Origin of the sequence: Streptomyces sp. NPDC047108, from assembly GCF_040643575.1 — a bacterium.
Taxonomy (GTDB): domain Bacteria; phylum Actinomycetota; class Actinomycetes; order Streptomycetales; family Streptomycetaceae; genus Streptomyces.
Genome location: NZ_JBEYUP010000032.1, coordinates 1 through 42,677 on the forward strand (window position 1 = coordinate 1; position 42,677 = coordinate 42,677).

General features: G+C 71.6%; 33 protein-coding genes and 1 tRNA gene. 14 read left to right on the top strand and 20 right to left on the bottom strand.

The features are described from left to right. Positions 1–454, top strand: a 454-nt coding sequence (locus ABZ822_RS31600; protein WP_360861733.1) for a hypothetical protein, incomplete at its 5' end; no start/stop codon positions are given. 187 nt (positions 455–641) lie between these two features. On the opposite strand, the gene ABZ822_RS31605 is transcribed toward ABZ822_RS31600, so the two are convergent. Both ABZ822_RS31605 and ABZ822_RS31610 read right to left on the bottom strand, forming a co-directional pair. Next, on the bottom strand, positions 642–2,048 hold the full coding sequence (locus ABZ822_RS31605; RefSeq protein WP_360861734.1) for a HAMP domain-containing sensor histidine kinase: 1,407 nt from the start codon (positions 2,046–2,048) through the stop codon (positions 642–644). Positions 2,049–2,064: 16 nt separating this feature from the next. Continuing rightward, on the bottom strand, positions 2,065–2,781 hold the full coding sequence (locus ABZ822_RS31610) for a response regulator transcription factor (protein ID WP_360861736.1): 717 nt from the start codon (positions 2,779–2,781) through the stop codon (positions 2,065–2,067). 295 nt (positions 2,782–3,076) lie between these two features. Between ABZ822_RS31610 and ABZ822_RS31615 the strand changes: the two genes are divergently transcribed. The 8 genes from ABZ822_RS31615 (at position 3,077) to ABZ822_RS31650 (ending at position 9,778) form a co-directional block, all read left to right on the top strand. Beyond that, positions 3,077–3,853: an amino acid ABC transporter ATP-binding protein gene (locus tag ABZ822_RS31615; protein ID WP_360861738.1), complete on the top strand. Its 777-nt coding sequence runs from the start codon at positions 3,077–3,079 to the stop codon at positions 3,851–3,853. 47 nt (positions 3,854–3,900) lie between these two features. Continuing rightward, the gene (locus ABZ822_RS31620) at positions 3,901–4,818 is read left to right on the top strand and encodes a glutamate ABC transporter substrate-binding protein (RefSeq protein WP_360861740.1); all 918 of its coding nucleotides are present in this window, start codon (positions 3,901–3,903) and stop codon (positions 4,816–4,818) included. Between the two features lie 105 nt (positions 4,819–4,923). Then, positions 4,924–5,571 (top strand): amino acid ABC transporter permease, encoded by a 648-nt coding sequence (locus ABZ822_RS31625; protein WP_360861742.1) that lies wholly within the window; start codon positions 4,924–4,926, stop codon positions 5,569–5,571. Further along, positions 5,568–6,503 carry an amino acid ABC transporter permease gene (locus tag ABZ822_RS31630; RefSeq protein WP_360861744.1) on the top strand — a complete coding sequence of 312 codons (936 nt, stop codon included), beginning with the start codon at positions 5,568–5,570 and terminating at the stop codon, positions 6,501–6,503. Before ABZ822_RS31625 ends, ABZ822_RS31630 begins: the two co-directional genes overlap by 4 nt. Positions 6,504–6,692: 189 nt before the next feature. Further along, a complete protein-coding gene (locus ABZ822_RS31635) occupies positions 6,693–8,513 on the top strand; it encodes an FAD-dependent monooxygenase (protein WP_360861746.1) in 1,821 nt (606 codons plus the stop codon). A 138-nt stretch (positions 8,514–8,651) separates the two neighbouring features. Further along, a complete protein-coding gene (locus tag ABZ822_RS31640) occupies positions 8,652–8,738 on the top strand; it encodes a putative leader peptide (protein ID WP_360861790.1) in 87 nt (28 codons plus the stop codon). A 108-nt stretch (positions 8,739–8,846) separates the two neighbouring features. Beyond that, a complete protein-coding gene (locus tag ABZ822_RS31645) occupies positions 8,847–9,368 on the top strand; it encodes a cysteine dioxygenase (protein ID WP_360861792.1) in 522 nt (173 codons plus the stop codon). Further along, positions 9,365–9,778 (top strand): rhodanese-like domain-containing protein, encoded by a 414-nt coding sequence (locus tag ABZ822_RS31650; RefSeq protein WP_360861748.1) that lies wholly within the window; start codon positions 9,365–9,367, stop codon positions 9,776–9,778. The genes ABZ822_RS31645 and ABZ822_RS31650 overlap by 4 nt, the downstream gene beginning before the upstream one ends. A gap of 418 nt (positions 9,779–10,196) precedes the next feature. On the opposite strand, the gene recX is transcribed toward ABZ822_RS31650, so the two are convergent. The 4 genes from recX to ABZ822_RS31670 form a co-directional block, all read right to left on the bottom strand. After that, a complete protein-coding gene (gene recX / locus ABZ822_RS31655) occupies positions 10,197–10,820 on the bottom strand; it encodes a recombination regulator RecX (RefSeq protein ID WP_360861750.1) in 624 nt (207 codons plus the stop codon). Between the two features lie 3 nt (positions 10,821–10,823). Next, the gene (recA, locus tag ABZ822_RS31660) at positions 10,824–11,948 is read right to left on the bottom strand and encodes a recombinase RecA (RefSeq protein WP_360861752.1); all 1,125 of its coding nucleotides are present in this window, start codon (positions 11,946–11,948) and stop codon (positions 10,824–10,826) included. A gap of 138 nt (positions 11,949–12,086) precedes the next feature. After that, positions 12,087–13,313 (bottom strand): AI-2E family transporter, encoded by a 1,227-nt coding sequence (locus tag ABZ822_RS31665; protein ID WP_360861754.1) that lies wholly within the window; start codon positions 13,311–13,313, stop codon positions 12,087–12,089. A 23-nt stretch (positions 13,314–13,336) separates the two neighbouring features. Continuing rightward, positions 13,337–13,531: a DUF3046 domain-containing protein gene (locus ABZ822_RS31670; protein WP_360861756.1), complete on the bottom strand. Its 195-nt coding sequence runs from the start codon at positions 13,529–13,531 to the stop codon at positions 13,337–13,339. Positions 13,532–13,609: 78 nt separating this feature from the next. On the opposite strand from ABZ822_RS31670, the gene ABZ822_RS31675 reads away from it, so the two are divergent. Then, on the top strand, positions 13,610–14,569 hold the full coding sequence (locus ABZ822_RS31675) for a hypothetical protein (protein WP_360861758.1): 960 nt from the start codon (positions 13,610–13,612) through the stop codon (positions 14,567–14,569). A gap of 44 nt (positions 14,570–14,613) precedes the next feature. Here the strand turns inward: ABZ822_RS31675 and ABZ822_RS31680 are convergent, their stop codons facing one another. The 3 genes from ABZ822_RS31680 to ABZ822_RS31690 all read right to left on the bottom strand — a co-directional run bounded on the left by ABZ822_RS31680 (position 14,614) and on the right by ABZ822_RS31690 (position 16,777). Further along, positions 14,614–14,925 carry an AzlD domain-containing protein gene (locus ABZ822_RS31680; protein WP_360861760.1) on the bottom strand — a complete coding sequence of 104 codons (312 nt, stop codon included), beginning with the start codon at positions 14,923–14,925 and terminating at the stop codon, positions 14,614–14,616. Next, entirely contained in the window at positions 14,922–15,728 is an 807-nt protein-coding gene (locus ABZ822_RS31685; RefSeq protein WP_360861794.1) for an AzlC family ABC transporter permease, read from the bottom strand. Before ABZ822_RS31685 ends, ABZ822_RS31680 begins: the two co-directional genes overlap by 4 nt. Positions 15,729–15,937: 209 nt before the next feature. Further along, the gene (locus ABZ822_RS31690; protein ID WP_360861762.1) at positions 15,938–16,777 is read right to left on the bottom strand and encodes an AraC family transcriptional regulator; all 840 of its coding nucleotides are present in this window, start codon (positions 16,775–16,777) and stop codon (positions 15,938–15,940) included. A 103-nt stretch (positions 16,778–16,880) separates the two neighbouring features. Here ABZ822_RS31690 and ABZ822_RS31695 point away from each other — a divergent pair, with 103 nt between their 5' ends. From ABZ822_RS31695 to ABZ822_RS31705, 3 genes are all read left to right on the top strand, one after another. Further along, a complete protein-coding gene (locus ABZ822_RS31695) occupies positions 16,881–21,608 on the top strand; it encodes an ATP-dependent helicase (RefSeq protein ID WP_360861764.1) in 4,728 nt (1,575 codons plus the stop codon). Between the two features lie 152 nt (positions 21,609–21,760). Continuing rightward, on the top strand, positions 21,761–22,570 hold the full coding sequence (locus ABZ822_RS31700) for a DNA-formamidopyrimidine glycosylase family protein (protein ID WP_360861766.1): 810 nt from the start codon (positions 21,761–21,763) through the stop codon (positions 22,568–22,570). Between the two features lie 121 nt (positions 22,571–22,691). Then, positions 22,692–23,471 (top strand): SDR family NAD(P)-dependent oxidoreductase, encoded by a 780-nt coding sequence (locus tag ABZ822_RS31705; RefSeq protein ID WP_360861768.1) that lies wholly within the window; start codon positions 22,692–22,694, stop codon positions 23,469–23,471. 565 nt (positions 23,472–24,036) lie between these two features. Here ABZ822_RS31705 and ABZ822_RS31710 read toward each other — a convergent pair. The 9 genes from ABZ822_RS31710 to ABZ822_RS31750 all read right to left on the bottom strand — a co-directional run bounded on the left by ABZ822_RS31710 (position 24,037) and on the right by ABZ822_RS31750 (position 38,499). Next, complete coding sequence (locus ABZ822_RS31710) at positions 24,037–24,507, bottom strand: DNA starvation/stationary phase protection protein (protein WP_360861770.1); 471 nt, start codon at positions 24,505–24,507, stop codon at positions 24,037–24,039. Positions 24,508–24,759: 252 nt separating this feature from the next. Next, a complete protein-coding gene (locus ABZ822_RS31715) occupies positions 24,760–25,143 on the bottom strand; it encodes a helix-turn-helix transcriptional regulator (RefSeq protein WP_360861772.1) in 384 nt (127 codons plus the stop codon). Positions 25,144–25,252: 109 nt separating this feature from the next. Further along, on the bottom strand, positions 25,253–25,783 hold the full coding sequence (locus tag ABZ822_RS31720) for a nicotinamide-nucleotide amidohydrolase family protein (RefSeq protein ID WP_360861774.1): 531 nt from the start codon (positions 25,781–25,783) through the stop codon (positions 25,253–25,255). Then, positions 25,780–26,487, bottom strand: a complete 708-nt coding sequence (gene pgsA, locus ABZ822_RS31725) for a CDP-diacylglycerol--glycerol-3-phosphate 3-phosphatidyltransferase (protein WP_360861776.1) — start codon at positions 26,485–26,487, stop codon at positions 25,780–25,782. The genes ABZ822_RS31720 and pgsA overlap by 4 nt, the downstream gene beginning before the upstream one ends. Beyond that, on the bottom strand, positions 26,484–27,992 hold the full coding sequence (gene rimO, locus ABZ822_RS31730; protein ID WP_360861778.1) for a 30S ribosomal protein S12 methylthiotransferase RimO: 1,509 nt from the start codon (positions 27,990–27,992) through the stop codon (positions 26,484–26,486). The genes pgsA and rimO overlap by 4 nt, the downstream gene beginning before the upstream one ends. Positions 27,993–28,065: 73 nt before the next feature. Further along, positions 28,066–28,890: a helix-turn-helix domain-containing protein gene (locus tag ABZ822_RS31735; RefSeq protein ID WP_360861780.1), complete on the bottom strand. Its 825-nt coding sequence runs from the start codon at positions 28,888–28,890 to the stop codon at positions 28,066–28,068. A 190-nt stretch (positions 28,891–29,080) separates the two neighbouring features. Further along, positions 29,081–31,855 (bottom strand): DNA translocase FtsK, encoded by a 2,775-nt coding sequence (locus tag ABZ822_RS31740; RefSeq protein ID WP_360861782.1) that lies wholly within the window; start codon positions 31,853–31,855, stop codon positions 29,081–29,083. 148 nt (positions 31,856–32,003) lie between these two features. After that, on the bottom strand, positions 32,004–32,684 hold the full coding sequence (locus ABZ822_RS31745; protein WP_360861784.1) for a response regulator: 681 nt from the start codon (positions 32,682–32,684) through the stop codon (positions 32,004–32,006). A 280-nt stretch (positions 32,685–32,964) separates the two neighbouring features. Beyond that, positions 32,965–38,499: a HAMP domain-containing protein gene (locus ABZ822_RS31750; RefSeq protein WP_360861786.1), complete on the bottom strand. Its 5,535-nt coding sequence runs from the start codon at positions 38,497–38,499 to the stop codon at positions 32,965–32,967. A 438-nt stretch (positions 38,500–38,937) separates the two neighbouring features. On the opposite strand from ABZ822_RS31750, the gene ABZ822_RS31755 reads away from it, so the two are divergent. Continuing rightward, positions 38,938–41,592, top strand: coding sequence for a SpoIIE family protein phosphatase (locus ABZ822_RS31755; protein ID WP_360861796.1), 2,655 nt, complete (start codon positions 38,938–38,940; stop codon positions 41,590–41,592). Positions 41,593–41,679: 87 nt separating this feature from the next. Here ABZ822_RS31755 and ABZ822_RS31760 read toward each other — a convergent pair. Both ABZ822_RS31760 and ABZ822_RS31765 read right to left on the bottom strand, forming a co-directional pair. Continuing rightward, positions 41,680–41,752: transfer RNA gene (locus tag ABZ822_RS31760), tRNA-Thr, on the bottom strand. A gap of 74 nt (positions 41,753–41,826) precedes the next feature. Continuing rightward, a complete protein-coding gene (locus ABZ822_RS31765) occupies positions 41,827–42,528 on the bottom strand; it encodes a DegT/DnrJ/EryC1/StrS family aminotransferase (RefSeq protein ID WP_360861788.1) in 702 nt (233 codons plus the stop codon). Positions 42,529–42,677 lie beyond the last annotated feature (149 nt).

A 42,677-nucleotide genomic window follows, 5' to 3' on the forward strand; every position in this document is an offset into this window, starting at 1 on the left:
TTCAGAAGTGTGCTGTTCCTATCGGCCGGCCGGCGCCGCCGTCACGAACGCACCGGCCGCACCCGACTGCGTCGTGCGCGTCCAGCAGGTCGACGTCACCGTCGACCGCGGGGCGGGGAGCGCGACGACCACCGCGACCTGGGACGTCGTGTGCCGCACGGCGACCGGCCTCACCGCCGAGCTGAACGTCCTCGCCCCCCATCGGGTGCAGAAGCCGCTCAAGGGCTCCTTCGGCACCCGCTTCCGGGGGCAGACGTCGACGACCGGACCGGTGGACCCCGAGAACCCGCAGCAGACGGCCACACTCACCCTCAAGGCGGGCGATCGCGTCCTCGGCCAGGAGGTACGGCGGTGCGCCACCAAGCCGGACGGCAGCCAGTCCTGCCACCCGGGCGGCGACCCCACCCCCGACATCGCGCGGGACATCCTCGGGTTCCTCGGGCTCTTCCGCTGAGGGACGGTCCCCGACCGGAGTCCTGATGCCCGGCGGCACCGCGCCTGGCATCGGCTCCGCCGACGACGACCTGTGCTCCGGGCTCTCCTTCGGATGACGCCTGCGCCGCCCGCGCCGGGTCCCACGGCCCGTACCGCCTGAGCGACCGGTACCGGCTCGGCGCCCCGTACCGCTTCCGCGCAGGGCGTCAGCTCCGCGGCGTGCGCGGCACCGTGATCGTCACGCGCAGGCCCTTCGGCTCGTTGCCCGCGTAGGTGATCGACGCGCCCCCGGCGGCCAGCAGCGCGCGGGTGATGGAGAGGCCGAGCCCCGAGCCGGAGACGTTCTGGTGGCGGCCGCTGCGCCAGAAGCGGTCGCCGATCCGCGCCAGCTCCTCCTCGGTCAGTCCCGGCCCGCCGTCCGCGACGACGATCCGTACGGTGTCGCCGTCGTGCTCCACGCCGACGCGGACCGCTTCCCCCTCCGGCGTGAACTTCAGCGCGTTGTCGACGACGGCGTCCAGCGCGCTGGAGAGCGCCACCGGATCGGCCCAGGCGGTGGCCCCCGCCGGTCCTTCGTAGGTGAGGGTGACCCGCTCGCGGTCGGCGACGGGGCGCCAGGCCCCGACCCGTTCCTCCGCCACCTCGGCGACGTCGGTCAGCTTGAGATCGGCGGCCGCGTGCTCGGCCAGCGCGAGGTCCAGCAGATCGTCGAGGACGGCGGCCAGCCGCTTGCCCTCGGTCTGGACCGAGCGGATCTCCTCGTTGCCGTCGGGGAGTTCGAGCGCGAGCAGCTCGATCCGCAGCAGCAGGGCCGAGAGCGGATTGCGCAACTGGTGGGAGGCGTCGGCGACGAACGCGCGCTGCTGCTCCAGCACGTCCTCGACGTTGTCGGCCATCTCGTTGAACGAGCGTGCCAGCCGCCGCAGTTCGGGCGGTCCGCTCCCCGCGGCCACTCGTGACTTCATCCGGCCCGTCGCGATGTCGTGCGTGGCCGCGTCCAGGATCCGTACCGGCCTCAGCACCCAGCCCGTCAGGCGGAAGGCGGCGCCGACGGCGACGAGCATGGCGGCGAACTCGCCCGCGCCGATGAGCAGCCAGCCGTGGAGGATGTGGGAGCGCATCTGGCCGGTGGGCGACTCGGTCACGACGACGGCCACCACGTCACCGTCGCGGACGACCGGCGAGGCGACCGCGAGACGGCCGCGCTGCCAGGGCCAGACCTGCTGGGGGTCGTGGCTGCGGCGTCCGGCGAGCGCCTCGCGGAAGGCCTGGTCGCCCTCCCCCTCACCGGGTACCGACCAGCCGGCCGGGGCCTGCGCCATGGCGGAGCGGTCGCGGTAGTAGACGCCCGACCGGATGCCGTAGAGGTCGTGGTAGCGGTTGAGCTCGGCGCGCAGGGTGATCAGGCGGCCGCCCTCGTCCTCGGGGACGCGGGCCTCGGGGCGCGCGGTGACGAACTGCGCCAGGGCCGCGAACCGCGCCATGTCGTCGATCCGGTCGACCACGACCCGTTCCTGCTCGGCGGCGGCCAGGCTCGCGGCCAGGGGGAAGCCCAGCGCGAGCAGGACGCCCGCCAGCAGGACGATGAGCAGGGGAAGAAGTCGCGTACGCACCGGGCTTGGAGGTCCTTCAGGCCGCGGGGGCGACGAGGCGGTAGCCGACCCCGCGCACCGTCTCGATCAGGGCCGGCATCCGCAGCTTGGAGCGGAGCGAGGCGATGTGCACCTCCAGCGTGCGGCCCGTCCCCTCCCAGCTGGTCCGCCAGACCTCGCTGATGATCTGTTCGCGCCGGAAGACGACCCCGGGGCGCTGCGCGAGCAGGGCCAGCAGGTCGAACTCCTTGCGGGTGAGCTGCACGGGGGTGCCGTCGACCGTGACCTGCCGGGTGGGCAACTCGATGAGGACGGAGCCCAGGCGCAGCGGCTCGGCGGGACCGGTGCTGTCGGGGGTCCCGTGCTCCTCGGGGCCGGGCTCACCCGGTGCGGTGCGGCGGCTGACGGCGTGGATACGGGCCAGCAGCTCGCCCGTGTCGTACGGCTTCACGACGTAGTCGTCGGCGCCCAGGTTGAGCCCGTGTATCCGGGAGCGGACATCGGCGCGCGCGGTCACCATGATCACGGGGGTGCTGGTGCGCTTGCGGATCCGCCCGCACACCTCGAAGCCGTCCTGGTCGGGCAGGCCGAGGTCCAGGAGCACGACGCCGTAGGGCGCCCCCGAGTCGGGCAGGAGGGCCTGCAGGGCCTCCTCGCCGCTGCGGGCGTGGGTGATGTGGAAGCCGTGCCGGGCGAGGATGGCGGACAGCGCGGCGGCGACATGGTCGTCGTCCTCGACGAGCAGCAGCCTCATGCGTCCCCCTTCCTGTCGGGCCGGTCCTGATGATGCGTGGTCACAGGGCATACAGCCCGATCGGCGCGGGGCCCGTCAAGTGCTGTCCTGCCGCGGGCGGCGATCCGTTATGGAGCCGGTAAACAAACGGTAACCAGCGGGGCAAGCCGCGGCGCGTGAGGAGGGTGATGAATCGTGACCCAGCGTCGCGGTACGTATCCGTTTCGTTATGCTCAATTCTCGCTCAGATGTAATGACTCGGGTCAGCACCGCTCATTAATGTCCTCCCAACCGAGGAGGACGGAGCGTTAAGCCGATGACCGAAGTATCGGTGACCAAGGACAGCACAGCCGTTGCAGAGCCCCTGGTCGTCCTGGACAACGTGAACAAGCACTTCGGCGCCCTGCATGTGCTCCAGGACATCGACCTGACCATCGCCCGCGGCGAGGTCGTCGTGGTCATCGGGCCGTCCGGGTCGGGCAAGTCGACACTGTGCCGCACGATCAACCGGCTCGAGAGCGTGGACTCCGGTTCGATCACCATCGACGGCAAGCCGCTGCCCGCGGAGGGCCGCGAGCTCGCCAAGCTGCGCGCGGATGTCGGCATGGTCTTCCAGAGCTTCAATCTCTTCGCTCACAAGACCGTGCTGGAGAACGTGATGCTGGGCCAGGTCAAGGTCCGGCGCGCGGACAAGAAGGCGGCCGAGGAGAAGGCGCGCGCCCTGCTCGACCGCGTGGGCGTCGGAACGCAGGCGGACAAGTACCCCGCCCAGCTCTCCGGCGGCCAGCAGCAGCGTGTCGCCATCGCGCGCGCCCTGGCCATGGACCCGAAGATCATGCTCTTCGACGAGCCGACGTCCGCGCTCGACCCGGAGATGATCAACGAGGTGCTGGAGGTCATGCAGCAGCTCGCCCGCGACGGCATGACCATGGTCGTCGTCACCCACGAGATGGGCTTCGCCCGCTCCGCCGCGAACCGCGTCGTCTTCATGGCGGACGGGCGGATCGTCGAAGAGGCGCAGCCGGACCAGTTCTTCAACAACCCGCGTAGCGACCGGGCCAAGGACTTCCTCTCGAAGATCCTTCACCACTGACGGCCCCCGCCGACTGCCAACGCCCTGACGACTTAAGGATGTTCACGATGAAGCTCCGCAAATCCGCCGCCGCAGCGGCGATCGCCGTGCTCGCGCTGACCGCCACCGCCTGTGGTGGTGAGTCCGGTACCGCTGGTGACAAGCCCAAGGGCGGGTCGGGCGGCGAGGGCCAGCCCAAGCTGCCCACGTACACCGCCGCCAAGGACGTGAAGATCGACTCCGCGGTCCTGAAGAAGGCCCAGAAGCGCGGCAAGATCGTCTTCGGTGCCAAGAACGACCAGCCGTACCTGGGCTTCGAGGACACCGACGGCAAGCGCTCCGGTTTCGACATCGAGATCGCCAAGATGGTCGCCGCCGACCTCGGCTTCTCGGCCGACCAGATCGAGTTCAAGACCGTCGACTCCGGCGTCCGCGAGACCACCATCTCCAAGGGCGACGTCGACCTCTACGTAGGCACGTACACCATCAACGACGAGCGCAAGAAGCAGGTCGGCTTCGCGGGCCCGTACTTCATGGCCGGTGCCGACCTCCTGGTCCGCAAGGACGACAAGGCCATCAAGGGCCCGGACACCCTCAAGGGCAAGAAGGTCTGCTCGATCGTCGGCTCCACCCCGCTCGCCGAGATCAAGAAGCCGAAGTACGGCGCCGAGACCGTCGAGCTGGCCAAGTACTCGGAGTGCGTCCAGCAGCTCCTGAACAGCGAGGTCGACGCGGTCACCACCGACGACGCGATCCTCAAGGGCTTCGCGGCCCAGCGTCCGGAGAAGCTGCGCGTCGTCGGCAAGCCGTTCACCAAGGAGCCGTACGGCGTCGGCATGGCCAAGGACGACAAGGCACTGCGCGACGCGGTGAGCGACGCCATCGAGGCGCACATCAAGAACGGTGACTACAAGAAGGCGTACGACGCGACGCTGGGTCTGTCCGGCTCCGAGTTCACCGAGCCGCCGGCCCTCGAGCGCTACTGACCTTCCCTGACGAGCCGGCAGTGAGCCGCGCCCTGTGGGCACCGCACGGTGCCCACAGGGCGGGGTCCCCCTGCCTCGACCGCTGCCGCCCACGAGGACATCCCCGTGAACGTATTGCTCGACCACATCTCCTTGTTCCGCGAGGGGTTCATAGGCACGATCCTGCTGACTCTGGCCAGCGGGCTCCTCGCGATGGTGCTGGGTGTCGTGATCGCCGGCTTCCGGGTCTCACCGGTCCCGCCGCTGCGGTTCTTCGGCACCGCCTGGGTCACGCTGTTCCGGAACACCCCGCTGACGCTGCTGTTCCTCGTCGCGTGGTTCGTCGTCCCGGTGATCTTCGCCCCCGGCCTCAGTCCCTGGACCAAGGCCCTGCTGGCGCTCGGCTGCTACACCTCGGCCTTCGTGTGTGAGGCGGTGCGGTCGGGCATCAACACCGTGCCGCTCGGCCAGGCAGAAGCAGCCCGAAGCATCGGCATGACCTTCTTCCAGACACTCCGGCTGATCGTGCTGCCCCAGGCGACGCGCACCGTCGTGCCGCCGCTGAGCAGCATCTTCATCGCCCTGACCAAGAACTCGGCCATCGCGGGAGCGTTCAGCTACACCGAACTCTTCGGCGTGCAGAAGCGCCTGAGCGACCTCGGCTTCGACATCGCCTGGATCTTCCTCTGGGTCGCACTCGCCTACCTGGTCATCACCTTCTCCATCAGCGGTCTCTTCCGGCTGCTCGAGCGGCGCCTGGAGGTCGCACGATGAGTTCGAGCGTCCTGTACGACGCACCGGGCCCCCGCGCCCGGCTGCGCAACCGCATCTACACGGTCGTCGGCTCCCTCCTCGTCCTGGGGCTGATCGTCTTCTCGATCTTCCGGCTCCACGAGAAGGGCCAGTTGGAGCCCGAGGTCTGGAACATCTTCAACAACGCGGGTGTGCGCAACAACATCCGCGACGGTGTCCTGACGACCCTGCAGGTCTTCGCCGCGGCGGGCGTCCTCTCGCTCGTGCTCGGCGTCCTGCTCGCCGTGGCCCGCCTCTCCGACCACAAGGCCGTGAGCTGGCTGGCCACCGGGTTCATCGAGCTCTTCCGCGCGGTGCCCCTGCTGATCACGATCTACGCCCTGTGGGTCGTGTTCCTCACCTACAAGTCCGACCTCGGCTTCATCGGCGAGAACACGTCGTTCTGGGCCCTGGTCATCGGACTCACCGTCTACAACGGCTGCGTCCAGGCGGAGGTCCTGCGGGCCGGTATCAACGCCGTGCCGCGCGGGCAGGTGGAGGCGGCCTACGCGCTGGGGCTCCGCAAGTCCCAGGTCATGACCATGCTGCTGCTGCCGCAGGCCGTCCGCTCGATGCTGCCGACCGTCATCAGCCAGCTCGTGGTCACGCTGAAGGACACCTCGCTCGGCTACATCATCACGTACGCGGAGCTGCTGTACGCGGCCCGGACGATGGCCAACAACATCATCGTGAACGGCGAGAACCCGATCACCCCGGTGGTCATCGTCGTCGGCGCCATCTACGTCGCGATGTGTCTGGCGCTCTCCTCGCTCGCCACCTGGATCGAGAAGCGCGGGCGCCGTACGAAGACCGGCATCACCGTGGCCTCGGCCGCCGAACCCGCCGAGGCACCGGGCGTGCTGGACGCGGACCAGGGCCCGTCCGCGGAGGAGCCCCCGACCACCAAGGTCTGACGGTCCGTCCGGGGCCGCGCCCCACGGGTCGCCTGACGCCCCATCGGCATCGGCAGTGGCGCACATCGCGCCGCTGCCGATGTCTCTTGGTGCACGCATCCGCGAGGGGCTGCATACTTTTTCTGTGATCGCGCACCGGGCTTCCCTTGGCACCCTCTGTACCTCCCGTACGGCTCAGGGAGTCGCGCCGTGGACCCGGTGATCGTCGTCGGGGCGGGGCCCGTCGGACTCTGCGCCGCTCTGGCCCTCGCACGCCACGGTGTGCCCGTCGTCGTCCTCGACGAAGGTCCCGGTCACGACGAGCCGCGCACCGCGCGCACCGTCGTCCTCCGCCAGGACACAGCGGCCTTCCTCCGGCGGCTGGGCTGCGCGCCCGCGCCCGAGGAGGGCTGCGGCTGGAGCGCCTGGCGGACGGTGCGGCGCAGGCAGGTCGTCCGCCGGGTGGAGTTCGGCGAGCCCGGCCCGGTGCGGGCCACCCCGGCCAGGGTCTCCGCACCGGAGGCGGACGAGCCTGTGGAGTCCCCGCTGCACGTACCGCAGCACGTCCTGACGCGGCGTCTGCGCGCCGCCCTCGCCCGCGAACGGCTGGCGCAGATCGCCACCCACAGCAAACTCGACGCGCTCGAACAGGACGGCCACGGCGTCACCGCGCACACCCGCCCCTCGTCCGGCTCCCCCGTCGAGCCGGACGCCCCAGGCGTGGGCACCTGGTGGCGCGGCAGCCATCTGATCGGCTGCGACGGCCAGCGCTCCACCGTCCGCAAACTGCTGGAGGTCCGCTTCCCCGGACGTACGGCCGTCGAGCGGCACGCCGTCGCCGCGCTGCGGGCCGAACTGCCCTGGCCCGGCGAGGCCGTGCTCCACCGGTCCCCCTCCCTCGGCGGAGAGGTGACGGCCCGTCCGCTACCGGGCGGCCTGTGGCGGATGGACTGGCTGCTGCCGCCGCGCGGCGACCTGGTCACGCCCGAAGCCCTCATCACCCGGGTCCGGGACACGCTCGGGCTGTGGTGCGACGGCACCCCGCCGTACGACCTGCTGGACACCGGCGTCCACACCGTGCACCACCGCCTCGCCAAGCGCTGGCGCGTGGGCCGCGCCTTCCTGGCCGGGGGTGCCGCCCATCTGCTCGGCGCGCTGGGCACGCAGGACCTCGACGAGGGGCTGCGTGACGCCGACAACCTCGCCTGGAAGCTCGCCCTCGTCTGGCACCGCCACGCCTCCGACGGGCTCCTCGACAGCTACCAGGCCGAGCGCCGCGCCGCGGTCGGGGCCCGGCTGCGCGCCGCCGACCAGGCGCTGCCGGTGGTGCGCGGCGGCGGGAGCTGGCCGGCGGTGCGGCGCTCGCTGGTGCCGGGCAGCGGGCGAGGACACGACGTGCTGCTGACCGACGGGCACATCGGCCTCGGCCCGCTGGGCACCCCGCCGGTGTACGCGCGCTCCCCGCTCGCCCCCGAACGCCCGGAGGGCGCGGCGCGCGTGGCGACCCCGCCGGGCGCCCCCGTCGCCGACGTGACGGTCACGGTGCCCGACGGCTCGACGGCCCGGCTGCGCGACCGGCTCGGCCGCGATCTGCTCGTCCTGCTCGTGGCGCCCGGGACGGCCGTGTGGGAGCGCCGTCACTGGATGAGCGCGGGGCTGATGCCACGGCTCGCGGCCGCCGTCGCCGCGCTGCCGGTCCGGGCCGAACTGCTCGTCACCGAGGGCTACCCGGGGGCTGCGGCGCACACCGTGCTCCTCGTACGGCCCGACGGGCACCTGGTCGCGGCGATGTCCGGTGTTCGCCCGGCCGAGCTGTACGCGTGCGCGGACGCGGCGCGCGGGAGCACCGTCGTACCGCCGCAGCCGCAGTCGCAGCCACAGCCACAGGCCACGGACCGGAGCGCGGCCCCGGCACCCGCGCCGGTGGAGAAGGCTCCGGACCCCGGGCCCGCAGAGAAGGATCCGGACCCCGGGCCCGCGGAGAACGATCCGGCGCCCGGACCGGCGGGGAGGGCGTCGGCCCACTGGTGACGGAGCCCGCTGGGGACGGGGCTCCCGGTGACGGAGCCCGCTCGTGCCGCCGGCGCGCGGAGGAGGCCCGGCCCTGTGGTTCGTCCCACGTGCGCGCGCGGTTGACCGGGTCATTCGGTGCATGGTTCACTCCGGAACGTGATTGACACCCAGCCCTGCTTCTGGCGGAGGGTCCATGTGGACCTCCTCCGCTACGCGGGCTGCGTCTGTCGTCCGTCCTGTTGATCCGCATCCGACCCCGCGCGGCCATCGGCTCCGCGCTCCCCCGCGATCACCTACGGACGGACCGTGTCTTCCCTCTCCTCCGTCGCCACCGGCGACGTCACCGCGCACCTGCCCTCGTCGGCGCCCCGGGCCGAGGCCGGCCCCACGGCGGCCGAACTGCTCGAGTTCGCCCGCCGTACCGTCGCCGACCGTGACCTGATCGCCTCGCTGCCCCTCGACCCGGAGGGCCGCACCTGGCTGCGGCTCGAGGGGCCCGGGGGCAGCGAGGCATGGCTGATCGCCTGGCCTCCGGGAACCGGCACCGGCTGGCACGACCACGGCGGCTCGCGAGGCGCCTTCGCCACCGCCTCCGGCGAACTGACCGAGCAGTCCCTCGCCGTCCAACTCCCCACCGAGGGCTGGCGCACGCTCGAACTGGCCGAGGACGTCGACCGCGAGCGGGTGCTGCCGCCCGGCGACGGCCGCGCGTTCGGCCCGCACCATGTGCACCAGGTGCTGAACCTCTCCGCCGACGCGCACGCCGTCTCGGTGCACGCGTACTACCCGCCGCTGCCGCTGATGCGGCTCTACAGCCGTACGGGCGCGCTGCTGCGCCTGGAGGCCGTCGAGGAAGCGGAGGAGTGGACATGAGCGAGGCATCCGGAGGCCCTGCCCCGAAGAGCATCGACGCCCTGCTGGAGGAGAACCGCGCCGGACTCGACCGGCTCGGCCCGGACGAGGCCGCGGACGCCGCGGCCGACGGTGCCTTGCTGGTCGACATCCGCTACGCGGCGCTGCGCGAGCGCGACGGCACCATCCCCGGTGCGTTGGTCGTGGAGCGCAACGAGCTGGAGTGGCGTCTGGACCCCCAGGGCAGCCACCGCGCGGCGGAGGCGACGAGCCACGACCTGCGGGTGATCGTGGTCTGCAACGAGGGCTACGCGTCGAGCCTCGCGGCCGTCTCCCTGCGGCAGTTGGGACTCCACCGGGCCACGGATCTGGACGGCGGCTTCCAGGCGTGGCGCGCGTCGGGCCACCCCGTCACGCCCCCGTCGACCTAGTTCCGCATCAACGGGGCCCGGTACGACGGGCCTGGCGCCCACCGCCGCGTCGCGGCCCGCGTAGCGCCAACCCGCGCCCGCCTGCCCGACGCGCGGAGGGCGGAGGGCGGACCACCGGAAGGGCTTGGAGCAGAAATGCCGCCCCTTCGCGGGTCCGGCAGCGGTGCGTCCACGTACTACCTCGACAATGGCCCGACACAACGGACTTGGAGCCCCCTGCCGAATCGTGAAACTCGGCCGGGCTCGGGCCCTGACCACGCCGCTCGGCCCGCAGCCGGGCAAGCAACGGCACACGCCAACGAAGGCCCCACGTCGCGGAGTAGCCCGCGACCCCGTGGACGGCCGGGCTGAGCGGCCACGACAGGCGATCTGCGAGCGGAACGCCCGGCGACCGCCGCAAGCCGTCAGGCGTCAGGCGTCAGGCGTCAGGCAAGTGGTACTCCAGCAGCTCCGGGTCCTCGCCCTCCTCCTCCAGTGCACTGCGGACCACGCGCAGGGCAAGGCCCTCCGCGTAGCCCTTGCGGGCGAGCATGCCGGCGAGACGGCGGATCCGCTTTTCCCGGTCGAGCCCGCGCGTCGCCCGGAGCTTGCGCTCGACCAGCTCCCGGGCCGTCCGCTCCTCCTGCTCGGGGTCGAGCTGCCCGACGGCCTCGTCGATCACTGCCGAATCGACGCCCTTGGTGCGCAGTTCACGCGCCAGGGCCCGCCGGGCCAGCCCCCGGCTGTGGTGCCGGGACTCCACCCATGCGTCGGCGAACGCCGCGTCGTCGATCAGCCCCACACCCTCGAACCGGGACAGCACTTCCTCCGCCGCGTCGTCCGGGATGCCGCGCTTGCGCAGGGCGTCCGCGAGCTGCTTACGGGTCCGGGGAGTCCCGGTGAGCAGGCGCAGGCAGATCGCCCGCGCCTGCTCCTCCGGGCTGCGCGGTGCCTCCTCCTCGGCCCTCGACGAGGAAGAGGCACCGCTGTCCACCGTCACGTCCCCGCTGTCACTGCCGGTGCCGCTGTACGCGGCGTCCCCCCAGTCGGTGCGACGCGTCACGGATCAGCTCTTGGCCGCCGCGGCCTTGGTCGCCTTGGTGGCCTTGGCCGCGGGAGCTGCCGCAACCGCCGGCTCGGCCGGTGCGCCCGCGGTCAGCGCCGCGTCCGCGCCGGGCTCTCCCGGGGCCTCCGGCTTCACGCCGACGCCGAGCTTCTCCTTGATCTTCTTTTCGATCTCGTTGGCGAGGTCGGGGTTGTCCTTCAGGAAGTTGCGGGCGTTCTCCTTGCCCTGGCCGAGCTGATCGCCCTCGTACGTGTACCAGGCACCGGACTTGCGGATGAAGCCGTGCTCCACGCCCATGTCGATGAGGCCGCCCTCACGGCTGATGCCCTGCCCGTAGAGGATGTCGAACTCGGCCTGCTTGAACGGGGGCGCGACCTTGTTCTTGACGATCTTGACGCGGGTGCGGTTGCCGACCGCGTCCGTGCCGTCCTTGAGGGTCTCGATCCGGCGGATGTCCAGACGCACCGAGGCGTAGAACTTCAGGGCGCGGCCACCGGTCGTCGTCTCCGGCGAGCCGAACATCACGCCGATCTTCTCGCGCAGCTGGTTGATGAAGATCGCGGTGGTCTTGGAGTGGTTCAGCGCGCTGGTGATCTTGCGAAGAGCCTGGCTCATCAGCCGGGCCTGCAGACCCACGTGGGAGTCGCCCATCTCGCCTTCGATCTCCGCGCGCGGCACCAGGGCGGCCACGGAGTCGATGACGATGAGGTCCAGGGCGCCGGAACGGACCAGCATGTCCGTGATCTCGAGCGCCTGCTCACCGCTGTCCGGCTGGGAAAGGATGAGGTTGTCCGTGTCGACGCCCAGCGCCTTGGCGTACTCGGGGTCGAGGGCGTGCTCGGCGTCAACGAACGCGACCGTGCCGCCCGCGCGCTGGGCATTGGCCACCGCGTGCAGCGTCAGGGTCGTCTTGCCGGAGGACTCCGGGCCGTAGACCTCGACGACGCGGCCGCGCGGCAGGCCGCCGACGCCCAGCGCGACATCGAGAGCGGTCGACCCGGTGGGGATGACCTCGATGGGATCGTTCGGCCGCTCCCCCAGGCGCATGACGGCGCCCTTGCCGAATTGCCGTTCAATCTGTGCGAGCGCGGCGTCGAGCGCCTTCTCGCGGTCGGTTCCTGCCATGGGTCCCACCCGGTTTGCTTGAGTCGATCGCTTCACGTCCACGACGCTAGCGCCTGGCACTGACAACGCGTGCGGGCGTCGTCCGGCCTGTGGAAAACCGGGCCGGACCACCATGAGAATGGATGTTCGATTTTGGTGTCAACCGCGCCACGCCCGGCGGAATTTCGCCAGGGCCGGGCCGATGGTGCGCCGCCGCGGGCGCCCCTGCACACGCGGGTCGTCGGTGACCTCGTACCGCCTCACGTACACGCTGAGGAACGCCTGCAGCGTCGCCGTCGCCGGGATGGCGATCAGCGCACCGACCGCGCCCAGCAGCGCCGTGCCCGCGACCACCGAGCCGAAGGCCACGGCCGGGTGGATGTCCACGGTCCGCGCGGTGATCCGCGGCTGCAGCAGATAGTTCTCGAACTGCTGGTAGACCACGACGAAGCACAGCACCCACAGCGCGTACCAGGGGTTCACGGTGAAGGCCAGCAGCATCGGCAGCGCACCCGCGAGATAGGTGCCGATGGTCGGGATGAACTGGGAGACCACGCCGACCCAGCACGCCAGCGCCGGCGCGTACGGGACGCCGAGGAACTCCAGCAGCACGTAGTGCGCGACACCGGAGATCAGGGCCATCAGCCCGCGCGAGTAGAGGTACCCGCCGGTCTTGGCGACCGCGATCTCCCAGGCGCGCAGCACCTCCGTCTGCCGGGTGGGCGGCAGCACCGAGCACAGCGCGCGGCGCAGCCGCGGCCCGTCGGCGGCGAAGTAGAAGGAGAAGAGCAGCACCGTCAGGACACGGAACAGCCCCCCGAGCACGGTCGTGGAGATGTCCAGCACGCCCGTGGCGCTGTTCTGCACGTACTTCTTGAGCCAGTCCGAGCGGAGCAGGCTGTCCTGGATCTCGACCCGCGAGAGGTTCGTCTGGAAGGACTCGTTGATCCACCGGATCACCGAGTCCAGGTACTGGGGGAAGTTCTCCACCATGGTCACGATCTGCCCGGCCAGCATCGAGCCGAGCAGGACGAAGAACCCGGCGAAGAAGCCGATCACTCCGAGAAAGACCAGCAGGGTGGCCAGACCCCGCCGTACACCGCGCGCTGCCATGCGGTCCACGGCGGGTTCCACGGCGAGCGCCAGGAAGAACGCTATGAGGATGTTGACCAGGAGCCCGATGAGCTGGTGGAAGGCCCAGTTCGCGAGCTGGAAGCAGGCGAGCAGGGCCAGGGCCAGCACCATGGCGCGGGGCAGCCAGCGAGGCATCCGCTCACGGGGCGCCGGCGCCCCGTCAGGTCTTCCCGCGTGGGGAGCACCGCCCCCCGTGCCCGCGCGGGCATCGCTCGGTGCCCCTTCGCGGGCCGCTTCGTCCGTCGCATCCATCGAGCCAGTGTGACCCACCTCGGTCACCTTTGGTCCGCAGGGATGTCCATGGCGCTGCACACACCGCGCCAGACGTCCTTCGCGTTCCACCCCGCGTCCAGTGCCTCGTGCACGGTCCGGCCGCCGAGCTCGGACATCACATGATCACGCGCGAAGGAGTCGGCGTACGCCTCGCCGAAATAGTTCGCCATCCGCTGCCAGAAGACCGTCAACCGCATGCGCCCAGTATCCCGCTCAGGGATTGCAGCCTCGCGCTCCCCGGGAACCCGGCGCGCTTTGCCCATACGGTCGGGGACATGGCCCGATCCGGAACCCCTCTCTCCCGCGCCGAGCACTTCGTCTGGCTGACCGCGCGGGTGCTCGAGCAGCGCATCTTCGCGTACCACTTCCTCTCCGGCGCCCCCGGCGCATCCGGGGAGACGGACCGCTCCCGGGCGGCCGACGCCGTCGAGACGGCGCTGGACGCCTACCGCAACGGCGACGGCGGTTACGGCCACGCGCTGGAGCCCGACCTGCGCGGCCCGGTCAGCCAGCCGCTGCACACCGCGCACGCGCTGCGTGTGCTGGATGCCATCGGCCGCTGCGGCGGGCAGCGCGTGGAGCGGATCTGCCGCTATCTGACGACGATCTCCACCGGCGACGGCGCACTGCCCGCGATCGACCCCTCCCTGCGCGGCTATCCGGCCGCCCCCTTCCTCCCGATCGTCGACCACCCGCCGAGCGACCTGCTGGCGACGGGCCCCGTGGTGGGGATGCTGCACCGCAACGAGGTGTGGCACGCCTGGCTCTTCCGGGCCACCGACTTCTGCTGGGCCGCCGTCGAGTCGCTGGAGAAATCCCACCCGTACGAGGTCATGGCCGCGATCACCTTCCTGGACGGCGTGCCGGACCGGGCCCGCGCGGAGGCGGCAGCGGAGCGTCTCGGGCGGCTGGTGCGCGACCAGGACCTGGTGGTCCTCGATCCGGAGTCGGCCGATGACCTCGGGGTTCCCGACGGCTACGGCCCGGGCGAGCACCACTACGCGTACGACTTCGCGCGCACGCCCGGCTCACTGGCCCGCCGCTGGTTCACGGACGCGGAGATGGAGCGGTCGCTGGACTTCCTGACGGCGTCACAGGAGGAGGACGGCGGCTGGCCCGTCCTCTGGCGCGCCTGGGCACCCGGTACGGCTCTGGAGTCCCGGCCCAAGGTCACGGTCGACGCGCTGCTGACGCTGCGCGCCCACGGGCGGCCGGTGCAGGACGGGCCCGCCTGACCCCCACCGTGGACCGGACCACGGGACCGGCGTACGGGCGACGGCTATCCGCCGAGCGCCCGTACGCCGGCGGTGATCAGCACCGCGACGGCGACGACGACCAGGAAGGGCGCCCGCAGCACCAGCGCGACCGCCGCGCCGGCGAGGCCCGCCGCGCGGGCGTCGAGCACGAGCGCCCGGTCGTCGGTACCGACCGTCTGGATGGCGATCAGTGCGGCGAGCAGGGCCACGGGGATCAGGCCGGCGAGCTGCTTGACGCGCGGCCGCTCCAGGGCGCCGGCGGGGACCGAGAGCCCAAGCAGCTTGACCAGGTAGCAGCCGGCGACGGTGACGCCGATGGCGATCCAGACGCTCATCGCTCCTCCTCTCCGTCCGTGCCGGGCGCGTCCGTGCCCGGCACGCCCGCGCCCGTGCTCCGCACGTCCTCCACCGCCTCTTCAGTGGCCGCCACGCGCCTGCCGCGCAGACCGTGGAGGGCGAGGACCGCGGGCGCGGCGAGCGCGGCCAGCAGTACCGGCACACCGGCGGGCAGCAGCGGGTGGCACACCAGGGCGAACACCACGGCGAGCCCCGCCACCGCGCGCTCCAGCGTCGTGCGCAGCATCGGCGCGAGCAGGGCGAGGAAGACCGCGGGACCGGCGGCGTCCAGACCCCAGGCGTCCGGGTCTCCCAGGGCGGACGCGCCGAGGGCCCCGAGCAGGGTGGTGAGGTTCCACAGGACGTAGATGCTCAGACCGGTGACGGTGAAGCCGATCCGGGCGCTGCGCCGGTCCGGCTGGGCGAGGGTCACCACCGTGGTCTCGTCGATGACCCAGTGGGCCGCCAGGGGGCGGAGGGCGCGCGGGATGCGGAGGAGCTGGGACAGCCGCAGCCCGTAGAACGCGTTGCGCACGCCGAGGAAGAAGGCCCCGGCCGCCGCGGTGAACGGGTTGCCGCCCGCTGCGAGCGCTCCGACCAGCGCGAACTGCGACGCTCCGGTGAAGACCAGCAGGCTCAGCGCACAGGTCTGCAGCACCGTCAGCCCGGCCCCCGCCGAGGTCACACCGAAGGCGAAGCCGGAAAGCCCGACGGCGATGCCGACGCCGAGGGCGTCGCGGACCACCGCCGCGTCGGAGCGCCCCTGGTGCGGGGCGGTCTCCGGATCCTGGGGATCCCGGATGTCCGCCTCCCTGGCCTGCCCTTCCGTGTCCGGACCCTCGGGGATCGTCTCCTGGCCCCTGGGAGCCGCCTCCCGGTCCGGAGGAGCCCCCTGAGAAGCCTCCCGGCCCTCGGGGCATGTCGGTGTTCGTTCTCGTGCCACGCCCCGGACGCTACGAGGCGGGGCCCGTCCGGGTCTTGTACGTTCTTGCGGTCGCGGCCCCCGCTCCCTTACGGGGCCGCGCCGCCGTTCCCCGCCCGCTCGAGCCGGTACGCCCCGGGCGGCACCCCCACGATCCGGCTGAAGTGCCGGTTCAGATGGGGCTGGTCTGTGAAGCCGACGGCGACGGCGGCCTCGGCGGGGGCCGTGCCCGTGTCGAGCAGATGACGGGCACGGCGGACCCGGGCGTCGGTGAGCCAGGTGTGCGGGGGCATCCCGTACAGACCGCGGAAGGCCCGCAGCAGCGCGAACGGGCTCGTGCCCAGCTCGGCGGCGAGCTTCTCCAGGGAGGGCGGGTCGGCCATCCGCTGCTCCAGGATCGTCCGGGCGCGCTCGGCGTTCCGCGCGCCCGCGGTGCGCGCCACGCGCTCGGGAAGGGTGCCGCCGTTCACGCGCAGCAGCCGGGCCACGGCGACCCTGAGGAGGGTGTCCGCGGCGAGCGCGTTGCCCTCCTCGGCGGCCCGGTGCACCTCCGTGACCAGGTGGCAGAGGTAGGGGTCGTCGACGACGGCGGAGGCGAAGCCCGCGGTCCCGCGGATCGAGGTGGTCTCGGCGGCGATGGCGGCGACGGTCTCCGGCTCCGGATAGAGCACCTCGTACGTCCAGCCCTCGGGGACGCCTGCCTGGCCGGTGTGCGGGGTGTCGGGGTTCACCAGCGCCAGCCCGCCCGCCCCGGCCCGCTCCAGGGTGCCTCCGCACCGGAAGGACTCCACACCCTGGGTGATCGCGGCGATGACGAAGGCGTCGTGGGTGTGCCGGACGAACGTCTTGTGCACGTACCGCGCCTTCAGCAGGTCCACGCCGGGCAGCTCCGGATACCGCCAGTGCCGCGCCTTCTCCTGCCTCGCCATACCGCCATTGTGCAGCGGTCCCGAGCCGCACGGCCCACGGCCCGGGGCGCCTCCGGCCCGCGCACCGGACGCGCTGTCAGTGGCCGGGTGCACGATGGGGAGCATGTCGGACGATGCGGCCTCGGCTCTCGACGCGTTCTCCCCCGCGACCCGGGCGTGGTTCACGGGGGCCTTCAGCGCGCCCACGGCCGCCCAGGCGGGCGCGTGGCGGGCCATCGACGAGGGCTCGGACGTGCTGGTGGTCGCCCCGACCGGCTCCGGCAAGACCCTGGCCGCGTTCCTCTCCGCCCTGGACGGACTGGCGAGCACGCCCCCGCCCGCCGAGACCAGGAAGCGCTGCCGCGTGCTGTACGTCTCCCCGCTGAAGGCCCTCGCGGTGGACGTCGAGCGGAATCTGCGCAGCCCGCTGACCGGCATCCGCCACGAGGCCGTACGGCTCGGGCTCCCGGAGCCCGAGGTGCGCGTCGGGATCCGCTCCGGTGACACCCCGGCCGCCGAGCGCCGTGCCCTGGCGAACCGTCCCCCAGACATCCTGATCACCACGCCCGAGTCCCTGTTCCTGATGCTCACCTCCGCCACGCGTGAGGCGCTGACCGGCGTGGAGACGGTGATCGTCGACGAGGTGCACGCCGTCGCGGGCACGAAGCGCGGTGCCCACCTGGCGCTGTCGCTGGAGCGGCTGGACGAACTGCTGGACCGGCCGGCCCGGCGCATCGGACTGTCGGCGACGGTGCGTCCGGTCGACGAGGTGGCGCGCTACCTGTCGCCGCAGCGCACGGCCAAGGTGGTGCAGCCCCCGTCCGGCAAGGAGTTCGACCTGTCGGTGGTCGTGCCCGTGGAGGACCTGGCCGAGCTGGGTGCCTCACCCGCCACCGAGCCGGAGAGCGGGTCCGGGGCCGACAAGCCGTCGATCTGGCCCCATGTGGAGGAGCGGATCGCCGACCTCGTCCAGGCCCACCGTTCCACGATCGTGTTCGCCAACTCCCGCCGCCTGGCGGAGCGGTTGTGCAACCGGCTCAACGAGATCGCGTACGAGCGTGCGACCGGCGAGCCGGCTCCCGAGCACCACGCCCCCGCCGAGCTGATGGGTGGTTCGGGTGCCGCCAAGGGAAGCCCGGCCGTCATGGCGCGGGCCCACCACGGCTCGGTCTCCAAGGAGCAGCGAGCCCTGGTCGAGGAGGACCTCAAGGCGGGGCGCCTGCCCGCCGTGGTCGCCACGTCCAGCCTGGAGTTGGGCATCGACATGGGCGCGGTCGACCTGGTCGTCCAGGTCGAGTCGCCGCCGTCCGTCGCCTCGGGGCTGCAGCGCGTGGGCCGCGCGGGCCACCAGGTGGGCGCGGTCTCCACCGGCGTCGTCTTCCCCAAGTACCGCGGCGACCTGGTCCAGGCGGCCGTGGTCACCGAGCGGATGCGCAGCGGCGCCATCGAAGCCCTGCGCGTCCCGGCCAACCCGCTGGACGTGCTGGCCCAGCAGATCGTGGCCATGACGTCGCTGGACACCTGGGAGGTCGACGAACTGCTCGCGGTGGTCCGCAGGGCGGCCCCCTTCGCCTCGCTCCCTGAGTCCGCCTTCACCGCGGTCCTGGACATGCTGGCGGGCCGGTACCCGTCGGACGCCTTCGCCGAGCTGCGGCCCCGCCTCGTATGGGACCGGGTGGCCGGCACGGTCGCCGGGCGGCCGGGTGCCCAGCGACTCGCCGTCACCTCCGGTGGCACGATCCCCGACCGCGGCCTCTTCGGGGTCTTCCTGGCCGGAGCCGACCCGAAGAAGGGCGGCGGCCGGGTCGGCGAGCTCGACGAGGAGATGGTCTACGAGTCGCGGGTCGGCGACGTCTTCACCCTCGGCACCACCTCATGGCGTATCGAGGACATCACCCGTGACCGCGTCCTGGTCTCCCCGGCCCCGGGCGTGCCGGGGCGGCTGCCCTTCTGGAAGGGTGACCAGCTCGGCCGGCCGCTCGAACTGGGCCGCGCCCTGGGCGCGTTCCTCCGCGAGATCGGCGGTCTGGCGGAGGACGACGCCCGGCTGCGGCTGGTGGCCGCGGGGCTGGACGCCTGGGCCGCGGACAATGTGCTGGCGTATCTCAAGGAGCAGCGCGAGGCGTGCGGGCACGTCCCGGACGACCGCACCATCGTCGTGGAGCGGTTCCGGGACGAGCTGGGCGACTGGCGGGTCGTCGTCCACTCCCCGTTCGGCGCGCAGGTCCACGCCCCCTGGGCACTGGCCCTCGGGGCCCGCCTCTCCGAGCGCTACGGCATGGACGCCCAGGTGATGCACGCGGACGACGGCATCGTCCTGCGCCTGCCCGACGCGGACCTGATGGGCCTGGACCTGCTCGACATGGAGACCGACCCGGCCCGCAGGGGGCGGGAGTTCGACTCCGAGCAGTCCCCGGTGGGCGCGGCCGACGTCGCCTTCGAGAAGGGCGAGATCGACCAGGTCGTCACCGACCAGGTGGGGTCGTCGGCGCTGTTCGCCTCGCGCTTCCGCGAGTGCGCCGCCCGCGCCCTGCTGCTGCCGCGCCGCAACCCCGGCAAGCGCACCCCGCTGTGGCAGCAGCGCCAGCGCGCCGCCCAACTGCTCGAGGTCGCCTCGGAGTTCGGCTCCTTCCCCATCGTCCTGGAGGCCGTGCGCGAGTGCCTGCAGGACGTCTTCGACGTTCCCGGTCTGACCGAGCTGATGGGTGACATCGAGGCCCGCACGGTCCGTATGGTCGAGGTCACCACGCCGGAGCCCTCGCCGTTCGCCCGCTCTCTGCTCTTCGGATACGTGGCCCAGTTCCTGTACGAGGGCGACTCACCGCTCGCCGAACGCCGGGCCGCCGCACTCTCACTGGACTCCCGGCTGCTGGCCGAACTGCTCGGCCAGGCCGAGCTGCGGGAACTGCTCGACGCCGAGGTACTGACGGAGCTGGAGCGCGAGCTGCAGTGGCTGGCCGAGGACCGGCGCGTTAAGGACGTGGAGAGCCTGGCCGACGCCCTGCGCCTCCTCGGTCCGCTCACCGAAGCCGAGTTGGCCGAGCGCGGCGCCGCTCCGGACTGGGCCCGGGAGCTGGGCGCCTCCCGCCGTGCCATCCAGGTCCGGATCGCGGGCGCCGACCACTGGGCCGCTGTCGAGGACGCCGGGCGGCTGCGGGACGCCCTGGGCACGGCGCTCCCCGTCGGGGTGCCGGAGGCCTTCACCGAGCCCGTCAAGGATCCGCTGGGCGACCTCCTCGCCCGCTACGCCCGCACCCACGGCCCCTTCACATCCGCCGACGCGGCCGCGCGCTTCGGCATCGGCGTAGCCGTCACCGACGGCGCGTTGCACCGGCTGGCCGCCGCGGGCCGTGTCGTCCAGGGCGAGTTCCATCCCGCGGGCATCGGCCAGGAGTGGTGCGACGCCACGGTGCTCCGCCGGCTGCGGCGCCGCTCGCTGGCCGCCCTCCGGCAGGAGATGGAGCCCGTACCGCCTCCGGCGCTCGCCTCCTTCCTCCCGCAGTGGCAGAACGTCGGCACCCGCGGTCTGCGCGGCATCGACGGTCTGGTGCGCGCGATCGAGCAGCTCCAGGGAGCGCCGGTACCGGCCTCCGCGCTGGAGAAGCTGGTCCTGCCGACCCGCGTCACGGGATACGCGCCGGCTCTGCTCGACGAGCTGACCTCCTCCGGTGACGTCCTCTGGGCGGGCGCCGGAGCTCTGCCGGGCAAGGACGGCTGGGTGTCGCTGTTCCTCGCCGACGCCGCCCCTCTGCTGCTGCCGCCACCGCATCCGCTGGAGACCGGCCCGCTCCACCAGGCGGTGCTCGACGCGCTCTCCGGTGGGTACGGCCTGTTCTTCCGCCAGATCGCCGACCAAGTGCGGGCCGGCCACCCCGAGGTCACCGATCCCCAACTGGCCGACGTCGTCTGGGACCTGGCCTGGTCCGGGCGGCTCACCAACGACACCTTGGCCCCGCTGCGCTCGCTCCTCGGCTCCGGCCGCACCGCGGGCGCCACCGCGCACCGGGCCAAGCGCTCGGTCCCCCGCGGGCGGTACGGCGGCCTCACCGCCTCCCTCAGCCCCCGTACGGTCCGGGGCACCGCTTCGCGCAACGGGCCGCCCACCGTCGCGGGCCGCTGGTCGCTGCTGACCGAGCGGGAGACCGACCCGACCCGGCGCGCCCACGCCCTGGCCCACATCCTTCTGGACCGGCACGGCGTGGTGACGCGCGGCGCGGTTCAGGCGGAAGGCGTCGAGGGCGGATTCTCCGCCGCCTACCGGGTGCTGTCCGCCTTCGAGGAGACGGGGCAGGCCAGGCGCGGCTATGTCGTCGAGGGGCTCGGCGCGGCGCAGTTCGCGATGGACGGCGCGGTCGACCGGCTGCGGGCCGTCGCCACCGCCCGCGACCGCGCGGCGGCGGAAAGCCCGGTCAACGATTTCGGCTTCCCGCGCCGCGAGGCGTCCGGCGGCCGCGAGTCCGCGGCGGTCGTCCTGGCCGCCGCCGACCCGGCCAACGCCTACGGCGCGGCTCTGCCCTGGCCGGACCCGCCGGACGGCGCCGGCCACAAGCCGGGCCGCAAGGCAGGCGCCCTCGTGGTGCTGGTGGGCGGCGAGCTGGCGCTGTACGTGGAGCGCGGCGGCAAGACCCTGCTGGCCTGGCCGGGCGGTGAGGACGCGGAGAGCCCGGAGGCGGACGCCCGGCTGCGGGCAGCGGCCGATGCCCTGGCCGGGGCGGCCCGCGAGGGCGCCCTCGGCACTGTCACCGTCGAGCGCGCCAACGGTTCGCCGGCCCTCTCCTCCCCGATCGGCCGCGCCCTCGAAGCGGCGGGCTTCCACGCCACCCCGCGGGGCCTCCGCCTGCGCCCGGCCTGAGCGCGTCACGCAACGGCCCCGCGGCCCTCGGGCGCCCGCGCTCCCGGTGCCTGAGCCTGAGCCTGAGCCTCCCACGACGTACTCTCCGGGCGCCGAGCCCACGGCTCAGGGCCCGGCACACGTCCGGGCAGCCCCGGCGGCATCATGGCTGCATGCCCGAAGGAGACACCGTCTGGCTGACGGCCCGCAGGCTGCGCGACGCGCTCGCGGGCCGGCGCCTGGTGCGCTCGGATCTGCGCGTGCCCCGGCTCGCCACAGTGGACCTCACGGGCCGGGACGTGACCGATGTGGTCCCCCGCGGCAAGCACCTCCTCACGCGCATCGAGGGCGGACTCACCCTCCACTCGCACCTCCGCATGGACGGCGCCTGGCATCTGTACACGCAGGGCGAGCGCTGGCGCGGCGGCCCCGAACACCAGATCCGTGCCGTCCTCGCCACCGCCGACCGCGCCGCGGTCGGCTACCGCCTCCCCGTCCTCGCACTCCTCCGCACCGCCGACGAGGACCGTGTCGTCGGCCATCTCGGCCCCGACCTGCTCGGCCCCGACTGGGACGCCGACGAAGCGCTGCGCAGACTGCTCTCCTCCCCAGGCAGCCCCCTCGGCGAGGCCCTTCTGGACCAGCGCAACCTTGCCGGCATCGGCAATGTCTACAAGTCCGAGCTGTGCTTCATGGCCGGCTGCACCCCCTGGCTTCCCGTCTCCGAGGTCCCCTCCCTCGACCGCCTCGTCGCTCTCGCCCAGCGGCTCCTGGAGGCCAACAAGGCGCGGGCCGCGCGCTCCACCACGGCCGTCGACCGCCGCGACCAGCGCCTGTGGGTCTACGGCAGAGGAGGACGCCCCTGCCGCCGCTGCGGTACGGCCGTACGCTCCGCCGACCAGGGCGACCCGGGCCAGGAGCGCAGCACGTACTGGTGCCCGGTCTGCCAGTCCGGGCCGGACCCCGCCCACCCCTCCGGCTGATCCGCCTCCCCCACTCCGGCGGAGCCCCTGCCTCAACGCCCCGGCGGTCGGCATCCGCGGCCTCCGGGTGACCATCGCAGCGCAATTGACGATCCGTCAGAAACACTCGTACCGTCGGGCCATGACCCTCACGGCGTACGACCTCTCCGGGCGCACCGCCTTCGTCACCGGCGCCGCGAGCGGCATAGGCCGCGCGACCGCCGTCCTCCTCGCCGCGTCGGGCGCCCAGGTCCACTGCGCCGACCTCGACACGACGGGACTGCGGGAGACCGCCGAGCGGATCACCTCCGAAGGCGGAACGGCCCGGACCCACCCCCTCGACGTCACCGACGGAGCCCGGCTCGCGGACGCCGTGAGCGAGGCCGAGGCCGCGGGCGGCGGCCGGCTGCACATCATGGCCGCGATCGCCGGCGTCATGCACAGCAGCCCCGTCCTGGAGACCGAGGACGCCGACCTCGACCGCGTCCTGGCGGTCAACTTCAAGGGAGTGCTGCACGCATGCCGTGCAGCGGCCCGTTCCATGATCGCGACAGGCACACCGGGATCCATCGTCACCATGGCGTCCGGGGCCGTCGACACCGGCGCTCCCGGGCTCCTCTGCTACGGCGTCGCAAAGGCCGCCGTTGTCCAGCTGACCCGGACTCTCGCCTCCGAGGTGGGCCGGTACGGCATTCGCGTCAACGCCGTGGCTCCCGGGTGGATCAGCACCCCCATGACCGAGCGGCACGATGCCGAGGCCCAGCACCGGGCCGAGCAGACCATGATCCGCGCATCCCCCCTGGGACGGGTCGGCACACCCGAGGACGTCGCCCACAGCGTGCTCCACCTGGCCTCGGACGCCGCGTCCTTCACGACGGGTCAGATCCTCCGCCCGAACGGCGGCGTCGCCATGCCGTGGTAGTTCCCGTACCCCCGCTCGCCCCAGAACCCCCGCTCGCCCTCGTAACCCCGCTCGCCCCCGTACGCCGGTCCGTCCGCCAGGACCGGACCGCCCGCAGCGAGATCCGCACCCGCCCCGCCCGCGCCTCGGACGCCGGGACGCAGTGGACCGGCAGCAGGCTCAACCCCCAGCCCCCCGCGGCGATGGTGACCTCCAGCGGCCCCGTCTCGCCGGGCAGCGCGGCCAGACGGACCACGGCCCAGCACCACACCCCCGCCAGCACCGGTCCCGCCACCCACCGCGCCGCGGAGAAGCCGGACGGAGCCCCGCTGGATATTCGGCCGGGTATCGGGTCCGTACGAGCAACCCCGGTACGCGACGGGCGCCCCCGCACCCGTATCCGTACCGGACGCTCCCGGTCTCCGGCCTCGCGTCGTGCCATGGTTCCTTCCTCCGGCCCGACGCTCGTCGGCCGGTTCCCCCGAACGGGGGACGGCGCGGGGAGACCGTGGAACGCGCCCCCGGCCGGTCGCGGCTCTCACCGCATCCGGCCCGGGGCGCGCCCCGGTTCGGCCGCAGCCTCGGTTCAGGCGTTCTCCGCCTGGAACATCCACCGGTGTTTCTCGAGATCCGCGGTGAGCCCGATGAAGAGGTCCTGGCTCACGGGATCCGGGTGTTCGGTCGCGTCGATCCGCTCGCGCATCCGGACGATCAGGGCGCCGAGGGCGGTGACGAGGGTGCGTACGGCGTCGTCGTCCTTGGTCCAGCCGTCGTGGGCGGGTTCGATGCCACTGCTCTTGGCGACCGTGTCCGCCCTCCCGTCGGGCGAGACCCCGAGGGCAGCGGCCCGCTCGGCCACGGTGTCGGCGTACTGGCGGGCGGTGGCGACCACGTCGTCCAGCTGCAGGTGCACGGAACGGAACCGCGGACCCACGACGTTCCAGTGGACCTGCTTGGCCACCAGGCCGAGGTCCACGAGATCGACCAGTGCTCCCTGGAGGGCGTCTCCGACGATCTTGAGGTCTTCGTCACGCAGCGGGCTCTTGACGATAGACATCAGGTTCCTCCTGATTCCTCCGCTTTTGTCGCAATGCTCCTCTCAACGATCGCACACCCGTCTCGGAGAGGTCATGCGGGGGCGGGACGGATCACCGCGACGCCGCGGGGAGGGAATCAGGGTCCGGCGGCGCGGGCACCGGGCATGCGCCGAGCCCCGGAAGGCGCGTGCCTTCCGGGGCTCGGTGAAGCCGGTTCCGCAGTTGATGAAGCCGGTTCCGCAGATGCTGCGGACGGGGAATCTGCCGGGTGGTCAGGCCGCTACGACGTCCACGGCCTCGGCAGGAGCCTTGATCGTGACGCGCTCCTCCGGTACGCCCGTCACCGAGGTCACGGAGACCGGGTTGAACATCGGCCGCATCGGTGCCGGCACCGTCTCGCTCGCGGCAGCGGACTCCGCCAGCTCGGCCAGCGACAGCTCGTCGCTCACCTCACGCATGACTTGGGACATCCGCACGTCCAGAGCGTCGCAGATCGCGGAGAGCAGCTCGGAGGACGCCTCCTTCTGCCCCCTCTCGACCTCCGAGAGATAGCCGAGAGAGACCCGTGCCGACGAAGACACCTCGCGCAGGGTTCGGCCCTGGCGCTGGCGCTGCCGACGGAGCACGTCACCCAGCAGGCGACGGAGCAGAATCATCGGTGGCTCCCTCCTCGGGCCTCGGATCCGGATCCTTCTCGCCCCACCGTACCGCCTCGGACCGCGGCCGTGCGGGGAGCGATGACGTGTTCACTCAGGGCTGCAAACATCAATTCCCCCCGCTCTGTTCCGTATCCTGTGCCCGCACATTTTCGATCAGTTCCCCCAGAAGCAGTTCCAGCGCCGCCTGAACGCTGCTCGAGCGGATACCCGCTCTGTCCCCGTCGAGTCCCAGCTCGCGTGCGGGAGCCGCGCCCGAGGGCCCCGCCACGGCGACGTACACCCGGCCGACGGGCTGTCCGTCCTGGCTGTCCGGCCCGGCCACCCCGGTGGTTCCCACGCCCCAGTCGGCGCCCAGGAGCCGCCGTACGCCCGCCGCCATCTGCCCGGCGACGAGGGGGTCGACCGCCCCGCGCTCGGCCAGCAGCGCGCCGTCCACCGCCAGCAGATCGCGCTTCACCCCGGTCGCGTACGCCGTGACGGATCCCACGAAGGCTTTCGAGGCGCCCGCCGGTGTGGTCAGCTCCGCGGCGAGCAGGCCGCCGGTCAGGGACTCGGCGACCGCCACCGTCTCGCCGCGCTCCACGAGCTGGGCCAGCACGTCGGCGGCGAGCGTACGGCCGCCGTTCGCGCCGTTCATCGCCCGGAGCCCCCAGAGGCCCCGGAGACTCCGGAGGGTCCGGCAGCAGCCGCCCGCGCCCGCTCGGCCGCGAGTCCCGCCCGCCGCAGCACCACGGCCTGGCGTACGTAGTCCAGCCCGGTCACGACCGTCAGCACGACGGCCACCGCCATGATCCAGAACCGCAGGGTCGCCAGCGGCCCCGTCAGCGCCAGGACGTACATCCCGACGGCGGTGCCCTGCGCGAGGGTCTTCATCTTGCCGCCGCGGCTGGCCGGGATGACGCCGTGCTTGATCACCCAGAAGCGCATCAGCGTGATCCCGAGCTCGCGGAAGAGGATCACACCCGTGACCCACCAGGGCAGGTCCCCCAAGGCCGACAGACAGACCAGCGCGGCACCCATGATCGCCTTGTCCGCTATGGGGTCGGCGATCTTCCCGAAGTCGGTGACGAGGTTGTAGCGACGGGCCAGGTGACCGTCGAACAGGTCGGTGATCATGGCGACGGCGAACGCCGCCCAGGCGAAGGACCGCCAGACCGGGTCGTAGCCACCGTTGTGGAGCATCAACAACACGAACCCGGGCACAAGCAGCAGCCGGATCATGGTGAGGATGTTGGCGATGTTCCACAGGCTTGCCTGGGGAACCGAAGGCGCACTCACCGAGCCGCCGCGGACCGGCGCGCGGCCGTGACCGCCCGCTGCGGACGCGGGGACTCCGCTCATGTGCCGGCCTCCTCGCCCGGACACTCGCCGCCGGCCAGCGGCTCGGCCACGAGGTCCACGCCCTCCGTCGCCACCACCTTCGCTTCGACCATACGGCCGGGGGCCAGGCCCCGGGAGTCCGTGAGCAGCACCTGCCCGTCGGTCTCCGGCGCCTGGTGGGCGCCGCGTCCCACGGCACCCTCCGGCATGTCCGGGTCCTCTCCCACGGTCTCGACGAGCACCTCGACCGTCTCGCCGAGCCGCTCCTCCGCACGCTGCGAGGTGAGCTCCTCCGCGAGCCGCGAGATGTGCGCCAGCCGTTCGGCGACGACCTGCTCGGGCAGCTTGCTCTCGTATCCGGCGGCCTCGGTGCCGTCCTCGTCGGAGTACCCGAAGACGCCGATGGCATCCAGCCGCGCATGGGTCAGGAAGCGCTCGAGTTCGGCCAGGTCCTGCTCGGTCTCGCCGGGGAAGCCGACGATGAAGTTGGACCGGGCGCCCGCCTGCGGAGCCTTGGCGCGGATCCCTTCCAGCAGCTCCAGGAAGCGGTCGGTGTCGCCGAAGCGCCGCATCGCGCGCAGCACGCCGGGCGCCGAGTGCTGGAAGGACAGGTCGAAGTACGGCGCGACCTTGGGCGTGGAGGTCAGGACCTCGACGAGCCCGGGCCGCATCTCCGCCGGCTGCAGGTAGGAGACCCGGATCCGCTCGATGCCGTCGACGGCCGCCAGCTCGGGCAGCAGCGTCTCCAGCAGACGGATGTCCCCGAGGTCCTTGCCGTACGAGGTGTTGTTCTCGGAGACGAGCATGACCTCCTTGACGCCCTGCTCCGCCAGCCACCGCGTCTCGGTGAGCACGTCTGACGGGCGGCGGGAGACGAACGACCCCCGGAAGGCGGGGATCGCGCAGAACGAGCAGCGGCGGTCGCAGCCGGAGGCGAGCTTCACCGAGGCGACCGGGCCGGCCTCCAGGCGGCGGCGCAGAGGCGCCCGTGGTCCCGACGCGGGCGCCACGCCCTCGGGCAGGTCCTCCGGCGCCTCGGGGAGGTCCCCGTGCCCGGGCAGCGCCACCGAGGCGGCCTGCCGCTCCACCGGGCTGATGGGGAGCAGCTTGCGGCGGTCGCGCGGGGTGTGGGAGGCGTGCACGCCTCCGGAGAGGATGGTCTGCAGGCGGTCGGAGATGTCCGCGTAGTCGTCGAAGCCGAGCACTCCGTCGGCCTCAGGCAGGGCATCGGCCAGCTCCTTGCCGTACCGCTCCGCCATGCAGCCGACGGCGACCACGGCCTGCGTACGGCCGCCGCCTTCGGTGTTCTTGAGGTCGTTGGCCTCGAGGAGGGCGTCGACCGAGTCCTTCTTCGCGGCCTCGACGAACCCGCAGGTGTTGACGACGGCGACATCGGCGTCGGCCGCGTCCTGGACGAGTTCCCAACCGTCCGCCGAGAGACGGCCCGCGAGTTCCTCCGAATCCACCTCGTTCCGGGCGCAGCCGAGGGTGACGAGTGCGACAGTACGGCGTTCGGGCTCGGGCATGAGGTCAGCCTACTTCGTCCCGGCGGCGCGCTCCGCTGCCAGGGTTCGGCCGCCCGCCCGCGCGGGCTCCGGCTCAGCCTGCCGCAGGGTCTCCCTTGGTGTAGCTCAGCCGCTCGACATGGCCGTTCTCGAACCGGTTGTCGACCTTCTTGCCGTTGACGAACAGCTCGATGACACCGGCGTTGCCGAGGATGAGGTCGATCTGCTTCTTGTCGGTGAAGGTCTTGGAGGCGCCATGCTTGAGCGTGCCCTCGTGCAGCACGCGCCCGTTGTGGTCCTTGGCCGAGATCCAGCTCGAACCGTCCTGCGCGGTGAGCTTGACGGTCACCTTGTTGGCCGGGGCGGCCGCGATGGCACTGTCCGAGGGGTCCGGCTTCTTCGGGTCGGAGGGCTTGTCCTTGCTGGGCTTCGCCTTGGGCTTCTTCGAGGGGGTGTCGCTCGCGACGGAACGGTTGCCGCCCTCGTCGTCACCGCTGAACAGGGTGAAGCCCACGAACGCGACGACGGCGACGATCGCGGCGACCATGGCCGCGGTCCAGTTGGGGCGGCGCGGCTCGGGCTTGATCCGCTCCGCCTCGAACAGCGGCGCCGCCGGGGTCGGCGACGGCCGGCCCCCGTGCTCGGCGTCGTACTGCCCGACGAGCGGGTCGGGGTCGATGCCCACGGCGCGCGCGAGCGAGCGGATGTGCCCGCGGGCGTAGACGTCGCCGCCGCACCGGGTGAAGTCGTCCTCCTCGATGGCGTGGACGATCGGAATGCGCACCCGCGTGCTGGAGCTGATCTCGTCAACGGTCAGCCCGGCGTCGACACGAGCCTGCTGCAGGGCGCGACCGACGGAGGGCCGGTCGTCTTCTTCGACGGAAGGACGGTCGTCTTCGGGGGAGTTGCCGATGGACACGGGAGCGCCTTTCGAGCGTGTAGCCACCTGCTGGATGTTCAGTCTAGGGGTGGTACGAAAGGGTGGGGCAACCGGGGAGACGGAGTTTGTACGCCATCAGAACGGCCTCACCGCTCTAGGATCCCCTACCCGCTCATCCATCCCAACAACTTGACGTATCGGCAGCGGAAACGGTTGCCTGCCGACCCTCTTACGGGTGAGTCTCCCCCCGGATCAGGGCCAGCACTCCGTCCAATTCATCCGGCTTCACCAGCACATCACGCGCTTTGGACCCTTCGCTCGGGCCCACGACACCCCGCGATTCCATGAGATCCATCAGCCGTCCGGCCTTGGCGAAACCCACCCTCAGTTTCCGCTGGAGCATCGAGGTCGAACCGAACTGGGTGGAGACGACCAGTTCGGCCGCCTGGCAGAGCAGGTCTAGGTCGTCGCCGATCTCCTCGTCGATCTCCTTCTTCTTCGCCGTCCCCACCGTGACGTCTTCTCGGAAGACGGGCGTCATCTGGGCCTTGCAGTGGTCGACGACCGCCCCGATCTCGGCCTCGGTGACGAAGGCTCCCTGCATTCGGGTGGGTTTGTTGGCCCCCATGGGCAGGAAGAGCCCGTCACCCTTGCCGATGAGCTTCTCGGCCCCGGGCTGGTCGAGGATGACCCGGCTGTCCGCGAGCGAAGAGGTGGCGAACGCCAGCCGCGAGGGCACGTTCGCCTTGATGAGGCCGGTGACGACATCGACGCTGGGCCGCTGGGTGGCGAGGACCAGATGGATGCCGGCGGCCCGCGCGAGCTGGGTGATGCGGACGATCGCGTCCTCGACGTCGCGCGGCGCGACCATCATGAGGTCGGCGAGCTCGTCGACGATCACCAGCAGATACGGGTACGGGGACAGCTCCCGCTCGCTGCCCTCGGGCGGCTTGACCTTGCCGTTGCGGACGGCGGCGTTGAAGTCGTCGATGTGCCGGAAGCCGTACGCCGCCAGGTCGTCGTAGCGCAGGTCCATCTCGCGGACGACCCACTGGAGCGCCTCGGCGGCGCGCTTGGGGTTGGTGATGATCGGCGTGATGAGGTGCGGGATGCCCTCGTAGGCGGTCAGCTCGACGCGCTTGGGGTCGACGAGCACCATCCGTACGTCCTCGGGTGTCGCCCGCACGAGGATCGAGGTGATGAGGCAGTTGATGCAGGACGACTTACCGGAACCGGTGGCTCCGGCGACGAGGACGTGCGGCATCTTGGCGATGTCGGCCATGACGTAGCCGCCCTCGACGTCCTTGCCGAGCGCGACCAGCATCGGGTGCTCGTCGCCGGCGGACTCCGCCAGACGGAGGACGTCGCCGAGGTTGACCATCTCGCGGTCGGTGTTCGGGATCTCGATGCCGACCGCGGATTTGCCCGGGATCGGGCTGATGATCCGCACGTCGGGGCTGGCGACCGCGTAGGCGATGTTCTTGGTCAGGGCGGTGATGCGCTCGACCTTCACCGCCGGGCCCAGCTCGACCTCGTAGCGGGTGACGGTCGGGCCGCGGGTGAAGCCGGTGACGGCCGCGTCGACCTTGAACTCCTCGAACACCCGGGAGAGCGAGGCCACGACCGCGTCGTTGGCCGCGCTGCGCGACTTGCCCGGGCCGCCGCGCTCGAGCAGGTCGAGCGAGGGCAGGGCGTACGTGATGTCCCCGGAGAGCTGGAGCTGCTCGGCGCGGGGCGGCAGGGGCTCGGAGGACCGCGGAGAGGACTTGGTCAGATCCGGGACACTTCCGGACGTCCGGGCCGTCGTGCCCTCCGGTGCGTCCGCAGGGGCGGCCTCGGCAGCCGCCTCGGCCTCGCGCGCGCCGGGTACGGAGGAGTCCGTGGTCCGTTCGGCCGCGATGCCGTGGCTCAGCCCGGCGACCAGGGGGGACGGGTGCACGCCGTGCAGCACGGCACCGTCGAGCGCGGCCGCCGCTGCCGCGGCCACGTCCACCGCATCCGCAGCGGGGCGGGCGGACCCCTTGCGGCTCTTCCGGCGCTTGGACAGAGCCTCTTCCTCGGCCGGCTCCGGGTCGTAGTCGGAGTCGGCGGAGGCGGTCCTGGCAGCGGCCTTCCGGGGCCGCCGTGCGGGCGGCTGCCGCCATTCGTCGGCGAACGCGTCGTCCTCGTCGTCGCCGTACACCACCGCGTCGTCCTCGGCCCGGCCGTCGTGGACCAGACCGAGCTTCACACCGAGCAGCCGGAGCCGCTGCGGGATCGCGTTGACGGGCGTCGCGGTCACCACCAGGAGACCGAAGACCGTCAGCAGCACCATCAGCGCGACGGACAGCGCCTCGCCGACGATGAAGATCAACGGCCGGGAGACGGCCCAGCCGATCAGCCCTCCGGCGTCCCGGACGGCTTCGGTGCCCTCGCCGCGCCCGGGCGACCCGCAGGCCACATGGACCAGGCCGAGCCCGCCGACGACCAGCGCCGAGAGCCCGATGACGATCCGCCCGTTGGCCTCCGGCTTCTCCGGGTGCCGGATGAGGCGTACGGCGACGGCGCCGAGCAGCAGCGGCACCACCAGGTCGAGCCGGCCGAACGCTCCGGTCACCAGCATCTCGACGAGGTCGCCGACCGGGCCGCGCAGATTGGACCAGGTGCCGGCGGCGACGACGAGCGCGAGGCCGAGCAGCAGCAGCGCCAGCCCGTCCTTGCGGTGGGCCGGGTCGAGGCCCTTGGTGCTGCGGCCTATCCCGCGGAACGTCGCGCCCACCGTGTGGGCCAGGCCGAGCCAGAGGGCGCGGACGAGCCGGTAGATACCGCCGGTGGGAGACGGTGCGGGCCGCGGAGCGGCCTTCTTCGCCGCGGCCTTCCGGGCCGGAGCCTTCTTCGCGGCTGTCTTCTTCGCGGGTGGCTTCCTGGCCGCCGTCTTCTTCGCGGTACCTCCGCTACGGCCAGCGCGCGGGCTCGAGTTGCCCCGGGTGCTCTGGGAACCCTTGCCGGACGTACGTGAGGCCATGGCGCCGAGGTTACCGTGCGGGACCCCTGGGACACCTGTGCCCGGGCCTTAGCCCGTTCGTGTCGTTTCCGGATTGATGCGATGGTGACACAACGTCAATCCGGAATTGACGCTTCCGGATGAGGTGGGCGGAGACCCGCCGCACCGGTCAACTCTGCGACGGCAACGGCGAAGCGCCGTTCCCCGCTCCCGGCTCCAGCGCGTCCAGCGCCCGCCGCAACCCCGTGAGTTTGCGCTCCAGATGAGCGGCGGTGGCGACGGCGGCCGCGTCGGCGGAGTCGTCCAACTGCTTGGACAGCGCCTCGGCCTGCTCCTCGACGGCCGCGAGCCGCGCGGAGAGTTCGGCCAGCAGCCCGGCGGGCTCCTTGGCCTCCTCCGGGTCCGGCCTCCCGTTGCCCTCCAACTGCAGCCGGAGCAGGGCCGCCTGCTCACGGAGCTGGCAGTTCTTCATGTAGAGCTCGACGAAGACCGAGACCTTCGCGCGCAGCACCCAGGGGTCGAACGGCTTGGAGATGTAGTCCACCGCGCCCGCCGCGTAACCGCGGAAGGTGTGGTGCGGACCGTGGTTGATGGCCGTCAGGAAGATGATCGGGATGTCCCGCGTCCGCTCACGCCGCTTGATGTGCGCCGCGGTCTCGAACCCGTCCATGCCCGGCATCTGGACATCCAGCAGGATCACCGCGAAGTCATCAGTCAGCAGCGCTTTGAGCGCTTCCTCCCCTGACGATGCCCGCACCAGGGTCTGATCGAGCGCGGAGAGAATGGCCTCCAGCGCCAGCAGATTCTCCGGCCGGTCATCGACCAGGAGGATCTTGGCCTTCTGCACCATGGCCCGCCCTCCTCGCCCCGGCATGGGGCCGCCCCTGTCCACAGGACTCGGGGAAGCACCGGCCGCCCCAGGGGACGACTCCCTTGCGTCGCCCGTCCTCGTGCCGGTCATGGTAGCCGCACCCCGCCTGTCGACACACCCTGTCACCGCGATGTCACTGTGCACGTACCGGAAACGCGGTGGGAGACCAGAAAGTTCCCCGATTCCCGCGTTTCCACACACGATCGCGCACACCGATCCCGCGTTTTTCTGTGCGTTCCGTCACTGTCACGATCGCCGTTCACTCGGCCTCGGGCCGCATCCACTGCTCCATGACCACGAGCAGATGATCGGTGTCCACGGGCTTGGTGACGTAGTCGGACGCTCCGGACTCGATGCTCTTCTCCCGGTCCCCCTTCATGGCCTTCGCCGTCAGCGCGATGATCGGCAGCCCCGCGAACTGCGGCATCCTACGGATCGCCGCCGTCGTCGCGTAGCCGTCCATCTCCGGCATCATGATGTCCATCAGAACCACCGCCACATCGTCGTGCTGCTCCAGCACTTCGATGCCTTCGCGGCCGTTCTCCGCGTACAGCACCGACAGACCGTGCTGCTCCAGCACGCTCGTCAGCGCGAACACATTGCGGATGTCGTCGTCGACGATGAGCACCTTCTCGCCGTGGAAGCCGCCCTCGAAGCCGCGCTCGACGAGGTCGCGGCCCTTCTCCAGCCAGACCTCCTGAGGCGCCTCCTGCTGCCCCGGGACGCCGTTCCGGGAGACCTCCTCGGTGGGCGCGGCCGTACGCCGCCGCAGCCGTGCCAGCCCGCCGACACCGCGGCGTCCGGACCGCGAGTACGAGGAGTCCTCGGACTCCTCCGCGTCCGCCGCGCCGCTCTCCAGCTCCCTCGGACCTTCCTCGCCCGCCGTCACGCCGAGCAGCGGGTCACCCGCGGGCGCAGCGATCGCGCCGGCGCCCATGGGGCCCGCGGGCGCGAGCTGCGGGTAGCCCTGGGGCGGCAGTTCGGTCGGGTTGAGCGGGAGGTAGAGCGTGAAGGTGGAGCCGCGGCCCGGCTCACTTGCCGCGTGGATCTCGCCGCCCAGCAGCCGCGCGATCTCCCGGCTGATGGACAGACCCAGGCCCGTACCGCCGTACTTGCGGCTCGTCGTGCCGTCCGCCTGCTTGAACGCCTCGAAGATGACGCGCATCTTGCTGGCCGCGATGCCGATGCCCGTGTCCGTCACCGAGAACGCGATCATGTCGGCGTCCGGCGCCCGCAGCGAGCCGTGTTCCAGCAACTGCTCGCGGATCGTGGCCGGAACTTCCGCGCCTGCGGGGCGGATCACCAGCTCCACGGCGCCGCTGTCGGTGAACTTCACCGCGTTCGACAGCAGATTGCGCAGCACCTGCAGCAGCCGCTGCTCGTCCGTGTGAAGCGTGGCGGGCAGTTCGGGCGAGACCCGTACGGAGAAGTCCAGACCCTTCTCGGCCGTCAGCGGGCGGAACGTCGCCTCGACGTAGTCCACGAGCTGCACGAGCGCGATACGGGTCGGGCTGACGTCCATCTTGCCCGCCTCGACCTTGGACAGGTCGAGGATGTCGTTGATGAGCTGCAGCAGGTCCGAGCCCGCGCCGTGGATCGTCTCGGCGAACTCCACCTGCTTCGGCGAGAGATTGCCGTCGGCGTTGTCGGCGAGCAGCTTGGCCAGGATCAGCAGCGAGTTGAGCGGCGTACGCAGCTCGTGCGACATGTTGGCCAGGAACTCGGACTTGTAGCGCATCGAGACCGCGAGCTGCTCGGCACGCTCTTCCAGGACCTGCCGCGCCTCCTCGATCTCGGTGTTCTTCACCTCGATGTCGCGGTTCTGCTGGGCCAGCAGCTCGGCCTTCTCCTCCAGTTCGGCGTTGGAGGACTGGAGGGCCTTCTGCCGGTTCTCCAACTCGGCCGAACGGATGCGCAGTTGCTCGGTCAGCTCCTGCGACTGCCGCAGCAGCACCTCGGTCTTGGTGTTGACACTGATCGTGTTGACGCTCGTCGCGATCATCTCGGCGATCTGGCTGAGGAAGTCCTTCTGGATCTGCGCGAAGGGCTGGAAGGACGCCAGCTCGATCACACCGAGGACCTGGCCCTCGAAGAGGACCGGCAGCACGATCACATGCGCCGGAGGCGCCTCGCCGAGACCCGAGGCGATCTTCAGGTACCCCGGCGGCACGTTCTCGATGAGGATGGTCCGCTTCTCCTCGGCGGCCGTGCCGATCAGCGTCTCGCCCGGCCGGAACGACGTGGGCATCGTCCCCATCGAGTAGCCGTACGACCCGATCAGGCGCAGCTCGTACGAGCCGTCCTCGGCGGGCCCGCCGATCTCCGTGGCGTCACTGATCGGCATGGCGAGGTAGAACGCGCCGTGCTGGGCCGAGACGACCGGCGTCAGCTCGCTCATGATGAGCCCGGCCACGTCCTTCAGGTCGCGGCGGCCCTGCATGAGACCGGAGATCCGGGCGAGGTTGCCCTTCAGCCAGTCCTGCTCCTTGTTGGCGAGCGTGGTCTCGCGCAGGGTGGCGATCATCGTGTTGATGTTGTCCTGGAGCTCCAGGATCTCGCCGGCCGCGTCCACGTCGATCTTCAGGTTGAGGTCGCCACGGGTCACCGCGGCCGCGACCGCGGCGATGGCGCGCACCTGACGGGTCAGGTTGCCCGCCATCTCGTTCACGGACTCGGTCAGGTCGCGCCACGTGCCCTCGATGCCGCGGACGCGTGCCTGGCCGCCCAGCTTGCCCTCGGTGCCCACCTCACGGGCCACCTGGGTGACCTGCTCGGCGAACGAGGAGAGCTGGTCCACCAGGGTGTTGATGGTCGTTTTCAGCGCGAGGATCTCGCCGCGCGCGTCGATGTCGATCTTCTTGGTGAGATCGCCCTTCGCGATGGCGGTGGTGACCAGGGCGATGTTGCGGACCTGGCCGGTCAGGTTGGACGCCATCGAGTTCACCGACTCGGTGAGGTCCTTCCACGTGCCCGAACCGCCGGGCACGCTCGCCTGGCCGCCGAGGATGCCCTCCGTGCCCACCTCGCGCGCGACTCGGGTCACCTCGTCCGCGAACGACGACAGCGTCGTCACCATGGAGTTGACGGTGTCGGCGAGCTGGGCGACCTCGCCGCGCGCCTCGACGGTGACCTTCTTCGTCAGGTCACCGTTGGCGACCGCGCCTGCGACCTGGGAGATGTTCCGCACCTGGATGGTGAGGTTGTTGGCCATCAGATTGACGTTGTCGCTCAGGTCCTTCCAGATACCGGTGACGCCGGGCACCCGGGCCTGACCGCCCAACTGGCCCTCCGTACCCACCTCGCGGGCCACGCGGGTCACCTGCTCGGCGAACGAGGACAGCTGGTCGACCATCGTGTTGACGGTGGTGACGAGTTCGAGGATCTCGCCCTTGGCGTCGACGGTGATCTTCTTGGACAGGTCGCCGCGCGCCACCGCCGTCGTCACCTCGGCGATGTTGCGCACCTGCGACGTCAGGTTGTTCGCCATGAAGTTGACGGACTGGGTGAGGTCCTTCCAGGTGCCGGAGACGCCCTGCACCTCGGCCTGGCCGCCGAGGATGCCCTCGGTGCCCACCTCGCGGGCCACCCGCGTCACCTGGTCGGCGAAGGACGACAGCTGGTCCACCATCGTGTTGAGGGTGTTCTTCAGCTCAAGGATCTCGCCCCGGGCGTCCACGTCGATCTTCTGGGACAGGTCACCGCGGGCCACCGCGGTGGCGACCTGCGCGATGTTGCGGACCTGGGCGGTCAGGTTGCCGGCCATGCCGTTCACGGAGTCGGTCAGATCCCGCCACACACCCGCGACGCCCGGCACTTGAGCCTGACCGCCGAGACGGCCGTCCGTACCCACCTCGCGGGCCACCCGGGTCACCTGCTCCGCGAAGGCGGACAGCTGGTCGACCATGGTGTTGATGGTGTTCTTCAGCTCCAGGATCTCGCCCCGGGCGTCCACGTCGATCTTCTGCGACAGGTCACCGCGGGCCACCGCGGTCGTGACCTGGGCGATCTGCCGCACCTGTGAAGTCAGGTTGCCCGCCATGAAGTTGACGGAGTCGGTCAGCTCCTTCCAGGTGCCGGAGACGCCGTCCACCCGGGCCTGACCGCCCAGCCGGCCCTCCGTACCCACGTCGCGCGCCATGCGCGTCACCTGGTCGGCGAAGGACGAGAGCTGGTCCACCATCGTGTTGACGGTGGCCTTGAGCTGGAGCATCTCGCCGGAGACGTCGACGGTGACCTTCTGCGACAGGTCGCCGTTCGCCACCGCCGTCGTCACCTGCGCGATGTTGCGCACCTGTCCGGTGAGGTTGCGGAAGGCGGTGTTCACCGAATCGGTGAGGTCCTTCCACGTACCCGCCGCACCCGGCACCTGCGCCTGTCCGCCGAGTTCGCCCTCGACGCCGACCTCGCGGGCCACACGCGTCACTTCGGCACCGAAGGAGGAGAGCTGGTCCACCATCGTGTTGACGGTGTTCTTCAGCTCCAGCATCTCCCCGGCCACGTCGACGGTGACCTTCTGCGACAGGTCGCCGTTCGCCACCGCCGTCGTCACCTGCGCGATGTCCCGCACCTGCGCCGTGAGGTTCCGGAACGCGGTGTTCACCGAATCGGTGAGGTCCTTCCACGTACCCGCCGCACCCGGCACCTGCGCCTGACCGCCGAGCTGGCCCTCGGCCCCGACCTCGTTCGCGACGCGCGTCACCTCGTCGGCGAAGGTCCGCAGCGTCTCGGTCATCGTGTTGATGGTCTCGGCGAGTTGCGCGACCTCGCCGCGTGCGCTCACCGTCACCTTCTGCGACAGATCACCGTTCGCGACGGCGGTGGTCACCTGGGCGATGCCGCGCACCTGCGCGGTCAGATTGCCCGCCATGAGGTTCACCGAGTCGGTGAGGTCCTTCCACACGCCCGCGACGCCTGGCACCTGGGCCTGGCCGCCGAGTTCGCCCTCGGTGCCCACCTCGCGGGCAACGCGCGTCACCTCGGAGGAGAAGGAGGAGAGCTGGTCGACCATCGTGTTGACGGTGTTCTTCAGCTCCAGCATCTCGCCGGCCACGTGAACCGTGACCTTCCGGGACAGATCGCCCTTCGCGACCGCCGTCGTCACCAGAGCGATGTCCCGCACCTGAGCGGTGAGCCGGTACGCCATCGTGTTGACGGAGTCCGTCAGGTCCTTCCAGGACCCGGACATCCCGCGCACCTTGGCCTGCCCGCCCAGCTTGCCCTCGGTGCCCACCTCGCTGGCCACGCGCGTGACCTCGTCGGTGAACGCCGAGAGCTGGTCGACCAGCCCGTTGACCGTACGGCCGACCTTCAGGAACTCGCCGCGCAGCGGATGCGCCGTCCCGTCGGGGCCCTGCGCCCGCAGATCCATCCGCTGCGAGAGATCGCCCTCGGAGACCGCGGACAGCACCCGGCCCACCTCGGACACCGGCCGTACGAGATCGTCGACCAGGGCGTTGGAGGCGTCGATCGCCGCCGACCACGAGCCCTCGCAGGCGCCCGTCTCCAGCCGCTCCGTGAGCTTGCCCTCACGGCCCACCACGCGCCGTACCCGCGCCAGCTCGCCGGTCAGATGCAGATTGCGGTCGGCGACCTCGTTGAACACCGCGGCGATCTCGGACATCACGCCCTCGCCCGACACCGTCAGGCGTTTACGGAAATTCCCGTCCCGCATCGCGACCAACGCAATGAGCAATCGATTCAGCGACGCCGTATCCACTTCGGTCGTCCCGTTGCTACGGGACCGTCCGCCCTTCGCGCGCGTGCTCGCGCCCCGCGCCGCTGCGCCAGACTCCACCGTGTCCCTCCTGCAGGGTCGACCACACTGGCAAGGTCTTCTATGAAGCCTTCCCAGTGTTTCACCATGGCCCAACCAGGCCATAACAGTTCGGCAGCATCGCACACCGGCCGCCGCAGTAGCCTCTACCGCACTCCTGAGGTGTAAACACGCGCGACCGGGATCCGCACGGACGGCGAAGGTAAGTAACCTGGCATCCGTCTGTCCATCCGCCCGCCTCCAGGGAGGGCGGTGGCGTGTGAGACGACAAGGCATCGGAGGGGCGGCCGGGGCATCCGGCGATAGGGAGCGGGGATGAAGGAGCGGGGCGAGAGCCTGGTCCAGCAGGGCGTCGCGGACAGTGACATCGGTCACGACCCCGGCAGCACGGACCACCCGGTGGCTCCCGGGCCCGTCGTCGGCGGCCGCCTCGCCCCGGGGCCGGACGACGTACCACCGATGAGGAGACCAGTGATCACCGCGCGGGCTGCGGCCACGTTCGAACCGGTCGGGCGATCCGTCGCCTCCGCCCGCGCGTTCGTCCGCGACACCCTCCAGGGGTGGGGCTTCTCCGACATCGTCGACGACGCGGTGGTCCTCACCAGCGAACTGGTCACCAACGCCGTGGTGCACGCGGGCACCGCCGCCGAAGTGCAGTGCCTGCGCAACGAGCGGGGCGTACGCGTCGAGGTCGCCGACCGCTACCCCGAGCGCGAACTCCCCTTGCAGAGCACGGGCCGTCACCACGCGCACCCGGACCGTGAGGGCGGCCGCGGACTGCTCCTGTGCGGCGCGCTCGCCAGCCGCTGGGGCGTGGAGTACAGCGCCACCAACAAGCACGTCTGGTTCCAACTCGACCTCTCCGAGCGCCCGGCCGGCACGCGCTCCGCCGGTCCCGCTCTGCCCACCGTCGCCCTCCCCGTCGCCGACTCCCGCGTCCGCGTCGCCGTCGTCCAGATCGAGAGCGGCGGAACCGTCAGTTCGTGGAACGACGACGCACAGGAACTCTTCGGCTACGCCCCGGAACAGGTGATCGGAAAGCCGCTCACCGACCTCGCCGCCTGGCCCCACACCCCCGGCACCGGCACCGGCATCGCCGAGGCCCTCCAGCTCTCCCGCTGGGAAGGCTCGTACGGCATCCGCGACACCGACGGCCGCGTCGTCCCCGTCTACGCCTCGCACCTCCGCGTCCGGGACGCCGAGGGAGAGCCCTCCACCGTCCTCCTCCTCGTCCGCGACCACGAGCGCGCCGTCCTGCAGACCACGCTGCGCCCGCCCGCGGGGGACAGCAGCACGGCACCGGCGGACGGACGCGGACCCGCCGCCGACCCGTTCGAGGTCTTCATCGGCTCCCCCGCCCCTGACGACCTCGACGGCCTCCTCCAGCGCACCGTCGAGCGCGCCCGCGACATGCTCGACGGCGACGCCGCCTACCTTCTGCTCGCCACGGACGACGAGACCGAACTCGAGGTGCGCGCCTCCACCGGCCTGCCCTCCGCACGCCAGCGCTTCGCCCGCGTCCCCGTCGAAGCCGGCACGGGCCGCTACGGCTCGGCGCGTATGCCCGCGGTCCACGAGGACCTCACGGCCGTACCCGGCGCCGTACCGCTCCTCGGCGGTACCGGCATGCGCTCCGTCGTCACCGTCCCGCTGAAGGTCGAGGGCCGCCTCACCGGCTCCCTCGGCGTCGCGGCGGAATCCTCCGGCCGCTACACCAACGAAGAGGCACTGCGCCTGCAGTTCGCCGCCGACCGCATCGCGCTCGCCGTCGAACGGGCCCGCCTCACCGAGCTCGAACGCCTCCGCCGCGGCTCCCTCTCGTTCCTCGTCGAGGCCTCCGACCTGCTCGCCGGCACACTCGACCGCGACCAGACCCTCGCCCTCATGGCGCAGATGACGGTGCCGACGCTGGCCACCTGGTGCGCGGTCTACACCGTCGCCGACCAGTCCTCCGAGCCCGAACTCTCCTACGTCCTGCACGAGGACGAGGACCGCATCGACGGCCTCAAGACCCTGCTGGGCAAGGTCGCACCGCCCGACCCCGTGCCGACGCCCGGCGCCCGCGTCTGGACGGCCCCGAGCGACGCCGCGCACGCCGCGGCGCTCCGCTCCTCGCTCCGCGCCGTCGACATGGGCGACCCCTCGCAGATCACCTCCGGCCCCGGACCGTCGCTCGCCACCGCCGCAGCGGTCGGCGGGGAGACGGTCGTCCTGCCGCTGGTGGCCCGTAACCGCGTCATCGGCATGCTCACCCTCGGCAAGCCCACCGAGGAGCACTTCCGCCAGGAGATCCTCGAACTCGCCGAGGACCTCTCGCGCCGGGCCGCCCTCGCCCTGGACAACGCCCGCCTGTACTCCGAGCGCACCGCCATCAGCCAGTCCCTGCAGCGCAGCCTGCTGCCGCCGGAACTCCCCGAGGTCCCGGGCGTCGAGGTCGAGGTCATCTACCGCGCCGCCGGCGAGGGCAACGAGGTCGGAGGCGACTTCTACGACGTCTTCCCGATCCGCGACGAGGCGTACGGCTTCGCGATCGGCGACGTCTGCGGCACGGGGCCGGAGGCCGCCGCCGTCACCGGCCTCGCCCGCCACGCGCTGCGCCTGCTCGCCCGTGAGGGCTTCGGCGGCCCCGCGGTGCTCGAGCGCCTCAACACCGCGATCCTCGACGAGGGCGCGCGCAGCCGCTTCCTCACCCTCCTCTACGGTGAGCTGTGGCCGCAGCAGGACGGCAGCGCGGTCCTCAAGGTCGTCTGCGCCGGGCATCCCCTGCCGCTGCGGCTCCGCCAGGACGGCAGCGTGGAGCCGGCGGCCGAACCCCAGCCGCTCCTCGGCGTGATGGACGACCTGGAACTGTACGAGCAGACCGTGCGGCTCGACCCGGGCGATGTCCTGCTGTGCGTCACGGACGGTGTGACGGAGCGCCGTGAAGGCACGCGCATGCTCGGCGACGACGGCCTGGTCGACGTGCTCACCACCTGCACCGGTCTCACGGCTGGGGCGGTCGCCGCGCGGATCCTGCGCGCCGTGGAGCGCTTCGCCGCGGACTCCCCGTCCGACGACATGGCGATCCTCGCGATGCGCGTGCCCGAGCCGCAGAGCGCCGCTCAGGACTCCTGACGGCGCAACGGACCCCGGCCACCGCCGGGTTGAGGGGTTGAGAAACGACGAAGGCCCCCGCCGATGTGGCGGGGGCCTTCCTGTCTGAGCCCCAATACGGAATCGAACCGTAGACCTTCTCCTTACCATGGAGACGCTCTGCCGACTGAGCTATTGGGGCGCGGCAACGGGAACGATCATACCCGAACTCGCGTGCCCGCCCGAATCGGCGTCCGCCCCGGTCCCGTTGGTCCGCTACGCGGCCTGCAGCAGCCCACCGAGCGCGTTGCAGGCAGACGCCACGCGCTGCAACTCCCGCCGCGTCATTCCCGCATCGACCGGAAGCGACAGACACTCGTCCGCGGCCCGCTCGGTCTCGGGAAGCCACACATCACGCCGGAACGGCGGCATGCGGTGCACAGGAGTCTGTACGGGCACCTGGCACCGGACTCCCTTGGCACGCAAGGTCCGCGCGAACGCGTCCCGGTCGGGCCGCCCGTTGCCGGGCACGCGGACGACGTACTGGAGGAAGGTGTGCTCGAACCCGGGCCGTATGCGGGGGGTGATCACATCGCTGAGCCGCTGCGTGAGGAAGGCCGCATTGGCCTGGCGCGACGCCGTCTCACCGGAGGAGCCCTCCTGGACGGCGTGGGGCACGAGCAACAGGCCACGGCGGTCCGTCAGTTCACCGAGCCGCGCCATGTCGGCCCGGTGGCCGAACTGGTGCACCGGCACGACCGCCGCCGTTCGCGCGGTCACCGCGGTCTCGACGGCTCCCGGATCGATGCAGAAGGTGTCGGGGTCCACGTCGACGTAGACCGGCAGTCCGCCGGCCTGCCGAACGGCCTGTACGACCTCTGACGTGCCGTACGAGGGCACGATCACTTCATCGCCCGGACGTACGCCCGTGCTGGTCAGAGCGTGCTGGAGCACATCTGCAGGAAGTTCCTGTCCCATGGCATCGATCGTGCCCGGACAACATGAACTCCAAGTGGCGGGCAGCACAACGCGAGAGAGCCCTGTCGGGAACCGAAGTTCCCGACAGGGCTCTCTGCAACGATTGTTCGGCGGCGTCCTACTCTCCCACAGGGTCCCCCCTGCAGTAC

Excerpts from the sequence above, each read along its gene's own strand:
- ABZ822_RS31610 (WP_360861736.1), bottom strand. The coding sequence starts at position 2,781 with ATGAGGCTGCTGCTCGTCGAGGACGACGACCATGTCGCCGCCGCGCTG.
- ABZ822_RS31615 (WP_360861738.1), top strand. The coding sequence starts at position 3,077 with ATGACCGAAGTATCGGTGACCAAGGACAGCACAGCCGTTGCAGAGCCC.
- ABZ822_RS31620 (WP_360861740.1), top strand. The coding sequence starts at position 3,901 with ATGAAGCTCCGCAAATCCGCCGCCGCAGCGGCGATCGCCGTGCTCGCG.
- ABZ822_RS31630 (WP_360861744.1), top strand. The coding sequence starts at position 5,568 with ATGAGTTCGAGCGTCCTGTACGACGCACCGGGCCCCCGCGCCCGGCTG.
- ABZ822_RS31650 (WP_360861748.1), top strand. The coding sequence starts at position 9,365 with ATGAGCGAGGCATCCGGAGGCCCTGCCCCGAAGAGCATCGACGCCCTG.
- recA (WP_360861752.1), bottom strand. The coding sequence starts at position 11,948 with ATGGCAGGAACCGACCGCGAGAAGGCGCTCGACGCCGCGCTCGCACAG.
- ABZ822_RS31665 (WP_360861754.1), bottom strand. The coding sequence starts at position 13,313 with ATGGATGCGACGGACGAAGCGGCCCGCGAAGGGGCACCGAGCGATGCC.
- ABZ822_RS31670 (WP_360861756.1), bottom strand. The coding sequence starts at position 13,531 with ATGCGGTTGACGGTCTTCTGGCAGCGGATGGCGAACTATTTCGGCGAG.
- ABZ822_RS31675 (WP_360861758.1), top strand. The coding sequence starts at position 13,610 with ATGGCCCGATCCGGAACCCCTCTCTCCCGCGCCGAGCACTTCGTCTGG.
- ABZ822_RS31680 (WP_360861760.1), bottom strand. The coding sequence starts at position 14,925 with ATGAGCGTCTGGATCGCCATCGGCGTCACCGTCGCCGGCTGCTACCTG.
- ABZ822_RS31690 (WP_360861762.1), bottom strand. The coding sequence starts at position 16,777 with ATGGCGAGGCAGGAGAAGGCGCGGCACTGGCGGTATCCGGAGCTGCCC.
- ABZ822_RS31695 (WP_360861764.1), top strand. The coding sequence starts at position 16,881 with ATGTCGGACGATGCGGCCTCGGCTCTCGACGCGTTCTCCCCCGCGACC.
- ABZ822_RS31700 (WP_360861766.1), top strand. The coding sequence starts at position 21,761 with ATGCCCGAAGGAGACACCGTCTGGCTGACGGCCCGCAGGCTGCGCGAC.
- ABZ822_RS31705 (WP_360861768.1), top strand. The coding sequence starts at position 22,692 with ATGACCCTCACGGCGTACGACCTCTCCGGGCGCACCGCCTTCGTCACC.
- ABZ822_RS31710 (WP_360861770.1), bottom strand. The coding sequence starts at position 24,507 with ATGTCTATCGTCAAGAGCCCGCTGCGTGACGAAGACCTCAAGATCGTC.
- ABZ822_RS31715 (WP_360861772.1), bottom strand. The coding sequence starts at position 25,143 with ATGATTCTGCTCCGTCGCCTGCTGGGTGACGTGCTCCGTCGGCAGCGC.
- ABZ822_RS31720 (WP_360861774.1), bottom strand. The coding sequence starts at position 25,783 with ATGAACGGCGCGAACGGCGGCCGTACGCTCGCCGCCGACGTGCTGGCC.
- pgsA (WP_360861776.1), bottom strand. The coding sequence starts at position 26,487 with ATGAGCGGAGTCCCCGCGTCCGCAGCGGGCGGTCACGGCCGCGCGCCG.
- rimO (WP_360861778.1), bottom strand. The coding sequence starts at position 27,992 with ATGCCCGAGCCCGAACGCCGTACTGTCGCACTCGTCACCCTCGGCTGC.
- ABZ822_RS31740 (WP_360861782.1), bottom strand. The coding sequence starts at position 31,855 with ATGGCCTCACGTACGTCCGGCAAGGGTTCCCAGAGCACCCGGGGCAAC.
- ABZ822_RS31745 (WP_360861784.1), bottom strand. The coding sequence starts at position 32,684 with ATGGTGCAGAAGGCCAAGATCCTCCTGGTCGATGACCGGCCGGAGAAT.
- ABZ822_RS31755 (WP_360861796.1), top strand. The coding sequence starts at position 38,938 with ATGAGGAGACCAGTGATCACCGCGCGGGCTGCGGCCACGTTCGAACCG.
- ABZ822_RS31765 (WP_360861788.1), bottom strand. The coding sequence starts at position 42,528 with ATGGGACAGGAACTTCCTGCAGATGTGCTCCAGCACGCTCTGACCAGC.